Raw genomic sequence first — 54,181 nt, forward strand, 5'->3', positions numbered from 1 at the left:
CGCGGTAGGGAATGTTCAAGCCTTGCAGCAGGCGTTGGCAAACCCAACGCTCACGCTCCCATTTGCGGGCATTGGAAAGGAACGCGTTGGCTTGCTCGGCCGCGATGGTCAGCAGGCGCAAATAATCTGAGTCATCCATAGGCCAAGCTTAGCGTTCAAATGCGATCGCAAAGAAGACAGTTTGTCGGAGAGGAAAAACTTCCCGTGTCTTCATCGTTGCATGCCTCCGGCGATCTTCCCCCAAAGCCCGGTTCGGGATACTGCACAAAACGGATAGCGATCTGCGTAAATCGGATATTGCTGCGCGCCAAGCGTCCCTACCCTCGGCTGTACGGACGTTTACCGCGTTACCGATGCTCTTAAAAAAACAACAACAAGAGAAAGATGCCATGCGCACGATCGACGTACATGAGGTTATCGACAACGCACGCTTCAACCGCTTTCACTGGAGGGTGCTGTGCTGGTGTGCCCTGATCATCATCTTCGACGGTTACGATCTGGTGATCTACGGCGTGGTGTTGCCGATGCTGATGAAGGAGTGGGGGCTGAGCCCGCTGCAGGCGGGTGCATTAGGCAGTTATGCACTGTTCGGCATGATGTTCGGGGCGCTGTTTTTCGGCCCGCTGTCGGACAAGATCGGCCGCAAAAAAGCCATCACCCTGTGCGTGATGCTCTTCAGCGGTTTTACCGTGCTCAATGGTTTTGCCGGCAACCCCACTGAATTTGGCATTTGCCGGTTCATTGCCGGGCTGGGGATTGGCGGGGTGATGCCCAACGTGGTGGCGCTGATGAACGAGTACGCGCCGAAAAAAATCCGCAGCACCCTGGTGGCGATCATGTTCAGCGGCTACTCGGTGGGCGGCATGCTCTCGGCCGGGCTGGGCATCGTGCTGATCCCGAGCTTTGGCTGGCAGTCGGTGTTTTATGTGGCGATTGTGCCGTTCCTGCTGTTGCCGCTGATCATGTACTTCTTGCCCGAATCGGTGGGCTTCATGCTGCGTCAGGGCCGCAATGAACAGGCGCGCAACGTTCTCCAACGGGTTGACCCGGCTTATGTTGCGCAAGCCACCGATCAATTGCACATGACAGAAGTGAAGGGCCGAGGCACCCCGGTTTTGCAGCTGTTCCGCGAAGGCCGGGCGATGCGCACGCTGATGTTGTGGCTGGCGTTTTTCTGCTGCCTGTTGATGGTGTATGCCTTGAGCTCCTGGCTGCCGAAACTGATGGCCAACGCCGGTTATAGCCTGGGGTCGAGTCTGTCATTCCTGCTGGTGCTGAATTTCGGTGCCATCTTCGGCGCGGTCGGCGGCGGCGTGTTGGGTGACAAACTCAACCTGCCGAGAGTCTTGGCGGTGTTCTTCGCCATCGCCGCCGTATCCATCACTTTGCTTGGCTTCAACAGCCCGACACCGGTGCTCTACCTGCTGATCGCCATTGCCGGTGCCACCACCATCGGTTCGCAGATCCTGTTGTACGCCTGCGCCGCACAGTTCTATTCCATGGCCATTCGTTCCACCGGTTTGGGCTGGGCCTCGGGAATCGGTCGCAATGGGGCCATCGTCGGCCCGCTGCTGGGCGGTGCGTTGCTGGGGATCAGTCTGCCGCTGCAATTGAACTTCATGGCGTTCGCCTTGCCGGGGGCGGTCGCCGCCATCGCCATGGTCGCGTTTGCCATCAGCAGCCAACGCAGCAGCAAAGGCGTCACCTCGAGACTGGCGCCGACCAGCGTCTGAACCCTGCGTGCTTGCCAATCCATTGATGTCCCCGAACAACAGCGACCACCGGCCGTGTGCCACGGATCGCCTGATGAGTCTTGCGGCGAGGTTCCATGAAAGCGTTGTTCCATGACTTTTCCCTGTCTGCTGCGGTCGCCGGATTTATCGCCACGGTGATTTCCTATGCCGGTCCCTTGGTGATCATTTTTCAGGCCGCTGAGACCGCGCACCTCTCGCAGGAGGTACTGTCGTCCTGGGTCTGGGCGATTTCCATCGGCAGCGCTGTGCTCGGTATTGGCTTGAGCCTGCGTTACCGCGTGCCGGTGATTATTGCGTGGTCGGCGCCGGGCTCGGCGTTGCTGGTGGCACTGTTGCCGGGGATTTCCATGCACGAGGCGGTGGGTGCTTATCTGGTCAGTAGCCTGATCATATTTCTGGTCGGCGTGTCGGGCGCCTTTGACCGGATCATCAGCCAACTGCCCGCAGCCATTGCAGCGGCAATGCTGGCAGGGATTCTGTTCCGCTTCGGTACCGGGTTGTTCGTGTCCTTGCAGGGCAAACCGATGCTGGTGCTGGCGATGTTTGCCACTTACCTGATCTGCAAGCGGGTGATGCCGCGTTATGCGGTGTTGATGGTGCTGCTGGTCGGTTGCTCGATCGCCTTGCTCGCGGGTGACTTGCACCGCGAAGCGTTGGTGATCGGTTTCGCGACACCGGTGTGGATCACGCCCGCGTTCAGTCTGAGCGCGACCCTGAATATTGCCTTGCCGCTGGTGATGGTGGCGCTGACCGGGCAGTTCGTTCCGGGCATGGCGGTGTTGCGCGCCAGCGGCTATTCCACGCCCGCGAGCCCGATTATTGCCAGCAGTGCGTTGGGCACCGCGTTGTTGGCACCGTTCGGCTGTCATGGACTGAATCTGGCGGCGATTACCGCGGCTATCTGCACCGGGCGCGAGGCCCATGAAGATCCGCGCAAACGCTATGTCGCCGGAGTCGTGGGCGGGCTCTGTTACCTGCTGCTGGGGATCTTTGGCGCCACTCTGGTTTCGCTGTTTTCAGCCTTTCCCAAAGAGCTGATTGCAGCACTGGCGGGGCTGGCGTTATTCGCCGCGATTGCCGGGGCATTGGCCAGTGCGATGGCGGTGCCGGGTGACCGCGAGGCGGCGCTGGTGACCTTTCTCACCACTGCGTCGGGCATGTCGCTGTTCGGTTTGTCCGCTGCTTTCTGGGGGCTGATTTTCGGCATGCTCACGCACCTGTTGTTGAGCGTCCGGCGTCCCGCGCCTGTCACTCAGGCAAGCAATACGCTGGAGGTGACGCGCTGAGTTCGTCGGCGACCGTACTCCACATCCCTATTGCGCTTCACCACCTGTCGATCAATAAAAATAAGAGAAATGTGATGAAACAGATTCTATCCACACTCGGTTCAACGATGTCTCTGGCGGTCGCCTCGGGTTTTTCCAGTGGCCTGATGGCCGCCGAGAGCGGTTTTATCGAAGACACCAGCGCCACGTTGCAGGCGCGCAATTACTACTTCAGTCGGGACTTCTCCGACATCGTCGGGGCCAACAAACAGTCGAAGGCCGAGGAGTGGGCCCAAGGCTTCATCCTTAACGTCAAATCCGGTTACACCCAAGGCACCGTCGGTGTCGGTGTGGATGTCTTGGGCTTGCTCGGCCTCAAGCTCGACAGCAGTCCGAACCGGGTCAACACCGGGTTGTTGCCAGTACAGAGCGATGGGCGCGCGGCGGATGACTACAGTCGTCTGGCCGGTGCGTTGAAGCTGCGTTACTCCAGAACCGAGTTGAAGGTCGGTGAGTTGCAACCCAACCTGCCGGTGCTGGCCTTCAGCGATATCCGTTTGCTGCCGCCGAGCTACCAAGGGGCGAGCATCAGCTCCAACGAGATCAACGGCCTGACCTTGCAGGCCGGGCATCTGCGTTCAACCAGCCTGCGCAACGAGTCCGGCGAGGAAAAAATGCAAGCCATGCTCGGGCATGTGCCGCAGCGTCAGGTCAGCAGTGACGGCTTCAACTTCGCGGGCGCCGATTACGCCTTTAATGACAAACGCACCTCGGTCAGCGCCTGGTACGGGCAACTGGAAGATATCTACAACCAGCGCTTCCTCGGTCTCAAACACAGCGAACCGTTGGGCGACTGGACCCTGGGCGCTAACCTCGGCTACTACGACTCCCGTGAGGATGGCAAAAAATTGCTGGGCACCATCGACAACCGGGCGTTCTTTTCATTGCTGTCGGCCAAGCGTGGCGGCCACACGTTCTATGTCGGTTATCAGGGGATGTATGGCGACAGCGCCTTCCCACGGGTCTTCGCCAACATCTCGCCGCTGGGCAACGAGGTGCCGACCTACGAGTTCGCCTACACCGACGAACGCTCGTGGCAGGCGCGCTATGACTACGACTTCGCCGCCCTCGGGGTGCCGGGGCTGACCAGCACCGTGCGTTACATCACCGGCAACAACGTCGACACCGGCAAGGGTTTCGAAGGCAAGGACCGCGAACGCGATCTCGATCTCGGTTATGTGCTGCAGAGCGGCACTCTCAAAGGTCTCGGGATACGCGTGCGCAATGCCATGGCGCGTTCCAATTACCGCAGCGATATTGACGAAAACCGTTTGATCCTCAGTTACACCTGGACGCTGCTATGACGGGCGCGCAAGAACGCGGGCCGCGCAAGATCGGTGCGGGTGTGTTGTTGATGATTGCTGGCGTGGGCGCTGTGATGTTGGCCTGGGGCGATAACGAGCGGCTGCTGCTGGCTGGCGGAATAAACCTCGCGTTGCTGTTTGCTGCGGCGCTGTATCGTCGACAGCCACCGGTGACAGTGACGCCACCGAGTGAGTTTGAAGTGCCCGAGCCGAGCGTGGTGCTGATCGAGCCCCCGACCCCGGCAGTGCAACCTGAGCGCGAATGGCCCGGTGTGGCCGTGCACCTCACGCTGGAGCAATTGACCGAGTCGGTGCTGCAAACCGAGGAAGACATGCGTTTTGCCAATCAACTGGCGCGCACGGCCGGCGAGCGGGTGAAGGCGAGTGCGCTGAGCATGCAGTCTTCGGCCAGTGTGCTGGGGGACTTGAACCTGTACATGCAACGTCTGGATCAAGTGTTCGATGAACTCGGCGGTCAGTCGATGCGCATCGGTGCGATTGTCGGCAGCATTCAGGACATTTCCCGCCAGACCAATCTGCTGGCGTTGAACGCAGCCATTGAGGCGGCACGGGCAGGCAGTCATGGTCGAGGCTTTGCGGTGGTGGCAGACGAAGTGCGCAATCTGTCACGTCAGGCGGCGGATTCCAGTGCGCAGATCAGGCAGATCGCGACGGGCCTGGAACAGTCCGCCGAGCATGCGCGTCAAGGTATCGAGCAGTTGGCCGGTTCAACGCGTCTGGGTCTGGAAAAGGCCGAAGTGGCGTTGCACTCGATGGACGAACTGCAAAGTGGTGCGCTGGCCCGGGTCGAGGTGGTCGAGCGCATCATGGCGCGTTTGGCCGGGCTGCATGATCTGGCCTTGCAGGCGAAACGGATGGTCGTTTGAGTCGTGCAGCGAGCCAGCGATCACAGGTCGCTCGTGCAGCTGCCCATGACCTGGTAAGTCACGCGATGGGTCTGGCCTTGATGATCGATGTAGACCATGGTCGCCGGCACGACGTCGCAGGCGGTGGCGGTGTTTGTCACGGATACTACCTTGGCGATGTCCAGCGGTTGCGCCGGGTTGTACGCAGTGGTGGGTTCGTTGCCGGCGGCCATGGCGCAAGTGGCGAAAACGGTCAGAAACAGGCTGATCAAGGTTTTCATTTTTGTGTGCTCCGTGTGGGTTCCGATGATTGAAGTCTATGCCTTGCCCGCTACCAATAAAGGGGCAAACGCCTGATGCAGCCTTACGTGAAACGCAACAGTCAGTGCCCGAGGAGGGCCTATGGATTTGCTCAATAACTTGCGGGTGTTCGTCCGCGTAGTGGACAGCGGCAGCTTTACCGCCGCTGCCGACGCACTTGAGCTCTCGACCGCGCAAGTGTCCCGATTGGTCGCGGATCTGGAGCAGCATGTGCAGGCGCGTCTGCTGCAACGCACCACCCGGCGCTTGAGCCTGACCGAGGCCGGTGAGCGCTTTTTGCTGCGCAGTCGGCAAATACTCGAAGAGATGGAAGAGGCTACGGCCGAAGCGCGTGGTGCTCATCTCAAGCCCAGCGGTCGGTTGCGGGTTCACAGCATGCATGGCCTGGGTGTACTGATCACGCCGCTGATCGCTCGATACACTGAGCTTTATCCTGATGTCGTGTTTGAGTTGACCCTGTCACAGCGCAATCCGGATCCGCTGGAAGGAGGCCATGACGTGGTGATTTCGATTGCCCATGAGCTGGCCGACTCGCAGTTTGTCGCGCAGGTCATCGGGCAGATTTACAGCGTGCCCTGCGCCTCCCCGGAGTACCTGCAACGCCAGGGTGTGCCAGGCAACCCGCGGGCACTGAACGATCATCGCTGTTTGCGCATGCTCGATCCGTTGTACAGCGATCAATGGGTGTTCCACGACGAGCAGGGTGAGCATCACGTCAGCCCGGCGAAGACGTTTCAGTGCAATGTTGCCGAGTCGATGGTCAAGGCTTCCGAAGCGGGGATGGGGGTGAGTCTGTTGCCGTTTTACACCGCGACCCGGCCGTTGAACGACGGCACGTTGCTGCGTCTGCTGCCGGCCTATCGCCCGCGTGAGCGCAATGTCTACGCGCTGTACCCGTCGCGGCGCTTTCTTGATGCGAAGGTCCGAACCTGGGTGGACTTTCTCAAGGCCGAGTTACCGCGGCTGTTCGCCGAGCATGAGGCGGTGATGAGCGATCCACGCCACTGGGCCTGAGGTCGAAGGGCGCGCGCAGGGCGGTGTAGACTGAGGACTTGTTTCGGTTCGACAAGGAGTCTGAAGTGAACGTCTGCTTCGCAGGGTTACCGGGTTTTGTACCGTTGTGGCCGCGGGAGTGCCTGCCGCGATGATCGGTGCCGCATTGCTGTCGCCCGAAACCCTCACGGTCGGTTGGCTGATCTATGTGCCGGTGCTGATCTGGGCTGTTGCGCGGGCACCGTGGGTCGAGTTGTTCACTGACCGTCGACGCCAGCATTTGCTGTTCGGCACGGTGTTCGCGTTGTTCGTCCTCTGGCTGGTGCGACGGGACTTCAACACCGGCGTTTCTTACCACGTTATCGGCATGACGGCGGTGACGTTATTGCTGGACTGGCCGCTGGCGATTGTCGGCGGGCTGGTGGCGCAGGTGGGGCTGGTGCTGCTCGGGCGTCAGGACCTGGCCGCGATGGGGGTCAATGGCGCGTTGCTGATTCTGTTGCCGGTGCTGGTCACCGAAGGCTGCGCGATCCTGGTGGAGCGGGCGCAACCGCGTAATCCCTTTGTGTATATCTTTTGCTCGGGCTTTTTGGCCGCCGGGCTTTCGGCGTTGCTCTGCCTGCTGGTGGGGCTGGGGCTGTTGTGGTTCGACGAGCGTTTTGCGATGCCGGAATGGCTGGAGGATTTTGTCGGTTACCTGTGGCTGATCATTTTTCCCGAGGCGTTTATCAACGGCATGGTGATCAGTTCGCTGGTGGTGTTCTGCCCCGAGTGGCTGGAGACCTTCAACCGCACGCGTTATTTGTCGGCGCCGTGGAAGGACGACGACAAGCCTTGATCCATATCAAATGCTCGAATCGCCTGCGATCCCATGCTCTGGAAAATCCTCAGGAGCGGTGGCATGAGCGTTTACGAATGGGCAAGACAGGAGTTGCGCGATAGCCTGGAGTCGGCGCATGAAGCAGGGTTTGAACCAGGGTTGAGCCTGCGCGCCTTGCTCAGTGCGGTGGTGCAGCAGAGCAAGGGCGTACGCAGTATCGAGGATCTGGCCGATGAGTTGCAGTTTCTGGCGGAGAATCTCGATGACGGCCAGGACTACGGGTTCATGCGGCCCTGATGCTGGGATCAGTGACGCGGGTCGAAGTCTTCCGAGAACAACTCGTCTTCAGAGTCGGGGCTGACCGGGATCTTGTGTTCTTCCGACGCCCAGGCGCCCAGATCGATCAGTTTGCAGCGGTCCGAGCAAAACGGCCGGTAGGTGCTGGTCGCGCTCCATTCAACAGGGGCGCCGCAGGTTGGACATTCGACGACAGGGGGTTGGCTCATGACTGGCCTCCACGCAAAGTAAGGTAAAAGTGATGCAGGCGTTCGACCTCGCTGTGCAGCCAGGCGAGGTCGCGGTCGTTGACCACCACATCGTCGGCATGGCTGAGGCGTTCCTGACGGCTGGACTGGGCCTTGAGGATCGCCTGGACCTGCTGTTCGCTGGTCTGGTCGCGCTGCAAGGTTCGTTCGATCTGTAAGTGTTCCGGTGCGTCGATTACCAGCACTCGCTGGGTCAATTTGTACTGCCCGGACTCGATCAACAGCGGCGACACCAGAATCGCATAAGGTGATTGTGCGCGTGCCAGGTGCGCGGCGATTTCCTGAGCGATCAGCGGATGCAGCAACGCTTCGAGCCAGCGGCGTTCTTCGGGGACTTCAAAGATCAGCTTGCGCAGTGCCGCGCGATCCAATTGTCCATCGGCTTGCAGCACGCCGGTACCGAAGTGCCCGGCAATCTGCGCCAGCGCCGGGCGACCGGGTTCGACCACCCAGCGTGCGGCATGATCGGCATCCACCGCATGCACACCCAGATCGATGAAGTGCCGGGCCGCCGCGCTTTTGCCGCTGCCGATGCCACCGGTCAGGCCGAGAATCCAGGGTTTTTCCACAAGGGTATTCATTTGAAACCGACAAACTGCCAATAGAAGCCGGTTATTTGACCACCCCAGAGCAAGGCAATCCAGCCGGCAATTGCCAGATAGGGTCCGAAGGGGATCGGCGTCGAGGCGTTGGCGTCTTTCAGGCGCAGCAAAATCACACCCCCCACCGCGCCCACCAGCGATGAAAGCAGGACCGTCAGCGGCAGAATCTGCCAACCGCCCCAGGCACCGAGCAGCGCCAGGAGCTTGAAGTCACCGTGACCGACACCTTCCTTGCCGGTCATCAGTTTGAACAGCCAATACACCGACCACAGCAGCAGATAACCGGCCACCGCCCCCCACATCGCTGCGTGCAAAGGCACGAAAAGCTCGAAGCTGTTGACGATCAGACCCAGCCACAATAACGGCAATACCAGCACATCCGGTAGCAATTGGTGGTCGGCGTCGATCAGACACATTGCCAGTAACCCCCAACTCAAGACCAGTCCCCACGCCGCTTGCCAACCGAAGCCGAAGTGCCAGGCGACAAACGCCGAGAGCACGCCGCAGGCCAGTTCGGTCAAGGGGTAGCGGGCGCTGATGGGCGCTTTGCAATTTGAGCACCGGCCGCGCAGTGCCAGGTAACTGAGCAGCGGAATGTTTTCCCAGGCGCGGATTCGATGGGCGCACTGCGGGCAGTGTGAATGCGGCAGCATCAGGTTGTAGGTCGGGCCCGGTGCTTCAGGTGGCAAACCCAATACGTCCAGGGCTTGTTGCCGCCAATCACACTCAAGCATTTTCGGCAGGCGCCAGACCACCACATTGAGAAAGCTACCGATCACCAGCCCGAGCACTAATGCGGTAACAACGAACGCCAGTGGGTAACCGGCCATGAATTCACTCAAGGGCATGTTCAGATCGCTGTGCCGAGTTGGAAAATGGGCAGGTACATGGCAACCACCAGCCCGCCGACAATGACGCCGAGCACCACCATGATGAACGGTTCCAGCAGGCTGGTCAGGCTGTCGACCATATTGTCGACTTCAGCTTCATAATAGATCGCCACTTTGTCGAGCATGTCGTCCAGTGCGCCGGATTCTTCGCCAATGGCGGCCATTTGAATTGCCATGTTGGGAAAAACCCCGCTGGTGCGCATCGAGAAGTTCAATTGCATGCCGGTGGAGACATCTTGCTTGATGCGCAAGACCGCCCGTTTGAACACGATATTGCCAGTGGCGCCTGCTACCGAATCCAGGGCTTCGACCAGCGGAACACCGGCGGCGAAGGTGGTCGACAGCGTACGGGCGTAACGGGCCACAGCCGATTTGTAGAGCAGTGCGCCGACTATCGGCATTTTCAGCAGTCGGGCATCCAGCCAATCGCAAAAGCGTTGCGAGCGCCTGAGCGCATGGCGAAAGCTCAGAGACCCGATGATCAGGCCGCCGAGCAACAGCCACCACCACGCCTGCATGAACTCGGACAGACCGATCACCATCAGGGTAAAGGCCGGGAGTTCTGCACCAAATCCGGAGAACACCGACTGAAATTGCGGGACCACTTTGACCAGTAGAATGCCGGTGACGATGATTGCGACAAAGACCACGGCCAGCGGATAGGTCATGGCTTTTTTGATCTTGGCCTTGAGGCTTTCGCTTTTTTCCTTGTAGGTCGCAATCCGCTCCAGCAGCGTGTCGAGCGCGCCGGCCTGCTCGCCGGCGTCGACCAGGTTGCAGTAAAGCTCATCGAAGTACTGCGGCTTTTTACGCAGCGCGGTGGCGAAGCTGTTGCCGGCAGCGACTTCCTGTTTCACTTCGTCCACCAGCTTGCGCATGTTCGGGTTGTCGAAGCCTTCGCCGATGATGTCGAACGACTGCAGCAGCGGCACACCGGCTTTCATCATGGTCGCCATCTGCCGGGTGAAGAGGGCAATGTCCAGCGCCTTGATACGGTTGCCGAGATTGAACAGCGAAGCGGTTTTTTTTCGGACTTTGCCCGGGTTGATGCCTTGTTTGCGTAGCTGTGCCTTGATCAAGGCCGGGTTATGACCGCTCAGCTCGCCGGTTACCTTGCTGCCTTTCCTGTCGGTGCCTTCCCAGGCGTAGACGCTGACCTTGATTGCTTTGACCGCCATGACTCAATCCTTGGTGACCCGGTTGATTTCCTCAAGGCTGGTGACGCCCTGCATGGCCTTGAGCAGGCCCGAAGCGCGCAGGTCGTTGAAGCCGTCCTTGCGCATCTGGGTATCGATTTCCAGAGAATTGCCTTCAGCCATGATCAGCCGTTGCAGCTCCGGGGTGTTTTTCACCACTTCATAAATACCGACTCGGCCTTTGTAGCCGTTGTTGCAGTGATCGCAACCGACGGGTTCGTAGATCGTGAAGGAGCCGATGCGTTCCCGTGGGAAGCCTTCCTTGATCAGTGTTTCATCGGGAATCGAGAGGGCCGTTTTGCAGTGGCTGCACAGCTTGCGAGCCAGGCGCTGGGCAATGATCAGGTGCACGGCCGTAGCGATGTTGAACCCCGGGATGCCCATGTTGTGTAGCCGGGTCAGGGTTTCAGCCGCGCTGTTGGTGTGCAGGGTGGAAAGCACCAGGTGCCCGGTTTGCGCAGCCTTGATCGCAATTTCGGCGGTTTCCAGGTCGCGGATCTCGCCGACCATGATCACGTCCGGGTCCTGACGCAGAAATGAGCGCAGTGCCTGAGCGAAATCCAGGCCCTGCCTGGGATTGACGTTGACCTGGTTGATGCCTTCCATGTTGATCTCCACCGGGTCTTCGGCAGTGGAGATATTGATGTCGACCGTATTGAGGATATTCAGTCCGGTGTACAACGACACGGTTTTCCCTGACCCCGTCGGCCCGGTGACCAGAATCAGCCCCTGGGGTTGCTTGAGCGCCGCCATGTACAGGTCTTTCTGATCGGGCTCGTAACCCAGCGCATCGATGCCCATCTGTGCGCTGGAGGGGTCGAGAATCCGGATCACGACTTTTTCGCCCCACAACGTTGGCAGGGTGTTGACCCGAAAATCGATGGATTTGCTTTTCGACAGGTGCATCTTGAGCCGCCCGTCCTGGGGTTTTCGGCGCTCCGAAATGTCCAGGCTGGCCATCACCTTGAGACGGGCAGCGATGCGGTTGGCCAATTGAATCGGTGGTCTGGCGACTTCGCGCAGCATGCCGTCGGTCCGTACCCGCACCCGATAGGTTTTTTCGTAGGGCTCGAAATGCAGGTCCGAGGAGCCGCCCTTGATCGCGTCCAGCAGCATCTTGTTGACGAAGCGCACCACCGGGGCATCGTCGGAGTCCTGGCTGGTGACAGCGTCCTGGCGCTGGTCGTCGACGGCTTCGATGTCCAGGCCCCCGAGGTCGACATCGGCCAAGTCTTCCAGGCCCGTGTTGTGGCTGTCGAAGAATTTCTCGATGGCGTCGCTGAGCTTGTCGTCTTCGACCAGGATCGCTTCGGTGGTGAGGCCGGTGCTGAACTGGATATCGTTGATTGCCTGGTGATTGCTCGGGTCGGAAATGCCCACGAACAGTTTGTTGCCGCGCCGCCAGAGTGGCAGGGCGTGGTGCTGGCGAATCAGCTTTTCGCTGACCAGGTCTTTGGGTTGGGAGTCTTTGTCGAGACCGTTGAGGTCGAGGAAGGCGACGCCGAAATGCTCAGAAGCAATTTCCGCAACCTGGCGACTGCTCACCAGCTTGTTTTGTACCAGATAGCTGACCAGGGAAATGCGATTGCGCTGAGCTTGCTGATACGCCTGTTGCGCGCTTTTGTCAGTGAGCAGTTCGGCCAGCACCAATTGCTTGGCCAGACCGCTGAGGGCGATGTCATTCATTCGAGTACCAGGCACAGACAGTTCAAGACTTATAGCCTAGTCAACGGATGGAACCGCACCAGCGCTCTTGAGGTGACAAAAAGTGTCAGATAGTGCGGTTCTTCGGGGTGTATGCCGGACTTTCGCCGGTCTGACACCCTGTAAACAGGGGGCGCAGGATTTGGCACGTGCTGTGCTGTGACTGGTTCAGGACATGAGATTTCGCCTCATGCATGGAGCCTGTTCTATGAATAATCAAAAAGGTTTTACCCTCATCGAGCTGCTGATCGTGGTGGCGATCATCGGCATTCTGGCGACGTTCGCGTTGCCGCTGTATTCCAAGTATCAAGCGCGGGCGAAGGTCACCGCGGGGCTGGCGGAAATTTCAGCACTGAAGGTGCCTTTTGAAGACATTATCAATCAGGGCACCGACCCGACACTGGCGCTGATCGGTGGCACGGCAACTACCGGTAACTGCACTATCACGGCATCGGGTACTGCTTCCAGCGGTGCAGGTACTATTGTTTGCACGATTGTCAATGCGCCAGGTCCGGTGCTCAGCAAAACCATCACGCTGACGCGGACACTGGCCGGTGGCTGGGCCTGCGCGACCACCGCGTTGCAGGACTATGCGCCCAAGGGTTGCACAGGCGCCTGATCCTGCATCGAAGCCTCAATGCCTCGCGTCTACGGACGCGAGGCATTTTTTCTACCGTTCGATGGCATCGCGGTAATTCGATAAAACCCGCAACTTGCATGTCAACAACGCCCGGGTCATGCATTTTGCATGATTCCAGCGATTTGATTTTTTTATAACATATTGATTTCTATTGGTTTATTGGGTCGTCTCAAGTTGGCACAGCCTTCGCACTGTCTCTGTTAACCCTGCTGAGAAGGCATGCAGCAGACTTTCTGGAAGAACAGGAGTTACTCGTATGAAGACGTTCGCTATCGCTGCCGCCGCTGCAACCGTTCTGACCCTGACCATGGCCAACGCTGCATTTGCGCAGACCACTCAAACTACACAGTCGCCGATGGTGGTGGCTGCCGGTGAAATGACCAAGGCCGAGGAAGCCACTTCCGATACCTGGATCACCACTAAAGTGAAAAGCGATCTGGTCACCGAGAAGGGGATTCCTGGCACCGACATCAAAGTCGAAACCAACAAAGGCGTAGTTTCTCTATCGTCGAAAGTAGCCGTGACCAAGTCCCAGAAAGACATGGCCGTCGCTATCACCAAGAAAATCAAAGGCGTCAAAGCCGTATCGGCTGATGGCCTGATGACCCAGTAAGAACCAGTAAGAACCAGGGTTTCCCGTCTGAAGCGGGAGAAGGGATTCTTCAGAACGCTGTAGAACCCATGTGGGAGCGAGCCTGCTCGCGATGGCGATTCTTCATTCAACCTCTATGTTGAATGTTAGTCAGCTATCGCGAGCAAGCTGACACATTGGCACTTGGATAGTCGTAACTTCAGCTTCCGCGTTTGCTGGTGATCCGTACCAGGCGGTTGCCTTCAAAGCGCAGGTATTGGTACATGCCGCTGTTCGGACCGTAGGTCCATTCCTCAATCGGGACTTCTTCCCGGCGATTGGCGCTGCGTTTGTAGCCCAGCGCATCACGTGCAACCGGCTCGCCACATTTGTGCAGCACTTCGCCGGTGCGATCGCCGAGGCTGATCAACTGACTGCCGCAGCGCAAGGTATCGGTCTGGGCCTGCACCTGGCTGACGAAGAACGCCAGTGCCAGGCTGATCAGCAATCGGCTATTCATGCTTACTCCGCGTCCAGATGCATGGGGGTGACGACCCGACCATCGCTTTCGGCTTCGCCCAGGTTAGCGTCAACGAAATACACCCGGTCATCGGCGAGCTGGGCTTTATCGACCAGGTAGTCCTTGATGGTACTGGCGCGATCCTGACCCAGTTGGCGTAGCAGCGCGGAGTCTGAAGACCAGAACTTGATCACGCCTTCGTGCAGTTTGGCAGTGCGCTCTGCTTTGCCCAGTTGCGTCCATTCGGCCGGAGGCTGGGTTTTCAGACGTGTGCGGTAGATGGCTTCGAGCAACGGACCTTTTTCGCTTTCCGGGACCTCCAGCAACGAAGCTTGCGCGGGGACTTTGTCGCCGCGACGCTGGAGCATTTTGTAGTAGTTGTATTGGTATTCACGTTCCAGTCGCTGTTCGGCAATCAAGGGGCCATCGCTCTTCTCGGCGGCGGTGCCTTCGATCTCCAGGCGCAGGGCCGGACGTTCCTTGAGCGCTTTGGCCAGGGTATCGAGCGCCGACTCGGCGTTCTTGCTCAGCTCGCTTGAACCGGGTGCGAACGACACGCTGCCCAGGTCCTCGGCCCCACTGCCGTTGACCAGCCCGCCAATGAGCTTGAAGGGCGCCTCGGCCGCGCGCACGATCAGGTTGCGCAGGGTTTGCCAGATGATTGGCATGATGCTGAATTGCGGGTTGTTCAGGTCGCCTGTTATCGGCAGATCAATGGAAATTTTGCCATCGCTGTCCTTGAGCAAGGCGATGGCCAGTTTCAGCGGCAAGCTCACGGCGTCCGGGCTGTCGACTTTTTCGCCCAATTGCAGTTGCTCCACCACCACTTTGTTTTCGGCTTTCAACTGGCCTTTGACGATCTGGTAGTGCAGGTCGAGATTGAGCCGGCCCTTGCGGATCCGGTAACCGGCAAATTTGCCGGAGTAGGGGGTCAGTGTGGTCAGTTCGACGCGTTTGAAACGGGTGGCGATATCCAGCGCGGTCATCGGGTCGAACGGGGTGACGCTGCCCTTGATGGTCACCGGGGCGTAGCGGTCGACTTTGCCCTTGATGTCGACGGCGGCAGGTTTGACCTGGCGGCTGTCGATGGTGCCGATCTGGCCGTTGAGCTGTTGAATGGCGGTGGCAAAGTTCGGTGTCAGGCTGAAGTCGGCGAAGTTCGCCGAGCCGTCGTTGATGGCAATTGCGCCGATGTGGATGCCCAGTGGCTTGTCCTTGCTCGCGGCAGGTTTTGCGGCGGCGGTTGTGCTGGCGCTGTCGGGCGATTGCGGAATCAGCAGGTCATTGATGTTGGTGGTGCGGTCATCGTTGATCATGAAACGCACATACGGCTGTTGCAGGTTGATCTTGTCGATCGACAGGCTGTCGCCATGCTGGTAATTCAGGCCTTCGATCACCACTTGCTGCCACTTGAGGAAGTCGCGGGTTTTCAGGGTGTCGAGGGTGTGCAGTTGATCGACCTGAGCGCGGCCGGTGACGCTGAACGCCAGTGGTTCGGTGCTTTTCAGGTCAACGGCCAGGTCGCTGCCGAGCATCCCGGAGCGCAACTCCAGACGAATGAACGGATTGATATAGGACTGGGCGACGCGCAAGTCGATGTCTTTGGTCTGGACCTTGAGTTTGGCGCTGATCGGCGCAAGGTTGACCTCGCCGTCCGCGAGAATCTTGCCCTGCTTGCCCAGGCCGGTATCGACTTTGAGGGAGAACGGCGAGCCATTGAGGCTATCGAAATTCTTCACGTCGACGTTTAGCGGGCCGAGCTCCAGTGCCACCGCCGGTTGGGCCTGACGGTCGGCCAGGTGCACTTGATAGTTGCGCAGCTCGACATCCTTGAGCAGCACTTGCCAGGGCTTGCTCGGCACCGCTGGATCGGGTTTTGGTTGCGGCGAGTCCGCCGCTGCCGGGGCCTTGGCTTGCTCGGGTTTTGTGGCCGGTTTGGCCGGTTGTCTGGCGAAGAGTTTCTGCCAGTCGAGCTGGCCATCGGCTTCACGGGCGGCCCAGGTTTCGAGCTTCTGGCTGCGGATCTTGCCGACGATCACTTGTTGCTTGACCAGATCGACCGTGGTCTCGCTGACGTCCAGACGTTCGAGGCGCACCAGCGGCCGGCCATCCGGGGCCTTGATGGCGAACGGAGCAACGCTTATCGAGGCGTTGTTCAGCAGCAGTTCGGTTCCCTGCGTCAGGTTGAACTTGTAATCGGTGCTCAGGTTCAGCGTTCCGTCTTCGAGCACCAGCGGCAATGCGTCACGCACGTAAGGCCACCAGGATTTCATTTTGCCGTCGGTGACTTTCAGTGTGCCTTCGGAGCTGATGGGCACCAGGCTGATGTGGCCGGTCCAGTCGATCCGGCCACCCGCCGGGCCAGCTGCGACGAGGGTCATGGCGGCGTTGTCGTCGGGCAGGGTACTGAGGTTGTTCAACTCCAGATTGAGCGTGTCGTACAGGAATTCGATCGGCTCGCTCGGGCGCAGGTCCTGGAAGTGCACATAACCACCGGCCAGATTGATGTGGTCGATGCGCAGCGGGAAGGGTTTGGCGTTCGGGTCAGTGGGCGTCGGCTCACTGGCCGGCAACTTGAACAGTTGCGTGAGGTTCAGGCTGCCGTCCTTGTTGAACAGAATCTCGGTTTTCGGCTTGTCCAGCTGCACATCGATCAGGTGCAGTGCGCGGGTCCAGAGGCTATCGATCTGCAGGTTGGCGTACAGGCGCTCGAAGGCGATCTGTTCCTTGCCCGGCTCGCCGATGGTGAGGCCCCAGACGGTCAGCTCAAGACTGAAAGGATTGAGTTCGATCCGTTGAATGTGCGCCGGCACCGTCGCGTAGTTGGCCAATTGTTGATTGGCGATCCGCAAGGCGATGCCCGGTAAAATCAGAAACCCCAACACGCTGTAAAGGGCGACGGCAATCAACAAGGCGCCGATGGCGCGAATCAATCCTTTGGGCATGTTCAGCTTCAACTATCGGAATCGGGAGTGCCTTGGAGTATGGCATGCGATTCTGGTTCCGAAGCAATCACCTTGAACAGCAATTGTCTGGTTTTTTCGCGAGAGGTCAGAGTTGCAGGATCAGGGTTTTCAGCGGTGGCTGCTGATCCATCGACGGAAAGTCGCTGCCGGGTGTCAGCACGTCCCAGTCACGCACCGGACGCCCGGCTTTTTCTGCGCAGCGCAGCACTTGCTCACGCCAGTCGTCCATGCTGATTTTTGCCAGGTTGTTGCAGCAAATCAGCACGCCGTCCTCGGCGGTGGTCAACAGCGCCGGTTTGAGCAGGCTCTGATAGTCGCGCAGCAGGTCGACGGTGCCGAATGCACTCTTGGCCCAGGCTGGCGGGTCGAGCAGGACCAGGTCGTATTGACGCTGTTCCAGGCGCGGGTAACTGGGCAGTTTCTGCCCGCGACGCTGACTGATCGGCAGTCCGGCGAGTTGGCGGATGGCCGGGAAGTAATCGGACTGTACGAACTGCATGGTCGGCAGTTGCGGGTTGAGCAGACCGTTCTCGCGGCCGACGGCCAGGTTGCCCTCGGCGAAATCCAGATTGCACACCTCGCGTGCCCCACCGGCCGCAGCGCAAAGGCCGACGCCGCAGGTGTAGGCGAACAGGTTCAGCACGCTTTTGCCGGCGCTGTGGTCCTTGACCCAGCCGCGGGCGTTGCGCAGGTCGAGAAACAGCAGCGGGTCTTGCCCGGCGTGGCGACCACGGACCCGGTAGTTCAGGCCCCATTCGTGGCCGACCATGTCGGCAAGCGCGGCCTCATCGGCGCGGTAGACCGTGTCTTCGCGATCAATGCGCGAGTTACCCCGCGAGCGGTCGTTATAGACCAGCAAAGTGTCCAGGCCCAGATGCTGGTTGATGGTCGCGTGCAGTGCGAGCAAGTCATCGCGTTCCAGCGACTGGTGGAAGCTCTGGACCAGCAGTTGCGGGCCATAACGGTCGATGGTCAGGCCGCCGGCGCCTTCCTGGCTGCCATGGAACAGCCGATAGCAGTCGGTGCCTTGCGAGTGCAGCTCGGCGAGCAAGTCTTGGCGATGATCGAGGGCGGCGCGCAGCGCCTGATTCAAGGAAGACATGGACGCGCCTTGCTGGGGAATTTGGCGCGAGAGTTTAACAGGATTGTGATCGATGGATCCCCTGTGGCGAGGGAGCTTGCTCCCGTTGGAGCGCGAAGCGCTCCCAAATCCTTCAGCCGAGTTCTTTCAGACAGAGCCCGGTCGAATATTTTACGGCCGCTGCGCGCCCGAGCGGGAGCAAGCTCCCTCGCCACAGGGTAATTGTTTTGCGAGGATTTAGCGTTCGATCGGCAGCAGCACGCGTTCAGCTGGGGATTCCCATCCGCCGTTTGGCCCGCTGTACCGAACCATTGCGCACTGCCCAGCGCAGCACCGGGGCACTGCGATTGACGCTGGCGCGAATCAGTTTGCGTTGCAGCGGATTCTGGCGGACACCGAGCATGTCACTGGCCCAGTCGGGCAGCAGGTCGATGCCCGCTTGCATCATCAGCCCGCCGAAGGGTCTGGCCAGGCGGCTGGGTGAAGGAGCGTCGAGCAGTAACCGCAACACTTCGCGGCTGCGTTCATCACAGAGCAGTTGTGGGCGAATTCGCTGAAGGTATTCGCTGATTTCCCGCCGTGAGCACGGAACATCGCGGGCGCCCAGTCGTTCGGCGACCAAAGCGATCTCGGCGTAGTAACGGTCCTGATCGGCGGGCGAAAGATTCGGATTGCGGTAGCGTAAATGCGCAGCGAGAAAACTGCTGACTTCGGCCACGTGCACCCAGGTCAGCAGGTCCGGATCGCTGGCGGCATAAGGGCGGCCATCGGGGGCGGTGCCGACCACTTGCAGGTGAATGGTGCGCACTTTCTCGATCAGCCACTCGGCGTCCTGACGCGAGCCGAAGGTGGTGCCGGAGATGAACTGCCCAGTGCGACGCAGTCGACCGAGCATGTCTTCACGGAAGTTCGAGTGGTCCCAGACCCCGGCCAGCGCCAGCGGGTGCAAGGCTTGCAGCATCAAGGCGCTGATGCCGCCGATGAGCATGCTGCTGAAGTCGCCATGCACTTGCCAGCTCACCGAGTCGGGGCCAAAGAGCCCGGGATCGCCCTTGGGGTTTTCCAGGTCGAGCTTGCCCAGCGAAAGGCCGGACAGGCTCATGATCTGGGTTTCGATGCGGCTACGGATGAATTCCATGACAACTCGGTGGCTACGGCATTTAAAAAGTGCGCGGCCAGCGGCCGCGCCTGGGTGATCAGCTCATTGGTTCATTGGTTCAAACGCTTGTCGATCAGCCCGGCGACCACACTGGGGTCGGCCAGGGTCGAGGTGTCACCAAGGCTGTCGAGCTCATTGCAGGCGATCTTGCGCAGGATGCGCCGCATGATCTTGCCCGAACGGGTTTTCGGCAAGGCCGGTGCCCATTGGATCAGATCGGGTTTGGCGAAACTGCCGATTTCCTGACTGACGTGGGCCAGCAGTTCTTTCTTCAACGCGTCGCTGGGTTCGATGCCGTTCATCGGCGTGACAAAGGCGTAGATGCCCTGGCCCTTGAGGTCGTGGGGGTAACCGACTACCGCCGCCTCGGCGATGCTGTCATGCAGCACCAGTGCGCTTTCGACTTCGGCTGTGCCGATGCGGTGTCCGGAAACGTTGATCACATCATCGATGCGCCCGGTGATCCAGTAGTCGCCCTCTTCATCGCGCCGCGCGCCGTCCCCGGTGAAGTAGTAGCCGGGATAGGGTTTGAAATAGGTGTCGACCATCCGTTGTGGGTCGCCATAGACACTGCGGATTTGCCCTGGCCAGCTTGATCTTATGGCGAGCACGCCGCTGCCGGTGCCGCTGATTTCCTTGCCTTGTTCATCGAGCAATACCGGTTGCACACCGAACATCGGCTGGGTCGCGCAACCGGGTTTGATCCGTTGTGTGCTGACCAGCGGGCTGAGCATGATGCCGCCGGTTTCGGTCTGCCACCAGGTGTCGACAATCGGGCAGCGCTGCTCGCCGACCGCATTGAAATACCAGTCCCAGGCTTCCGGGTTGATGGGTTCGCCGACGCTGCCCAGCAGCCGCAAACTGGCGCGCGAGCTGTCTTTCAGCGGCTCCAGGCCTTCGCGCATCAGGGCCCGCAAGGCGGTGGGGGCGGTGTAGAAGATGTTCACCTGATGCTTGTCGATGACCTGCCAGAACCGCGAGCTGTTCGGATAGCTTGGCACACCTTCGAAGATCAGTGTGGTCGCGCCATTGGCCAGTGGCCCGTAGACGATGTAGCTGTGGCCGGTGACCCAGCCAACGTCAGCGGTGCACCAGAAGACTTCGCCGTCGCGGTAGTCGAACACGTACTTGAAGGTCATCGCCGCTTGCAGCAGATAGCCGCCGGTGGTGTGCAGCACGCCTTTGGGTTTACCGGTGCTGCCGGAGGTGTAAAGGATGAACAGCGGGTCTTCGGCGTCCATCGGCTCTGGCGGGCAGTCGTCGCTGACGTCGCGCAGAGCCTGGTGATACCAGAAGTCGCGACCTTCGACCCAATTGACCTCGCCCTGAGTGTGTTCGACCACCACGACGGTGCTGACGGCCGGGCAACTGAGCAGGGCTTTGTCGACGTTCTTTTTGAGCGGTACATATTTGCCGCCGCGTACGCCTTCATCAGCGGTAATCACGGTGCGGCAGTCCGCATCGAGGATCCGGTCACGCAGGGAATCGGGGGAAAACCCGCCAAAAACCACCGAGTGCACGGCGCCAATACGCGCGCAGGCGAGCATCGCGTAGGCGGCTTCAGGGATCATTGGCATGTAGATGCACACCCGGTCGCCTTTTTTTACGCCACGGCTTTTCAGCACATTGGCCAGGCGGCAGACGCAGTGGTGGAGTTTTTGGTAGGTGATGTGCAGCGATTCGGCCGGGTCGTCGCCTTCCCAGATGATCGCCGTCTGCTCGCTGCGCTGGGCGAGGTGGCGGTCGATGCAGTTATGGCTGACGTTGAGCTGAGCACCGGCAAACCATTGTGCCGCGCCGGTTTTGATATTTGATTGCTGAACGTTTTGCCAGGGTGTCGACCAATCGAGAAAACGCTTGGCCTGCTCGGCCCAGAAGATGTCGGGGTGCTCGATGGATTGGCGGTACAGGCGCTGGTAGTCGTCCTGACTCAGTTGTGCTGCGCGGCGGACGGCATCGGCTTTGGGGAACGTGCTGATATCGAACATGGCGGTTCCTTATGCTTGTATTGCACAAGTGATAAAGATGCGCCGAGTGACTATCGGGTTCAAGAGGGGAGCTACGCGACCCTCGTAGGAGCAGAGCTTGCTCGCGATGAACGATGATGCGGTGTATCGGATACACCGCAGCGCCTGCATCGCGAGCAAGCTTTGCTCCTACGGGATGGGGGAGGATCAGATCACCCGCGGTGACGACCGCGGAAGTAGTTGATCAGGCCCTGGGTCGAAGCGTCTTCGGCCGGGGTTTCTTCGCTGCCGACCAGGCGGCTGTAGACGCCTTTGCCCAGCTCCTTACCCAACTCCACGCCCCATTGGTCGAAGGCGTTGATGCCCCAGATCACGCTCTGCACGAACACCTTGTGCTCGTACATCGCGACCAGCGCACCAAGACGACGCGGGCTGATGCGCTCGACCACCAGGGTGTTGCTCGGGCGGTTGCCCGGGATCACCTTGTGCGGCGCGAGTTTTTGCACCTGGTCTTCGGCCACGCCTTTTTCACGCAGCTCGACCTCCGCCTCGGCGCGGGTCTTGCCGAGCATCAGCGCCTGGCTTTGCGACAGGCAGTTGGCGTACAGCCACTGGTGGTGGTCGGCAACCGGGTTGAAGCTGACGATCGGCACAATGAAGTCGGCCGGAATCAGCTGGGTGCCCTGGTGCAGCAACTGGTGATAGGCGTGTTGACCGTTGCAACCGACGCCGCCCCAGATGACCGGACCGGTATCGGTGGAAACCGGCGTGCCGTCCTGACGTACGCTCTTGCCGTTGGATTCCATGTCCAGTTGCTGCAAGTGCTTGGTGATGTTGCGCAGGTAGTGGTCGTACGGCAGGATCGCGTGGCTTTGCGCGCCCCAGAAGTTGCCATACCAGACACCCAGCAATGCCAGCAGCACCGGCATGTTCTGTTCGAATGGCGCGCTCTGAAAGTGCTGGTCCATGGTGTAGGCGCCGGACAGCAGTTCCTTGAAGTTCGACATGCCGATGGCCAGGGCAATCGGCAAACCGATGGCCGACCACAACGAGTAACGTCCGCCAACCCAGTCCCACATCGGGAAGATGTTCTCTTCGCGAATACCGAAGGCCACGGCCGCCGCGTTGTTGCTCGAAACGGCGATGAAGTGGCGATACAGCTCGGCTTCGGAGCCGCCCTGAGCCAGGTACCAGGCGCGTGCCGCCTGGGCATTTTTCAGGGTTTCGAGGGTGTTGAAGGATTTTGAGGAAACGATGAACAGTGTGGTTTCGGCACGAATCTTTGCCGACAACTCATGGAATTCGCTGCCGTCGATGTTCGCCAGGTAATGGCAGCGCACGCCTTTCTGGGCGTAGGACAGCAGCGCTTCGGAAACCAGTTCAGGGCCGAGGAACGAACCACCGATACCGATGTTCACAACGTCAGTGATCGGCTTCTCGGTGTAACCACGCCACAGGCCGTCGTGAATGCGCCCGACCAGCTCGGTGATCTGGTTCAGCACTTTGTGCACGTCGGGCATGACGTTGACGCCATTGACCGACAGCTTGTCGCCCACCGGGCGGCGCAGGGCCGTATGCAGCGCCGGACGGCCTTCGGAGGCATTGACGATTTCGCCGTTGAACAACGCCTTGATCGCGTCCTGCAAGCCGGCTTCGTCAGCCAGGCCCACCAGCAGTTTGCGGGTTTCGGTGTTGATCAGGTTTTTCGAGTAATCAAGAAATAGCCCGCAACTGCTCAGTGTGAACTGGGTAAAACGCTGCGGGTCGGCATTGAACGCTTCGCGCATGCTGAAATCCTGCATGGCTTGGCGGTGATCATTCAGCGCCTGCCAGGCTGGCAGAGCGGTAACGTCATGAGGAGTGCGGTAGTACGCCATCGCTGCGGGTTTCCTTTTTACTTGGACTGCCTTTAGGACACTGAAAAACCCGGAATGTCCTGTTTGATGACAGGCACCCTCCGGTTGAACTGCGAGTAAACGATTAAATAGCGCAGGGCGATTACAGTAAACCTCGCGGTGTGATCTGTCTTGGCTTTGTCTGACCTGTGGCCGGTACTATTTTGTACCGGCGCTTCAAGTGAGCCACGCAGGTATTCAGTGCACAGGGTACGGGGGGAGGGCTCAGGCGACCTGAACCGGGATGGCATTGCTGGTATGGCTCAACTCGTTGCCGGGAGCCATGTAGAGCATGCGCGGTTTGAAATTGAGCAGTTCGGCTTCGCTGTAATGAGCGTAAGCGCAGATGATCACCCGATCACCGACCTTGGCCTTGTGTGCGGCGGCGCCGTTGACCGAGATCATTCGCGAGCCTTCTTCGCCACGGATCGCGTAAGTGGTGAAGCGTTCGCCGTTGTCGACGTTGTAGATCTGGATTTGTTCGTACTCACGGATCCCGGACAGGTCCAGCCATTCGCCGTCGATGGCGCAAGAGCCTTCGTAGTCGAGCACTGCGTGGGTAACTTCGGCGCGATGCAGCTTGGCCTTGAGCATGATGGCGTGCATGAGTGTTTCCCTTGGTCAGATCCGAACGGCGGGCAGTTTGCCCGAAGCTTTTGAGGCCGGCAATACACCGCAAAAGATCGCAGCCTGCGGCAGCTCCTACACGGAATCGTATAATTCTGTAGTTGCTGCCGCCGGCTGCGATCTTTTGATCTTGCCCTTTAAACCGGAGCGTCGAGGTTCAGGTGCAGGTTGTCGATCAACCGGGTCGTGCCCAGGAAAGCGGCCACCAGGATCACCAGGTCACGGTCATCCACGGTCGCTGGGCGTAGGGTCAGTGCGTGGCGGATTTCCAGGTAATCAGGACGCAACCCGGCGGCCTGGAGCTGCTCGATCTTCCGGGCCAGGAGCGCCGGGTAATCGCGTTCGCCCTGTTTGATGGCTTCGGCGATGTCGCTCAGCGTGCGATACACAATTGGCGCGACGGCCCGCTGTTCTTCACTGAGGAAACCATTGCGCGAGGACAGCGCCAGACCGTCGGCGGCTCTTACGGTGGGCTCGCCAATGATCTGGATCGGCATGTTCAGGTCATGCACCAGCGCGCGAATCACCGCCAGTTGCTGGAAGTCTTTCTGACCGAAGACCGCGAGGTCTGGCTGAACCATGTTGAACAACTTGCTGACCACCGTCGCCACGCCTTCGAAATGCCCGGGGCGGCTGGCGCCACACAGGCCTTCAGAAAGCAGGGGAACGCTGACGCGGGTCTGGCCGGCCATGCCGTCCGGGTACATTTCCTCGACGGTTGGGGCGAACAGCAGGTGACAACCGGCTTGCAGCAGTTTCTCCTGGTCGGCGGCCAAGGTCCGCGGATACTTGTCGAGGTCTTCGCCTGCGCCAAATTGCAGCGGGTTGACGAAAATGCTTGCAACCACAAAGTCCGCTCGTTGGGCGGCTTTGGTGACCAGTGCTATGTGGCCGCTGTGCAGGTTGCCCATGGTCGGTACGAAGCCGATACGTTTGCCTTCACCTCGAACGCGGGCTACGGCGGCACGCAGTTCGCGTACGGTTTTGACAGTGTTCATGCAGAGAATCCGTGTTCAGCACCAGGGAAGGTCGCGGCTTTGACTTCAGCGACGTAAGCGCTCAGGGCGGCGTGAATGCTGTCTTGGCCGGCCATGAAGTTCTTCACGAACTTCGGTGCGCGGTCGGTGAGGGACAGGCCGAGCATGTCGTGCAGTACCAGCACTTGACCGTCGGTGGCATTGCCGGCGCCGATGCCGATCACCGGGATCTTCACCGCTTGGGTGATTTCGTGGGCCAGCTCGCTCGGTACGCATTCAAGCAGCAACATCGCCGCGCCGGCCTGCTCCAGGGCAATTGCGTCGGCGCGCATCTGCCGGGCCTGGTTTTCATTGCGGCCCTGAACTTTATAACCGCCGAGAATGTTCACCGACTGCGGCGTCAGACCCATATGCGCGCAGACCGGGATACCGCGTTCGGCCAGCAGACGAATCGACTCGGCCAGCCACAGCGCGCCTTCGACCTTGACCATGTGTGCACCGGCCTGCATCAACTGGGCGCTGTTGGTCATCGTCTGCTCGATGGTGGCGTAAGCCATGAACGGCAGGTCCGCGAGGATCAAGGCATCGGTGTTGCCACGCTTGACCGCGGCGACGTGGTAAGCCATTTCGGCGTTGGTCACCGGCAGGGTGCTGTCGTGTCCTTGCAACACCATGCCAAGGGAGTCGCCCACCAGCAACACTTCAACACCCGCCTCATTGCAAGCGTGGGCGAAGGTGGCGTCGTAGCAGGTCAGCATGGTGATTTTTTCACCCTTTTGCTTGAGGCTCTGCAATGTGGTCAAGGTGATAGCTGGCATGTAAGGAATCCTCATTCAGGCGCTTGGAAAACTACTGCGAGTAACGCGCGTGATTCTTCATTTACTCAGGCGCACGGTCTTGTGTCGTGCTTGAAAAGCCTGGATTGCGCCCTGTAGTGCCGGGTTGGCGGCAGCGGGACGCCTATAGTCGTGAGGAGAACTCGGGAAGTCAATTGGATGTGTTACCGCAATGTTACGCCGTTGGTGTTACCGGCGTTACTGATGCGATTCAGCAGGTTCTTCAGGAGCAACACAAGCCAATGTGGGAGCAGGCTCGCTCCCACAGGGGGCCTCATCAAGCCTGGGGGAGGCGTTCCAGTCCGACGAACGGGCATTCAGCGAGCAGTTCGCGCAGGTGACGGCCGTCCGCCAGTTGCAGATCAGCTGGCGCCAGCTCGGCCAGCGGGTAGAGCACAAAGGCTCGGGCCTGCATGTGGTAATGGGGGACTGTAAGGCGGGGCTCGTCGATCAGTCGATCGCCGAACAGCAGGATATCCAGATCCAGCGTGCGCGGGCCCCAGCGCTCATGGCGCTCGCGACCCTGATCGATTTCGATGGCTTGCAGTGCATCGAGCAGCTCAAGCGGCGTCAGCGTGCTGTCGAGCGCGGCCACCGCGTTGGTATAACGCGGCTGGCCTGGCAGCAAGGAGTCGCTTTGATAGAAGGACGAAACCCCCACCAGAGCTGTCTTGGGTAACTGCGCGAGCGCTTCGACGGCGCTGCGCAATTGTTCCGCGGGGGCTGCGAGGTTGCTGCCCATGCCAATGTAAATGCGTTCCATCGATTTACTCGCCCGACGTACTCGGTATGCCAGCAGCACGTTTGCGCTTGGCGCCACCGCTGCGGCGACGTTTACGCGGCGCACCGCTGGCACTGTCGTCCTTGCCGCTGAGATCGCGGATCATGTCGCGGCGTTCGCTTTCGTTGGCGTCCTGATAGTCCGTCCACCATTCGCCCAGGCCATTGGTCTGTTCGCCAGCGCTTTCACGCAGTAACAGGAAGTCGTAACCGGCGCGGAATCGCGGGTTGTCCAGCAACAGGTCGGCACGTTTGCCACTGCGGCGCGGCAGGCGCTCCTGCATGTCCCAGATCTCGCGGATCGGCATGGTGAAGCGCTTCGGAATCGCGATCCGCTGGCATTGCTCGCTGATCAGTTCGTGAGCAGCTTCCTGCATGGCCGGAATCGGTGGCATGCCACGATCCTGCAAGCGCAGTACGCGGGCCGGCAAGGCTGGCCAAAGCAGGGCGGCGAACAGGAACGCCGGCGTCACCGGCTTGTTCTGCTTGATTCGCAGGTCGGTGTTGATCAGCGCTTCGCTGATCAGGGTGTGGGTGTAAGTCGGGTTGTGTTCCAGTGCTTCGGCGCTGGCCGGGAACAGTGGGTCGAACAATTGCAGGTCGACCAGCATCTCAAAGGTGTCTGCGGCATGACCTGAAAGGAACAGCTTCAACACTTCTTCGAACAAGCGCGCTGACGGGATTTCGCGCAGCATCGGTGCCAGGCTGCGGATTGGCAAGGCGCTGTGTTTCTCGATACCGAAGTCCAGCTTGGCGGCGAAACGCACCGCACGGAGCATCCGCACCGGGTCTTCCTGGTAACGCTGGGTCGGGTCGCCGATCAGGCGGATCAGGTGATTGCGGATGTCGTGTACGCCGTTGGCGTAGTCGAGAATGCGCTCGCTGACCGGATCGTAATACAGGGCGTTGATAGTGAAGTCGCGGCGTTGCGCGTCTTCTTCCAGGGTGCCGTAAACGTTGTCACGCAGAATGCGCCCGCTTTCGTTACGCGAGGACTGGTTGCTGTCTTCTTCCTCGTCGTTTTGCGGGTGATTGGCGCGGAACGTCGCGACTTCAATGATTTCGCGGCCAAAATGGATGTGTACCAGTTTGAAGCGGCGACCGATGATCCGCGCATTGCGAAACTCGGCGCGAACCTGTTCCGGTGTGGCGCTGGTGGCGACGTCGAAATCTTTGGGTGTGATGTTGAGCAGCATGTCACGCACGCAGCCACCGACCAGGTAAGCCTGGTAGCCGGCGTTCTGCAGGCGTTCGACGATGTTCACCGCATAACGGCTGAACTGAGCCCGTTGCAGCGAGTGTTGGCTGCTATTGAGCACTTCAGGCGTGCTACGAATGTGTTGCGTACGACGCAAGGGAGAACGGAATGACTGGAACAGCTTCTTCAGCATGGGATGCACTGTTTGAAGGAATGTTCGGCCAAAACGAAGAATGACCGCATGATGGGCGGGGATTCTAGCATTTAGTCGGGGGATGGTGTAGGAAGCTGCGCGGATCTGCTTCGGGCCGCCTTGGGCAAACGCCAGAAACCACAAGGGGAGCCGAAGCTCCCCAAGAAGTAGTTGCATGCTCTATTTTTATTTTTGGTTTCGGGCTTCTTGTTTTTGTGTAACGCCCTTGTCATGAAGGTTTCCTTCATGACCCTCCCAATCGGGAGCCAAGAGCAAACGGATTGCTTTGATCGCTGTGCTGTAATGATCTGTGTGATCCAACCAGTTCAGGCTCTGCCTTAGGGCAGTTTTTGTTGTTCTCGGCCTGGTTGCGGGGCAAGCCCCAAATACAACGCCTCTCCAAAAGAATCAGTTAGCTACGCCTCTCGCCGTCTTGTTTTTGTTGTGCGTGAGTCGATTCGTCTTATTTTTATTGTCTTGTGCATTGCTTGTTATTGTTCTTGTACCAAACATATAGCAGGTGCCGTGCCAACTATTGCGATCCCCAGTAAAACAAGGGGTTAGGTGCCTGAATCGCTTTTTTCAGGGCCAAAAAAAACCGGGGCTTCGTTACCGTAAGCCCCGGCTTCTGTTACGAGAAAAAGCTGCGGTAACAGTTTTTTCACACTGTCACGTGTTACTCACACTCTCTACAGGTGACGTTCAGCTCTCGCTGGCCACACCGGTCTTGCGCCGCGGGATGCCCAGGCGCTGACGGCGCTCCCACAGGCATTTGCGGCTGACGCCGAGTTTGCGAGCCAGTTCGGTTTCAGTCATGTGGTCCTGGTGTTCGAGGACGAAGTGCTGGAAGTAGTCTTCCAGTGACAGGTCTTCAGTGGGCTCGTGGCTGGTGTTGCCGGTGCTGCCCTGTTGCGGTGCCAGGCCGATGAACTCGTCATCTTCAAGGTCGCTGAGCTCGATATCGATGCCCAGCAACTCGGCAGAAATCTCCGGGCTCTCACACAGGATGACGGCACGCTCGACAGCGTTTTCCAGTTCGCGCACGTTGCCCGGCCAGGAGTAATGACGAATCGCCTGTTCGGCGTCCGGAGCGAATTTCAGGTCGGTGCGATTCACGCGCGCGCTCTGGCGGGCGAGGAAGGCGTTGGCGATTTCGTTGACGTCCGCGCCACGTTCACGCAGGGCGGGCAGTTTCAGGGCGATAACGTGGAGACGGTAATACAAGTCTTCACGGAACTGACCGATCTTGGCCAGGCTCTTCAGGTCACGGTGGGTCGCAGCGATCAGGCGTACGTCGACCTTCTGCGATTGCACCGAGCCCACGCGGCGGATTTCACCTTCTTGCAGCACGCGCAGCAGGCGTGCCTGGGCTTCAAGTGGCAGTTCGCCGATCTCATCAAGGAACAGGGTGCCGCCGTCGGCTGCTTCAACCAGGCCCGCGCGTCCGGCACTGGCGCCGGTAAACGCGCCTTTCTCGTGGCCGAACAACTCGGACTCGATCAGGCTTTCCGGGATGGCTGCGCAGTTCACCGAAATCATCGGCGCCTTGGCGCGTTTGGACAGGTTGTGCAGGGCGCGGGCGACCAGCTCTTTACCGGTACCGGATTCGCCCTGAATCAGCACATTGGAATCGGTGGGGGCGACTTTACGGATTTTGCCGTACAGATCCTGCATCGGTGGGCACGAGCCGATGATGCCGATTTCGCCATTGCTGTTATCGATAGCGGACTTCGCCGAGCCGTTGGCTGCCTTGCCGACCGCAGGTTCGCCCGCGGAGCTTTGCGCCGATTGCCGGTCACGCAGGATGCGCGCAACGGCCTGGAGCATCTCGTCATGGTCGAAAGGCTTGGCGATGTAGTCCACCGCGCCCATCTTCATTGAGTCGACTGCCGAGCGCAGGCTGGCGTAGCTCGTCATGATCAGCACCGGCTTGCCCTGGCCCAGCTTGATCAGTTCGGTGCCCGGTGCGCCAGGCAGGCGCAGGTCACTGACAATCAGGTCGAACGTGGGAATGCTGAAGCGTTCTTGTGCTTCCTGCACTGAACCGGCTTCGCTGACCTGGTACTGGTTACGTTCCAGCAGGCGGCGCAAGGCGGAGCGGATAATTGTTTCGTCTTCGACGATCAAAATGTGCGGCATTGATTCGATTCTCTCGACGGTCTCAGTTCACAGCGGACGTCGCTTCGACATGACGCGGTAAGGTCACCCGGATACGGGTGCCGCGTTGGCTTTGTGTGTCAGCCGGGCTGTCGATGGTGATTTGTCCATAATGCTCTTCAACGATGGAATAGACCAGTGCAAGGCCCAGACCGGTGCCTTCGCCAGGATCCTTGGTGGTGAAGAAGGGTTCGAACAATCGGTCCATGATGCTCGACGGGATACCGCTGCCCTCGTCTTCCACGATCAGGTCGATCGTGTGTTCGTTGGCTTCGCTTTTTACGCGAACCGCACTGCCGGCCGGCGATGCGTCGCGGGCGTTGGACAGCAGGTTGATCAACACCTGGGCGAGTCGCTGCGGATCGCCATCGACCCAATGCTCGGGATCGCACAGGTTAAAGAACTGCACTTCGAAGTTGCGGCGGTTCAGCGCCAGCAGACCAATGGCATCCTGGGCCACCTCGGCCAGGCAGACCGGTTCGTCATTGTGCTGGTGGCTGCCGGCGTGGGCGAAGCTCATCAGCGACTGAACAATGCGTGACACGCGTTTGGTCTGTTCGAGGATTTGCCCGCTGATTTCCTTCAGTTCGCTGTCTTCTTCACGCTCTTCGCGCAGGTTCTGCGCCAGACACGCGATGCCGGTGATCGGGTTGCCAATTTCATGGGCCACGCCGGCCGCCAGTCGACCGATACTCGCCAAGCGTTCGGAGTGCACCAGTTTGTCTTCGAGCATCTGGGTTTCAGTCAGGTCTTCGACCAGCAACACCAGGCCACTGTTACCGGGCGCGAGCGGTTCGTCGATCGCCGCTTTGTGCAGGTTCAGCCAGCGCGTCTGGCCGTCCAGGGCCAGGTGCTGTTTGTGCAAATGCTCGTCCGGAAGATTGATGAAGCCTTGCAGCAGTTCTTTCCACGGCTCGCCGAGGGTGCCCAGGCGTGAACCGACCACGCGCTGCGCGGCGATCCCGGTCAACTCCTCCATGGCTTTGTTCCACATGAGGATTTCCTGATCCTTGGCCAGCGAACAAACGCCCATCGGCAATTCTTGCAAGGTCTGGCGGTGATAACGGCGCAGGGCATCGAGTTCGGCGGCAAGGCCGGTGAGGCGCGAGTGATAGTCCTCGAGACGGCTTTCGATGAAGTGAATGTCTTCGGTGACGTAGTTTTCACCGCCAGCCTTGTACGGCAGGAAGGTTTCGACCATGTCTTGCGCAACGCTCGGGCCCATCAGGCCGGAGAGGTTGGCCTCGATTCGGTCACGCAGTCGGCGCAAGGCGTACGGGCGGCGCTCGTCGAACGGCAGATAAAGGTCGCGCAGGGCCTGTTCGACTTCCTTTTGTGCCGCCTTGGCGCCGAGCGGTTTGGCCAGTTGGGTGGCGAATTCCTGGGGGGACGCGGCGTGCAGTTCGCGGCGTTGCGGGCGGCGTACGTTGTCCACCGCGCAGGCTTCGGCGGCGCTGGCTTCTTCAGTGCTGGCGTTGGTGAACAGCGAGATCAGCGTGAACATCAGCACGTTGGCCGCCAGCGATGCGATTGCCGCCATGTGCCAACTGGTGTCGTCGAGCACGTAGATCATGTTCAGCAGCGGGATATAGAAGCCCTGCAGGTTGCCGACCAGCGGCAGCAGCATGGTCACCAGCCAGACCAGAATCCCCGCCAGCAACCCGGCGATGAAGCCGCGACGGTTGGCGGTCGGCCAATACAGGACGGACAGTACGCCGGGCAGAAACTGCAGGGTGGCAACGAACGCGACGATGCCCAGGTTGGCCAGGTCTTGCTCAGCGCCCAGGAGCAGGTAGAAACCATAGCCGGCCATGATGATCGCGACGATCAAGGCGCGGCGGGTCCATTTCAGCCAGCGGTAGATGTTGCCTTCGGCAGGTGGCTGATAAAGCGGCAGCACCAGATGGTTCAGGGCCATCCCGGACAGTGCCAGGGTGGTGACGATGATCAGACCGCTGGCGGCTGACAAGCCACCGACGTAGGCCAGCAATGCCAGGGCCTTGCTGTTGGCGGCGATGCCGATGCCGAGGGTGAAGTATTCCGGGTTGGTGGTGGCACCCAGTTTGAGGCCTGCCCAGAGAATCAGCGGTACGGCCAGGCTCATCAGCAGGAGGAACAACGGCAAGCCCCAGCTCGCACTGACCAGCGAGCGCGGGTTGAGGTTTTCGGTGAACGTCATGTGGTACATGTGCGGCATCACGATCGCCGAGGCGAAGAACACCAGCAGCAGCGTGCGCCATGGACCTTCTTGCAGTGGCGTGTGCAGGGCGGCGAGGGCGGTCTGGTTTTGCAGCAGCCAGACTTCCAGCTGTTGCGGACCGTCGAACACGCCGTACAGGGCGTAGAGGCCGACGCCGCCAATGGCGATCAGCTTGATCACCGATTCAAAGGCAATCGCGAACACCAGGCCTTCGTGTTTCTCCCGGGTCGCAATATGCCGCGAACCGAAGAAAATCGTGAACAGGGTGATCAGCGCACAAAAACTCAGGGCGACCCGATGCTGCACCGGCTCATGGGTGAGGATGCCGATCGAGTCGGCCACGGCTTGAATCTGCAGTGCCAGCAACGGCAATACGCCGATCAACATGAAAATCGTGGTCAGCGCGCCGGCCCAGGTGCTGCGGAAACGAAACGCAAACAGGTCGGCCAGAGAAGACAGCTGATAGGTGCGAGTGATCTTCAGAATCGGGTAGAGCAACACCGGCGCCAGCAGAAACGCCCCGGAGACCCCCAGGTAACTGGACAGGAAGCCGTAACCGTATTGATAGGCCAGGCCGACCGTGCCGTAGAACGCCCAGGCGCTGGCGTAGACACCCAATGACAAGGTGTAGGTCAGCGGGTGGCGAATGATCGCTCGCGGGATCATTCCGCGTTCACTGATCCAGGCAACACCAAACAGCACCGCGAGGTAGGCGGCACTGATCAGGATCATCTGGGTCAGGCTAAAGCTCATCGGCATCTTTTTGGCTCTGCAGGATGAAGGTCACGACGATCAGAATCAGCCACAGCAGATACGGGCGATACCAGGCGCCAGTGGCGTCGATCCACCAGTCCATGATGGCTGGGGAGAACAGATAGATCCCCACTACCAGGAGCAGGACCAAGCGATAGATGTACATCCCGGCCTCTCTTTATTGTGCGCGTGCCCGAAAACGTGCGGCGATGGTAACGGATGGGCGCCAACCTGCAAGCTTAGTCAGCGTAATTGCGCTTCGGGCAGTGTCAGTGTGCGCGGGATTAACGTCGCATCCCAGTGCTTGATGCCCCATTTCAGTACTTCCCCGGGGCTGGCGTCGTCGAGTTCGTGGCCAGGTTTTTGTCCCAGTGCGCGCAGGGCACGGAGCAACAGGGGCGTGGCCTGATCTGCGGTCAATGGCGGTGAGCGATAGGACTTGCCGAGCTTGTTGCCGTCCGGCTGGGTAATCAGCGGCAGGTGCAGATAGCGCGGTTGCGGCAGGCCGAGCAGTTCTTGCAGGTACAACTGGCGTGGGGTGGAGTCGAGCAAGTCGGCACCGCGGACGATATCGGTGATGCCTTGCCAGGCGTCGTCGAGCACCACTGCCAGTTGATAGGCATAGAGCCCGTCGCGCCGACGGATTACGAAGTCGCCGACCTCGCGGCCCAGGTGCTGGCGGTACTCGCCTTGCACGCGGTCGGTGAAGTGATATTCCAGTTCCGGGACGCGCAAGCGAATTGCGGCGTCTTCGCTGGCGTGACCGGCGTTGCGGCACAGGCCTGGATAAATCCCGTGATAAGGCGCCAGTTTTTTGCGCGAGCAGGTGCAGGCGTAGGCCAGGCCGTGGTTGAACAGTTGATTCAACACCTGCGCGTAGGCGTCGTGACGGTCGCTCTGGCGGACCATTTCGCCGTCCCATTCGAAACCGTAGCTTTCCAGTGCCTTGAGGATCGCCGCCTGGGCGCCAGGTTCCTCCCGAGGCGGGTCGAGGTCTTCCATGCGCAACAGCCAGCGCCCGCCAACCGAGCGGGCGTCAAGGTACGAGGCCAATGCCGCGACCAGCGAGCCGAAGTGCAGGTGCCCGCTGGGAGTGGGAGCGAAGCGCCCGATGTAGGCGGGGGATTTAATGGCAGTCATGGGCGCGATTTTACGTTGCTTGATCTAGTAGGGGCACGGCTTGATACCGCTATCGCGAGCAAGCTTTGCTCCTACAGCGATGGCGATCTTCAGGACGCCATCGCCGGCAAGCCGTGCTCCTACAAATATTGATGCCCCAGAAACAAAAACGGAGCGTTCGCACGCTCCGTTCTTCGTTCAAGTCGACGCTTACTTGCCGACTTGCTTTTCCTTGATTTCTGCAAGGGTCTTGCAGTCGACGCACATGTCAGCGGTAGGGCGGGCTTCCAGGCGTTTGACGCCGATCTCGACACCGCAGGATTCGCACCAGCCGTATTCTTCGTCTTCGATCAGTTGCAGGGTTTTGTCGATTTTCTTGATCAGCTTGCGCTCGCGGTCACGGGCGCGCAATTCAAGGCTGAATTCTTCTTCCTGACTGGCACGGTCGGCCGGGTCGGGGAAGTTCGCCGCTTCGTCTTTCATGTGATCAACAGTACGGTCGACTTCCTGCATCAAGTCCTGTTTCCACTTGTTCAGGATCTTGGTGAAGTGCGCGCGCATGGGCTGCCCCATGTACTCCTCGCCCTTCACTTCTTTGTAGGGTTCGAAGCCGCTGATCGACGGGTTCTGCTGTTGCTTTGCTTGGGTGGGCATGAAATGGACCGCCTCTACTCTTGTAATCCATTGCGCAGGATTGCTCCATCACCGACACCTGCCGGCCCTGCGGCTGCAAGCGGGCGAACTTACCAGATCAAATCGGAGCGCGCTACTCCCGGATGTCGAGGCTGCGGTCCGTAAGGTTTGCAAAAACATGCAAAGCCTTGTCTGGTGGGTCTGGAGGCCTGATCAGATATTGATTTTAGTCAATCCTGAGCCTTATGTATCAGCTCTTTTACGGGTGAACTTTCGGTTGTGACCGCTTTAGGTTCTCGCTCGTTCCCGTGCTTGGGTAGAATCAATTCTTTTCCCCGTTGAGGAAGGCTAATGGCTCAGCCCTACAGTGCGCGCAGCCGCGCTATCGAACCTTTCCATGTCATGGCATTGCTGGCGCGCGCCAATGAGTTGCAAGCCGCCGGGCACGACGTAATACACCTGGAAATCGGCGAACCGGATTTCACCACTGCCGAGCCGATCATCAAGGCCGGCCAGGCGGCGCTGACGGCGGGGAAAACCCGTTACACCGCAGCTCGCGGCATTCCAGAACTGCGTGAAGCCATTTCGGGCTTCTATGAGCAACGTTACGGGTTGAACATCGACCCGCAGCGCATCCTGATCACGCCGGGCGGTTCTGGCGCGTTACTGTTGGCGAGCGCCTTGCTGGTCGATCCAGGTAAACACTGGCTGCTGGCTGACCCGGGTTACCCGTGCAATCGGCATTTCCTGCGGCTGGTGGAGGGTGCGGCGCAACTGGTGCCGGTCGGCCCGGACGTGCGCTATCAACTGACGCCAGGCCTGGTCGAGCGTTACTGGGACCACGACAGTGTTGGCGCACTGGTCGCATCACCGGCCAACCCGACCGGGACCATCCTGACCCGCGATGAACTGGCCGGGCTGTCTGCAGCAATCAAGGAGCGTCACGGTCATCTGGTGGTGGACGAGATCTATCACGGCCTGACCTACGGCACCGACGCTGCCAGTGTGCTGGAAGTCGATGACAGCGCTTTTGTGCTGAACAGTTTCTCCAAGTATTTCGGCATGACCGGCTGGCGCCTTGGTTGGCTGGTCGCCCCAGAGGCTGCGGTCGGCGAGTTGGAAAAACTCGCGCAGAACCTTTACATCAGCGCGCCGAGCATGGCTCAGCACGCGGCGCTGGCCTGCTTCGAGCCGGACACCCTGAGCATTCTCGAAGAACGCCGGGCCGAGTTCGGACGCCGACGTGACTTCCTGTTGCCAGCCTTGCGCGAGTTGGGGTTCGCGATTGCCGTGGAGCCGGAAGGCGCCTTCTATCTGTATGCTGACATCAGTGCCTTTGGCGGTGATGCGTTTGCCTTCTGCCGGCACTTTCTGGAAACCGAGCACGTTGCCTTCACTCCTGGCCTGGATTTTGGTCGGTATCAGGCCGGTCATCACGTACGGTTCGCCTACACCCAGAGCCTGCCACGCTTGCAGGAAGCGGTTCAGCGGATTGCCCGTGGCCTGCGGAGCTGGCAAGGCTGATGCATTTCAATCCTCCTCTCGAAGAAGGTCGGCTGATTCGTCGCTACAAGCGTTTTCTCGCTGATATCGAAACCGTTGGCGGCGAGTTACTGACCATTCACTGTCCCAACACCGGGTCGATGTTCAATTGCATGGTCGAAGGCGGTCAGGTCTGGTTCAGCCGCTCCAACGATCCGAAACGCAAGTTGCCCGGCACCTGGGAGATCAGCGAGACACCGCAAGGACGGCTGGCCTGCGTGAATACCGCGCGGGCCAATACCTTGATTGAAGAAGCGTTACGTGGCGGTTTGATCACCGAGCTCAATGGCTTTATCGGGCTCAAGCGTGAAGTGCCTTATGGTCAGGAAAACAGCCGCATCGATTTCCGCCTCGATTATCCGAGCGGCCCGGCCTTCGTCGAAGTCAAAAGCGTCACGCTGGGCTTCGATGGCTCGGCAGTTGCGGCGTTTCCGGACGCGGTGACTCAGCGCGGTGCCAAACACTTGCGCGAGCTGGCGTGCCTGGCGCGGGACGGTATTCGTGCGGTGCAGTTGTATTGCGTCAATCTGACCGGCATTGACTCGGTGCGCCCGGCCGAGGAAATCGATCCGGGTTACGCGGCCGCGTTGCGTGAGGCGAAAGCGGCCGGGGTTGAAGTGCTGGCGTACGGCGTGAGCCTGACTTCGAATGAGGTGCGTGTTGACCGTCAACTGGAGGTGTTGCTGAGCTCTTGAAGATAGTAGTTCCTAAGGTTGAACCCAGATCCCCATGCTGTCTTCGCGGCACGCCAGGGCACTGAGGGACTGCCCGGCACAGGGCCCGGCCACGCATTCACCACTTTCGATCAGAAACAGTGCGCCATGAGTGGCACACTGGATCAGGCTGGCGCTGGGGTCGAGAAACTGGTCGGGGTGCCATTCCAGGCCAACGCCGCGATGCGGGCAGCGATTTTCGTACACGTAGACCCGGCCTTCACGGCGCACGGCAAACAACTTCTGGCCGTCGATCTCGAAACCACGGCTGCTGGCATCGAGCAGCTCGGCGCTGGAGCAAAGAAACTTCATGACTATCCTCAAGTGCCAAAGGCTCTGGCCTCTGGCGGTGATGCGTGCGCGCTCACTGGTTAGCAAATGTGTCTGCGCTTGACGTGCAAATGCAAACAATTATCAAATGAGTGCTTCGCCCGTGGTGGCTGCGTAGCTGACGACGCCTTGATCCTGCGGGAAAACTCCTCAAAGGAAACCCTGTTATGCGCCTGAGTACCAGCGCTATTGCGCTCTGTGTCGGACTTTTGGTCAACCATGGGGCTCAAGCGACCGAATTGCCGCAACGCTGGGTCAGTGCCGGCGGGGCTTTGTCGGAGTGGGTGAGTGCGTTGGGCGGCGAGTCGAAACTGGTCGGTGTCGACAGCACCAGCCAACATCCCGAATCGCTCAAGGCCTTGCCAAGTATCGGTTATCAGCGGCAATTGTCGGCAGAGGGCATCCTGAGTTTGCGTCCGCAGATTCTCATTGGCACCGAAGAAATGGGCCCGCCGCCAGTGTTGTCGCAGATTCGCAGTGCCGGGGTGCAGGTTGAGCTGTTCTCTGCACAACCTGACTTGCCAACCCTGCAAGGCAACTTGCAGCACTTGGGTAAATTGCTCGGTAGCGCGCCTCAGGCCACGGCGTTGTTCCAGGGTTATCAACGGCAACTTGAGCAGCAGAAAGCCTGGGTCAGCCAGGCCCAGACCAAACAAACAGCGCCGGGCGTGTTGTTGTTGCTGGGGCACGCTGGCGGCAAACCGCTGATCGCTGGCAAGGGCACCGCAGCCGATTGGTTGTTGCAGCAGGCGGGTGGGCATAACCTGGCGACCCATACCGGTTACAAGCCTTTTTCCGTTGAGTCCCTCGCGGGCCTGACGCCAGACGTGCTGGTGTTTGCCGACCGGGCGCTGACCGGTGACGCCGCGCGCGCCGCGTTATTCAAGGAAAACCCGATTCTCGCCTCGACGCCGGCGGCCAAGGCCGGGCGGGTGTTCGAGCTGGACCCGACGCTGTTGGTTGGCGGCTTGGGGCCGCGCTTGCCTTTGAGCCTGGTGACGTTGTCCTCCGGGTTCTATCCCGCTGAATCGGCTAAGGTAAACACCGCCCCATGACGACTCTGGTTAAACCACGCTCTTTATTCATCGGTCTGAGTCTGCTGTGGTTACTGGCGATCTGGCTGTCATTGGCCCTGGGCCCGGTCAGCTTGCCGCTGTTCGATACGTTGCGCGCCGCGATGCGTTTGATCGGTCTGCCGATTCCTGCTGAAGGGCTGGAACAGGCTGAACTGATTCTCGGACAGATTCGTTTGCCGCGTACCTTGCTCGGTCTGGCAGTGGGTGGTGTGCTGGCGTTGTCGGGCGTAGCGATGCAGGGGTTGTTCCGCAATCCGCTGGCGGATCCGGGGTTGGTCGGCGTTTCCAGTGGTGCAGCCTTGGGCGCGGCGATTGCGATTGTTGGCGGTGCGCTGTTTGGCGGCTTGCCTGAGGTAATCGGCCCTTACCTGTTATCGCTGTGTGCGTTTCTGGGCGGGCTCGGGGTGACGACACTGGTTTACCGTCTTGGTCGGCGTAACGGCCAGACCAACGTAGCAACCATGTTGCTGGCAGGGATTGCTCTGACGGCACTGGCCAGTTCGGCGGTGGGTTTGTTCACCTATCTGGCGGACGACGCGACCTTGCGTACGCTGACCTTCTGGAACCTGGGCAGCCTGAATGGCGCCAGCTATGCGCGACTGTGGCCATTGTTGCTGGTGAGCGCCGCAGTAGCGCTGTGGTTGCCGCGCCGGGCCAAGGCGTTGAATGCGCTGTTGCTCGGTGAGTCCGAGGCCAGTCATTTGGGGATCAACGTCGAAGGGCTCAAGCGTGAGCTGGTGTTCTGCACGGCACTGGGCGTCGGCGCTGCTGTTGCGGCGGCGGGGATGATCGGTTTTGTCGGGCTGGTGGTGCCTCATCTGGTGCGACTGTTGGCGGGGCCCGATCATCGCGTGCTGTTGCCGGCTTCGGTCCTCGCGGGCGCCAGCCTGTTGCTGTTTGCCGACTTGGTGGCGCGGTTGGCGCTGGCCCCGGCGGAATTGCCGATTGGTATCGTTACCGCGTTTATCGGCGCACCGTTTTTTCTGTATTTGCTGTTACGAGGTCGCGCCTGATGCTGCGTGTGGAAAACCTGCAGATCTGCCGCGGCAAGAAAATCGTCCTGGCAGACATCGATCTTGAGCTTAAACCAGGTGAAGTCCTCGGGGTGCTGGGCCCCAACGGCGCGGGCAAAAGTACTTTGCTCGGAGCGTTATGTGGCGAGTTGCGTCCAGATCATGGTCGTGTCTGGCTCGATCAGCGCGAACTGAGCCAGTGGGATGGCGCACAACGGGCGCAACGCCTGGCGGTATTGCCACAGACCTCGACCCTGGATTTTGCTTTCCGCGTCGAGGAAGTGGTCGGCATGGGCCGTTTACCGCATCAAACAGGCCGGGTGCGCGATGACGAAATTGTCGCTGCCGCCTTGCAGGCCGCCGATGTCGGGCATTTGAGTGGTCGCAGCTACCTGGCCCTGTCCGGCGGTGAACGCCAGCGTGTGCACCTGGCGCGGGTGCTGGCGCAGCTTTGGCCGGGGGAGGTCGGGCAAACCTTGTTGCTCGATGAGCCGACGTCGATGCTTGATCCGCTGCATCAACACACCACTTTGCTGGCGATTCGTGAATTCGCAGATCGCGGTGCGGCGGTGCTGGTGATTCTGCATGACCTGAATCTGGCGGCGCGTTACTGTGATCGTATTCTGTTGCTCGAAGGTGGCCGTCCGCATGCGTTGGACACGCCGCAGCAGGTGCTGCGGCCGGAACCGCTCAAAGCCGTGTTCGGGCTGGATGTGTTGGTGCAGCCGCACCCGGAGCGCGGGCATCCGCTGATCATCGCCCGTTGAGGTGACCTCATGCGTGGGATATTGATTCTGGCGCTGTTGTTACTGATGTCCTGTCAAAACGTGGCACCCAGTGCCGTGGATCAACCGGCTGGTGTGATTCGCGATCTGCATAGCGGTCAGCGTCTGAGTGCGCAAGCGCTGGCCGAACGGTTGGCCGGGGCGCAACGACTGATTGTTGGCGAGCAGCATGACAATCCTGATCACCATCATGTGCAACTGTGGTTATTGCAGGCACTGGCCCAGCGCCGTGCTCAGGGCAGCGTGCTGCTGGAAATGCTGACGCCGGATCAGCAGGCGCGTGTCGATGACATCCATGCGTTGGACATCGCCCGCTGGCCTGCCGATTTGCCGGCGGCGTTGGCTTGGCAATCGGGTTGGGACTGGAATCTGTATGGGCCGATTGTGCGGTATGCCCTGGCTCAGCCCTATCCGTTACTGGCGGCGAATCTGGACTCGACTGACGTTCGGCGTATGTACAAGCAAGCGCCGGCCGTAAGCGGAACCCGGTCGAATGCGCCAGCGGTCAGGAATGAGTTGCTGGCGCAAATCCGCGAGTCTCATTGCGGGTTGTTACCCGAAAGCCGGATGCCGGCGATGCTGGCGGTTCAGCAACAACGTGATCGGCAAATGGCCGAACAACTGCTGGCAGCGCCCGCGCCGGCACTGTTGTTTGCCGGCGCTTATCATGCGCGGCTGGACATTGGCGTACCGCTGCATGTGCAGGATCTGGGTGAGCATTCGGCGCCCGTGGTGGTGATGCTGGCAGAGAAGGGGGCTGCGGTCTCGTCGGCATCGGCGGATTACGTCTGGTACACGGCCGATCGACCCGTGCAGGACTGTTGCGCGCAAATGCGTCAGTAACAAGCAGTCGGCATATCTCGCGAAGCTCTTTTCGACAGGCAAAAAAAGACCCGGCAAGAGCCGGGTCAAATAACCGTGATTAGCCTGATGAGGAGATAATCCGAAAGTCCAAACCAATGGTCTTTCAGAAGATCAGCTGATCTCGCGATCAGATGCGATAATAATAACGATTCTCATTTCATAGTCAATCGCTGTTTTCTGATTTCTTTGCGCTTTTACCAAAACTTGTCTGGATTACCTGTAAATGCCGGGCTTTAGACCTTGTGACGTGACGAAATGGCTTCAAGCTGTTTATTGAGTGCTTCCTTGCGATCGGCGGGGATATCGTTCCAGTGCACATCCATCAGCGCCCCCTCAATCGCATACAACAACACCTTCGAGGCACGAAACCCGCGAGTGCGTACCGCCCGATAAGCATCCACCGCGCCCAGACGGCGCAAGTCCGAGGCGCTGTGGATGCCCACGGCATGCAGCCATTGCGCCGATGTCTTGCCAAGGTTTTTCAGGTGTTGCAGTTCATCATTCATCAAGCCTCCTTGCGACAGCCGAAGAGTGCGTGGGCAAGCCTCACAGGAGTGTAGCGGTCAGTAGGAAAAGCGTGGTTGTTTGGTCAGTTTGAACGCAAAAACTTCTAAGGCGTTCTACCCGATAGTTCTGGAAAGGGCAGTAGCGGCGACAGGAAATGACTTGGGATGATCGTGCATGCAGTCCGGCGCGCGGCGGGGCACCGGATTCAGGTGACGGTAGGTGTTAGCGGGTGCGGTAGCGCAGGCGAGTACCGAAATTCATCGACATGAGAATTTCGTCAGCGCTCAGCTCGGAGGGGAAGTAAGCGCCGGAGATTTGTGCGTGGGCCAGGCTCGCGCCTTCCAGGGACGAATCACGAAAATCAATGCCGCGCAGGTCGGCAGAGCGGAAGTAGGCATCGCTGAAATCAACACCTTCGGCATTCAGCTCGCGCAGGTCAAGGCCACGAAAGTCGCCGCCCACCATATCGATAGGCCCGGACTTGGGCCTTTCGCGATTGAAGCCTTCGATGTCGTCTTTGTGCAGCAGGGCAAATAGCGGGGTGTCGAGAAGTTTCGGCTGGCTCATGGTGTCACCTGTTGGTTTTATGACGCCAGTATAGTGCCACTATTTTGCAAGCGTGAAGCCGGTCAGGGCTTCGCGCCTGAATATAGTTTCTTACAGCCCCGGCAGACGTTGACGAATCTGCGCGACCACGGTGTCGAGGGTCCCGCTTTCATTGGTCTGAACGCGTTTGCTGCAGAGTATCTCTGCTGGAGTCAGTGGCTCGCGATTGGCTTGTTGAGCGGCGATAATGGCCAGGTTGGCGTCGGACGGATCGTTTTTGTCTGCCTGACGCTGCGCGAGCCAGCTCTCGATCACGGCTTGTGGCGCGTTGCAATCAAGAATAAGGAATGGCGCACCGGTCGCTTCGGCGATTTTTGCCGCGCTGTCGCGTTGTTCACGCTTGAGGTAAGTCGCGTCGATGACCACCGGGAAACCGGCGCGCAGAATCACGCCAGCAATTTCATGCAGGCGGGAATAGGTGGCGGCACTGGCGTCGGCGCTGTAGATGCCGGCTTGCGGGTCGTTCGGTACGTGCTGTTCACCGAACAGACGCTTGCGCTCGACATCGGAACGCAGGCGAATCGCACCCAGTGCTTCTACCAGGCGCATGGCTACGTAGCTTTTACCTACGGCGGAAACACCGTGGGTGATCGCCATGAAGCGCGATGGAATGGTGCTGTAGCTTTCCGCCAGGTTGGCGTAGTTGCGGTACTGGCGCAGGGTGGTGGCGCGTTGCACCGGATCGGCCTCGGCGGGCATGCTGAACAGGCTGACCTTGGCGCGAACCAGTGCGCGGTAGGCTTTATAGAAATTCAGCAGCTCAAGGCCCTGATAGTCGCCGGTCAGCTCCAGGTATTGGCTCATGAAGCGGCGAGCCAGGCTTTTCAGGCCGCGGTCTTCGAGGTCCATCGCCAGGAAACCGGTGTCGGCATAGACGTCGGTAAAGCGGAACGGCTCGTTGAATTCGATGCAGTCGAAAATCACCACGTTGCCGTCGATCACGGTGGCATTACCCAAATGGATATCACCGTGGCATTCACGGATGAAGCCTTCGGCCTTACGTTGGGCCAGCAGGGGTTTTAGGCGTTCGAAGCTGCTCTCGGCCCAGGCTTGCAGGGCGTCGAGTTGCAACAGGTCGGCTTTATCGCTGAGGAACGGGCGGATTTGTTCGAAGTTCTGCTGCACAGGCGCCATGACGCTTTCAGGCGTGCCGGCTTCATGAGCTGCCGGAACCTTCGGCGCGTTGAGGTGGAACCGGGCGATCTGCCTGGCCACCTCGTCGATATGCGCAGTCGTCAGCTCGCCATTGGCTTGTAGGGTGCTGAGTAACTGGCTTTGTGGGAACTGGCGCATTTTCAGCGCGTAATCGAGCACTGGACCGGTGCCGCCCAATTGCGGCGCTTCAATGCTGCCGGTGATCGGCAACACTTCAAGGTACAAATCGTTGGTCAGACGCTGGTTCAGGCGCAACTCTTCGCCGCAGAAATGTTCGCGCGACTCGAGACTGGTGAAGTCGAGGAAGCCGAAATTGACCGGCTTCTTCACTTTATAAGCATAGGGGCCAGTGAGCAGCACCCAGGAGATGTGCGTCTCGATGACCTGGAATCCCTCTACAGGATGCGGGTAGAGGGCCGGGTTTTGCAGGGCAGCGATCAAGGACTGGCTCACAGGTGATCCTTCAGAGTCTGGGAAAATTCAAGGGCAACATTATGGCGGCAAGCCGGGCTAACGCAAACCTCGCGGGGCTCATGTTGATCAGGAATAAAGTGCGTATAATCCGCCGCCATGACTCGTACCCGATCCCCTCGTTCCCCTAAAAAACCTCCTTCTGGCGGCCTGCGCCCCTGGTTAGGCTGGGCGCTCAAGCTCAGTCTGGTCGGCCTCGTAGTGCTGGCAGGCTTCGCGGTTTACCTCGATGCCGTGGTCCAGGAGAAGTTCTCCGGCAAGCGCTGGACCATTCCGGCCAAGGTTTATGCGCGTCCGCTCGAGCTGTTCGTCGGACAAAAGCTCAGCAAGGATGACTTTCTCATCGAACTCGACGCCCTGGGTTATCGCCGTGAAAGCGTGGCCAATGGACCGGGCGCGGCATCGGTCAACGGCAATACCGTCGATTTGAACACCCGTGGGTTCCAGTTCTATGAGGGTTTGGAGCAGGCTCAACCGGTGCGCGTGCGTTTCTCTGGCGATTACGTCGCCGAGCTGTCGTCGACCAACGGTTCAAAACTGTCGGTGGTGCGCCTCGAGCCGCTGTTGATCGGTGGCCTTTACCCGAAAAACCTTGAAGACCGCATTCTGATCAAGATCGATCAGGTTCCGCCGTATCTGCTCGATACGCTGGTGGCGGTGGAAGACCGCGACTTCTATCACCACTTCGGTGTGTCGCCGAAGTCGATCATGCGGGCCGTTTGGGTCAACACATCGGCCGGGCAAATGCGTCAGGGCGGTAGTACGTTGACGCAGCAATTGGTCAAGAACTTCTACCTGACCAACGAACGCAGCCTGAGCCGCAAGCTGACCGAAGCGATGATGGCGATGCTGCTTGAGTTGCACTACAGCAAGCCAGACATTCTTGAGGCTTACCTCAATGAAGTGTTCATCGGTCAGGACGGCCAGCGCGCCGTGCACGGTTTTGGTCTGGCCAGTCAGTTCTTCTTCAGTCAGCCGCTGTCCGAACTAAAGTTGCATCAAGTCGCGTTGCTGGTAGGCATGGTCAAAGGGCCGTCCTACTACAACCCGCGTCGCTATCCGGAGCGCGCGCTTGAACGACGCAATCTGGTGCTCGATTTGCTGGAGCAGCAAGGGGTCGCTACCGCCGAGCAAGTCGCTGCGGCGAAGAAAATGCCGCTGGGTGTGACCAAGCGCGGCAGTCTGGCCGACAGTTCGTTCCCGGGCTTCCTCGATCTGGTCAAGCGTCAGTTGCGCGAAGACTACCGCGACGAAGACTTGACCGAAGAAGGTCTGCGGATCTTCACCAGTTTCGATCCGATCCTGCAGATGAAGGCCGAAGCCTCGGTCAACGATACCTTCAAGCGCCTTGCCGGTCGCAAAGGTTCGGAAGACGTTGAAGCGGCGATGGTCGTGACCAACCCTGAAACCGGTGAGGTCCAGGCGATGATCGGTAGTCGCCAGGCCAGTTTTGCCGGCTTCAACCGGGCGCTGGATGCCGTGCGGCCAATCGGTTCCCTGATCAAGCCGGCGGTATACCTGACCGCGCTTGAAAAGCCGAGCCAGTACACCTTGACCAGTTGGCTGTCCGATGAGTCCTTCTCGGTCAAAGGCGCAGATGGTCAGGTCTGGAAACCGCAGAACTATGATCGTCGCTCCCACGGTACGGTTTTCCTGTACCAGGGGCTGGCGCACTCCTACAACCTGTCGACTGCGCGTCTGGGCTTGGAAGTCGGTGTGCCGAACGTCCTGAAAACCCTTGGGCGTCTGGGCATCACTCGCGAGTTTCCGGCCTTCCCGTCGATGTTGCTGGGGGCGGGTGGCATGACGCCGATCGAAGTGGCAACCATGTACCAGACCCTGGCCAACGGCGGTTTCAACACGCCGATGCGCGGGATTCGCAGCGTACTGACCGCCGAAGGTCAGCCGCTCAAGCGTTATCCGTTCCAGATTCAGCAGCGTTTCGATCCGGCTTCCATCTACCTGATCCAGAGCGCCATGCAGCGCGTGATGCGTGAAGGTACCGGCAGCTCGGTTTACAACGTGCTGCCCAAGACGCTGACGCTGGCGGGTAAAACCGGTACCAGTAACGACTCGCGAGACAGCTGGTTCGCCGGTTTCAGCCAGGATCTGCTGGCAGTGGTCTGGCTGGGTCGCGATGACAACGGCAAGACGCCGTTCACCGGTGCCACGGGTGCACTGCAAGTCTGGACCAGTTTCATGCGCAAGGCCGACCCGTTGCCGCTGGATATGCCACAGCCGGATAATATCGTTCAGGCCTGGGTCGATTCGCGCACCGGGCAGGGTTCTGAAGCCAGCTGCCCTGGCGCGGTGCAGATGCCGTATATTCGCGGCAGCGAACCGCCTCCTGGCGCTGCGTGCGGTGGTTCAGGCCCCTCGCCAGGCGAATCGGTGATGGATTGGGTCAAGGGCTGGATGAATTAAGCAAAGAGGGTTTCAAGTGAACAAGTGGTTTATTCCAGCGGTTACGGTGACAGCCCTGGCTTTGCTCAGCGGCTGCTCCAGTGTGCAGCACGGCTCGATTCCAGTGGTCGACTCCGGTACGGCCGTGTCCAACAGTGAGCGGATCTCTGCCAATGGCGGTTTCCGCAAAAGCACCGTGAAACGTCCGGCGCAAGCCCAGACTCAGGCGATCCCGCAGGGTGACACTGGCGTGGTGGTGATGATTCCGGGCGGTGGTGCGACGACGTCGACGCCAATCAGCACTCAACCGATCAGCCCTGGCCCGATCAGCTCCGGTCCGATCACGCCGGGTCCGGTCGACAGCGGACCGCTGCAGTCGGCGCCAATCAATCAGGGTAACTACAGCATGCCATCGACGCCGAGCGGGATTCCTTCCGCCAGCAGCGCCGGCGGTTTGTCTGCCGACGAGCAGCTGGATGGTCCGGTGCTGGCCTTGCTGACCACCGCGCAGCAGCAACAGGCGAGCGGCGATCTCAATGGTGCGTCCTCCAGCCTTGAGCGTGCTCAGCGGGTTGCTCCGCGTGAGCCACAAGTACTTTATCGTCTGGCGCAGGTGCGCTTGGCTCAGGGTGATGCAGCGCAAGCCGAGCAGTTCGCTCGCCGCGGTTTGACGTTTGCCAATGGGCGTCCGGATCTGCAGGCAAGCCTGTGGGAACTGATCGCCCAGGCGCGTGAGAAACAGGGCGACTCCGCAGGCGCGGCGCAGGCTCGTCAAAAGGCCAAGGTTTCGCTCTGATGGATGTCCGCTTTCCGAAGATCGCTGAACAGCTGCTGCTGATCGAGCGCGAGTTGCGTCTTCAGGGCTGGTGGGACGAGGTCCCGCCAAGCGCTGAAGCGCTGGCCAGTGTCGAGCCATTTTCCGTCGATACGCTGGATTTCGAGCAGTGGCTGCAATGGATCTTCCTGCCACGCATGAAAGTCATCCTTGAGAACAACCTGCCACTGCCGAATGCCTCGGGCATTCAGGAAATGGCCGAGATGGTCTTCGCTTCGCGTAATGTCCGGGGCAAGGATCAGCAGTTGCAAGCCTTGCTCAAAGAGTTCGATCAGCTCATCACGGCCTCCCGCTAAGCCGGAACTGCCAGTGCCTACTGGCAGTTATCCTTGATCTGTTTTTGTGTTTCGGTGATGCGTTCCTGACGCTGTTGGTCTGTCAGGCGGCGCATCTCACCGTCGACTTCCTCGCGTAATCTCGGATTGTTCTGCAGATGAGCCAGGTTCGTTCGTGCCTGTTCGCAGAACGTCTTGAGCTGGGCTTGCTGCTCGGCGACCTGCTTTTTCACTGTGCTGTCGATGACCTGTTGATCGCCTATAGCGCTGCTGTGCGGTGGCGCGGTCGGTTTGCCGGCGGGCAGGGCGGGTTTCACCACGGTGCTGGCTTCCTGGCCCTGGGGCGGCTGAGCATCGAAATGGGTAACGCCCTGGTCATCGATCCATTTGTAGATCGGACCGGCCATGCACAAAGGGCTCAGGCTGATCAGCAGACTGGCGGTGAAGAAATGTATTCGCATGCCGTTTCCTTGTCGTGGGTTGCGCAATTGAAGCTAACACACCTGCTGTTTATGGGTTTTTTCTTGCGTTCTCATGCGCTTAGTTCGAATAAAGCACATTGACGGCTTGACTTGCAGAGGGCGAAACAGAAGAATCCAAAGTCCGCTGTAGAGGGACTGCCAGAAGCAGACCCACTCGGCAGATCATGAGGCGCACATCCGCGCCGACCTGTTACACCCGCAACGCGTTACCTCGCGCTGGGTGGGAAAGCCCCGCAACACTTGGGACGATCCCAATACTTGCTCAGTCAGTGCTGACGTAGTCGGCGACCACCGTCGCTCATGCTCTGCTGAGAAGTAAACCTATTAAGACCCGTCCCCTTGTGTGGGCGGTATTCTGGCGTTTTAGAGGTGAACAACGTGGAGCTTTTATCTGGCGGTGAGATGCTCGTCCGCTTTTTGCGTGACGAAGGCGTCAAATATATCTACGGGTACCCGGGTGGTGCTCTCCTTCATGTATACGATGCCCTGTTCAAAGAACCGGAAGTGACCCACATCCTGGTTCGTCATGAGCAGGCTGCGACCCATATGGCTGACGGCTATGCCCGTGCTACCGGTAAAGCCGGTGTGGTACTGGTGACCTCCGGCCCGGGCGCAACCAACGCCATCACCGGTATTGCCACGGCCTACATGGACTCCATTCCGATGGTGATCATTTCCGGCCAGGTGCCTAGCACCATGGTAGGCACCGATGCGTTCCAGGAAACCGACATGATCGGTATCTCCCGGCCAATCGTGAAGCACAGCTTCATGATCAAGCACGCGTCGGAAATCCCGGAAGTCATGAAGAAAGCGTTCTACCTGGCGCAATCCGGTCGTCCTGGTCCTGTCGTTGTCGATATCCCGAAAGACATGACCAACCCGGCCGAAAAATTCGAATACGTCTTCCCGAAAAAAGCCAAGCTGCGTTCCTACAGCCCGGCGGTTCGCGGTCACTCCGGGCAAATCCGCAAGGCAGCAGAAATGCTTCTGGCGGCCAAGCGTCCCGTGCTGTATTCAGGCGGCGGCGTGATCCTCGGCGGTGGCTCCGCGCCGCTGACCGAGCTGGCGCAAATGCTCAACCTGCCAGTGACCAATACCCTGATGGGGCTGGGTGCCTACCCTGGCACCGACCGTCAGTTCATCGGAATGCTGGGCATGCACGGTAGCTACACCGCTAACCTGGCCATGCACCATGCTGACGTGATTCTTGCTGTCGGCGCGCGTTTCGATGACCGCGTGATCAACGGTCCGGCCAAGTTCTGTCCGAATGCCAAGATCATTCACATCGACATCGACCCGGCTTCGATTTCCAAGACCATCAAGGCAGACGTGCCTATCGTTGGCCCGGTTGAGAGCGTCCTGACCGAAATGGTCGCGATCCTCAAGGAAATCGGCGAGACCCCGAACAAAGAGTCCGTTGCCAGCTGGTGGAAGCAAGTTGACGAGTGGCGCGGCGATCGCGGTCTGTTCCCTTATGAAAGGGGCGACGGCAGCGTCATCAAGCCGCAAACCGTGATCGAAACCCTCTGCGAAGTGACCAAGGGCGATGCCTACGTGACTTCCGACGTGGGTCAGCACCAGATGTTCGCGGCGCAGTACTACCGGTTCAACAAGCCGAACCGCTGGATCAACTCCGGTGGTCTGGGCACGATGGGCTTCGGTTTCCCGGCGGCCATGGGCGTCAAGCTGAGTTTCCCTGATGCTGACGTCGCCTGCGTAACGGGCGAGGGCAGTATCCAGATGAACATTCAGGAGCTGTCGACCTGCCTGCAGTACGGTTTGCCTGTGAAAATCGTCAACCTGAACAACGGCGTGCTGGGGATGGTTCGTCAGTGGCAGGACATGAGCTACGGCAGCCGTCACTCGCACTCTTATATGGAATCGCTGCCTGACTTCGTCAAGCTGGCCGAAGCCTATGGTCACGTGGGCATTCGCATCACTGATCTGAAGGATTTGAAGCCGAAGATGGAAGAAGCCTTCGCCATGAAGGATCGCCTGGTGTTCCTTGATATCCAGGTCGACACCAGCGAGCACGTCTACCCGATGCAGATCAAAGACGGCTCCATGCGCGATATGTGGCTGAGCAAGACGGAGCGTACTTAATCATGCGGCACATTATCTCCTTGCTTCTGGAAAACGAACCGGGCGCTCTGTCTCGTGTAGTGGGTCTGTTCTCGCAGCGTAACTACAACATCGAAAGCCTGACTGTGGCACCGACCGAAGACCCGACCCTGTCGCGTCTGACGCTGACCACTGTTGGCCACGATGAAATCATCGAGCAGATCACCAAGAACCTGAACAAGCTGATCGAAGTGGTCAAGCTGGTCGACCTGTCGGAAAGCGCTCATATCGAGCGTGAACTGATGCTGGTCAAGGTCAAGGCCACCGGCGCCCAGCGCGCCGAGATCAAACGCACTACCGATATTTATCGTGGACAGATCGTCGATGTCAGTGCCAGCGTGTATACCGTTCAACTGACCGGTACCAGCGACAAGCTCGACAGTTTCATTCAGTCGATCGGCACTGCCTCGATTCTGGAAACCGTACGCAGTGGCGTCACCGGGATTGCCCGTGGCGACAAAGTACTCAGCATCTAAACCAAATTAGCGAATGGCCTGAACGGCCTGGATATATAGGGGAAATTCATGAAAGTTTTCTACGATAAAGACTGCGACCTGTCGATCATCCAGGGCAAGAAAGTTGCCATCATCGGTTACGGTTCCCAGGGCCACGCTCAAGCGTGCAACCTGAAAGACTCCGGCGTTGACGTTACTGTAGGCCTGCGTAAAGGTTCGGCCACTGTTGCCAAAGCCGAAGCTCACGGCCTGAAAGTGACTGACGTTGCTTCCGCTGTTGCTGCTGCCGACCTGGTCATGATCCTGACCCCGGACGAGTTCCAGTCTGCGCTGTACAAGAACGAAATCGAGCCGAACATCAAGAAAGGTGCCACTCTGGCCTTCTCCCACGGCTTCGCGATCCACTACAACCAGGTTGTGCCACGCGCTGACCTCGACGTGATCATGATCGCGCCGAAGGCTCCAGGCCACACCGTGCGTTCCGAGTTCGTAAAAGGCGGCGGTATCCCTGACCTGATCGCTATCTATCAGGATGCTTCCGGCAACGCCAAAAACGTTGCACTGTCCTACGCTGCTGGCGTTGGCGGTGGTCGTACCGGCATCATCGAAACCACCTTCAAGGACGAGACCGAAACCGACCTGTTCGGCGAACAAGCCGTTCTGTGCGGCGGTACCGTTGAGCTGGTCAAAGCCGGTTTCGAAACCCTGGTTGAAGCTGGCTACGCGCCAGAAATGGCCTACTTCGAATGCCTGCACGAACTGAAGCTGATCGTTGACCTCATGTACGAAGGCGGTATCGCCAACATGAACTACTCGATCTCCAACAACGCCGAGTACGGCGAGTACGTTACCGGCCCTGAAGTCATCAACGCTGAATCCCGTCAGGCCATGCGTAATGCCCTGAAACGTATTCAGGACGGCGAATACGCCAAGATGTTCATCAGCGAAGGTGCTACCGGCTATCCTTCGATGACCGCCAAGCGTCGTAACAACGCCGCTCACGGCATCGAGATCATCGGCGAGCAACTGCGCTCGATGATGCCGTGGATCGGCGCCAACAAAATCGTCGACAAAGCCAAAAACTAAGTCACGGGTTTGTACAGAAAACGCGGCTTAGGCCGCGTTTTTTCGTTTGAGTGGTCGGTTCTGGTATAAAGCTGCATCATTTGCGGCCGAACCGTTGTCGCAGACACCTGTCGAAACTTTCCACACCGTTGCAAGGTAATGTCCATGAGCGAACGTCCCGAAGAGCCAAACCAGGCCTCTGACGCCGAAAGCCTGCTACCCATCGATGAGCATGTCGAAGAAGGGCATGACGCTGAAGGCCGTAAAGTCCGGCATCGTGGTATCTATCTTCTGCCGAATCTGTTCACCACTGCGAACCTGTTCGCAGGGTTCTATTCCATCATCAACTCGATGAGCGCTCAGAGCGCCTTGAGTGCCGGTGATGCTGCAAGCGCGAGCAAGTATTTTGCTTTCGCGGCGATCGCTATTTTCGTCGCCATGGTCCTCGACGGCCTTGATGGCCGGGTTGCGCGCATGACCAATACCCAAAGCGCCTTCGGTGCCGAGTACGACTCGCTGTCGGACATGGTTGCCTTTGGTGTCGCGCCGGCGTTGCTGGCATTTGGCTGGGCGCTTGGGGATATGGGCAAGGTTGGCTGGATGGTTGCCTTCATCTATGTCGCGGGCGCAGCATTGCGTCTGGCGCGCTTCAATACTCAGGTCGGCACTGCAGACAAGCGCTATTTCATCGGTCTGGCCAGTCCGGCAGCGGCGGGTGTGGTTGCAGGTATTGTCTGGGCATTCAGCGATTACGGGATTCAAGGCTCCAAGATGTCCTTCCTGGTTGCGCTGATGGTTGCAGCCGCCGGGATGCTGATGGTCAGCAACATCAAGTACAACAGCTTCAAGGAGCTGGACTTGAAAGGCCGCGTACCTTTCGTGGCGATCCTGGCTGTGGTGCTGGTGTTTGCAGTGGTCTTCAGCGATCCACCTCGCATTTTGCTGCTGGTTTTCCTCGCCTATGCAGCTTCTGGCCCGGTGCAGTACCTGTTGCGTCTTCGCCGGCACAAAAACGCCGAGTGATGTAATTTCCCCCATACTCCGCAGTCTATTGGTGCATCTGTCCTCCAATTCTGCGGAGTTGCCATGTTATTCAAGTTTCCCAAGTCGTCCGACTGTCATGAGTCGGATGTCACGCCTGAGTCTTTCTATCTCACTCGTCGCAGTGTGCTTGGTGGGGCTATCGCCGGTATGGCGGTCAGCGGCCTGCCACGATGGGCCAGCGCCGATAACGCGGCTCGGCACGCGGATGTCGAGCCGGGCAAGGCGCCTTCCTGGTTTTCCGAAAAACTCCCTGCAACCAAATGGGAGGCGGTTACCGTCAAGGATGAGGCGATCACGCCGTTCAAGGACGCGACTCACTACAACAACTTCTATGAGTTTGGTACTGACAAGGGCGATCCCGCGCAAAACGCTGGCGCGCTGAAAACCGAGCCGTGGTCTGTGGTTGTCGATGGTGAGGTGAGTAAACCAGGGCGTTATGCGCTGGAGGACTTCATGAAGCCGTATCAGTTGGAGGAGCGCATCTATCGCCTGCGTTGCGTAGAAGCCTGGTCGATGGTGATTCCGTGGCTCGGCTTTCCCATCTCGGCACTGCTCGGTCAGGTCGAGCCGACCTCCAAGGCCAAATACATTCGTTTTGAAACCTTGCAGGATCCCAAGACTATGCCGGGGCAGCGCTCTGGTTTTGCCTTGATCGACTGGCCTTATGTAGAAGGGCTGCGTCTGGATGAGGCGATGAATCCATTGGCGATTCTTGCGGTTGGCATGTATGGCCGTGAGCTGCCCAACCAGAACGGCGCTCCGTTGCGTTTGGTGGTGCCTTGGAAATACGGGTTCAAGAGCGTCAAATCCATCGTGCGTATCAGTCTGGTCAGCGAGCAGCCGAAAACCACCTGGCAGAGCATCGCGTCCGATGAGTATGGCTTTTACGCGAACGTGAACCCGACGGTTGATCATCCGCGTTGGACTCAGGCCAGGGAGCGGCGCCTGCCGAGCGGGCTGTTCAGGCCTAATGTACGTGAAACACAGATGTTCAATGGCTACGCAGATGAAATCGCGTCTCTCTATACAGGCCTCGATCTGCGGAAGAATTACTGATGCGTTTTCCAGCGTGGCGCATTAGCGTCTTTATAGTTGCAGTGGTGTGGCCGTTCCTCTGGCTGTATGAAGCCTGGAGTTTTGCCTTGGGGCCGGATCCCGGAAAAGTACTGGTTGATCGACTGGGGTTGGGGGCGCTGGTCCTGCTATTGATCACCTTGAGCATGACGCCGATACAGAGGTCGACAGGATGGGCAGGGTGGATTGCCGTTCGGCGGCAGCTCGGGTTGTGGTGCTTTGCTTATGTTGTCCTGCATTTGAGTGCCTATCTGGTTTTTATCCTTGGTCTTGATTGGTCTCAGTTGGGGATAGAGCTAAGCAAGCGGCCGTACATTATTGTCGGCAGTCTGGGATTCCTTGGTCTTCTGGCGCTGGCGGTTACGTCCAATCGTTATAGTCAGCGACGGCTGGGTGTCCGTTGGAAAAAGTTGCATCGCTTGGTCTATGTGATTCTTGGCCTTGGATTGCTGCATATGCTTTGGATAGTTCGGGCAGATCTAAAGGAGTGGGCGATCTATGCATTTATAGGCGCACTGCTGTTAGTGCTGCGAGCACCGTCTCTAATGCGCAGAATCCCTCGCTTGACGACCAGAAAAGCACCTTCTGCAACAAAAGCGTAATTAACCCTTGACGGCAGATTCTGGAAGTCTATAATTCGCCCCACTTCCGGCGCAGTCGAAACGTAAAACTCCTTGGTAAACAATGAGTTGCGTAGTTTTCGACAGCGGTTACGCTTCAGTTCATCGAAGCCTGAAGGAGTTGGTAAGGCAGTGTGTTTTCGCCTTGTTAAC

At 59.3% G+C, this 54,181-nt stretch carries 51 protein-coding genes and 1 pseudogene (1 of these 52 only partly in view); 24 read left to right on the forward strand and 28 right to left on the reverse strand.

All coding sequences use genetic code 11. The features are described from left to right. On the reverse strand, nt 1–139 hold the start of the coding sequence (locus HK44_RS08350; RefSeq protein ID WP_019691642.1) for a DUF1780 domain-containing protein. 488 nt of this gene lie to the left of the window's left edge; 139 of the gene's 627 nt are visible here — the first part of the coding sequence; its start codon is at nt 137–139; its stop codon lies beyond the left edge, outside the window. 250 nt (nt 140–389) lie between these two features. Here HK44_RS08350 and HK44_RS08355 point away from each other — a divergent pair, with 250 nt between their 5' ends. The 4 genes and pseudogenes from HK44_RS08355 to HK44_RS30465 form a co-directional block, all read left to right on the forward strand. After that, entirely contained in the window at nt 390–1,733 is a 1,344-nt protein-coding gene (locus tag HK44_RS08355) for an MFS transporter (protein ID WP_019691643.1), read from the forward strand. A gap of 95 nt (nt 1,734–1,828) precedes the next feature. Beyond that, nucleotides 1,829–3,040, forward strand: coding sequence for a benzoate/H(+) symporter BenE family transporter (locus HK44_RS08360; protein WP_019691644.1), 1,212 nt, complete (start codon nt 1,829–1,831; stop codon nt 3,038–3,040). A 74-nt stretch (nt 3,041–3,114) separates the two neighbouring features. Beyond that, nucleotides 3,115–4,383 carry an OprD family porin gene (locus HK44_RS08365; RefSeq protein WP_019691645.1) on the forward strand — a complete coding sequence of 423 codons (1,269 nt, stop codon included), beginning with the start codon at nt 3,115–3,117 and terminating at the stop codon, nt 4,381–4,383. Between the two features lie 494 nt (nt 4,384–4,877). Continuing rightward, a pseudogene (locus HK44_RS30465) lies at nt 4,878–5,270 on the forward strand (methyl-accepting chemotaxis protein); the annotation flags it as partial. 20 nt (nt 5,271–5,290) lie between these two features. On the opposite strand, the gene HK44_RS08375 reads toward HK44_RS30465, so the two are convergent. Next, nucleotides 5,291–5,530, reverse strand: a complete 240-nt coding sequence (locus tag HK44_RS08375) for a DUF2790 domain-containing protein (RefSeq protein ID WP_019691647.1) — start codon at nt 5,528–5,530, stop codon at nt 5,291–5,293. A 121-nt stretch (nt 5,531–5,651) separates the two neighbouring features. On the opposite strand from HK44_RS08375, the gene HK44_RS08380 reads away from it, so the two are divergent. The 3 genes from HK44_RS08380 (at nt 5,652) to HK44_RS08390 (ending at nt 7,680) form a co-directional block, all read left to right on the forward strand. Further along, a complete protein-coding gene (locus HK44_RS08380; protein ID WP_019691648.1) occupies nt 5,652–6,584 on the forward strand; it encodes a LysR family transcriptional regulator in 933 nt (310 codons plus the stop codon). Nucleotides 6,585–6,714: 130 nt separating this feature from the next. Continuing rightward, nucleotides 6,715–7,401 carry an energy-coupling factor ABC transporter permease gene (locus HK44_RS08385; RefSeq protein WP_019691649.1) on the forward strand — a complete coding sequence of 229 codons (687 nt, stop codon included), beginning with the start codon at nt 6,715–6,717 and terminating at the stop codon, nt 7,399–7,401. A gap of 63 nt (nt 7,402–7,464) precedes the next feature. Continuing rightward, entirely contained in the window at nt 7,465–7,680 is a 216-nt protein-coding gene (locus tag HK44_RS08390; RefSeq protein WP_019691650.1) for a hypothetical protein, read from the forward strand. An 8-nt stretch (nt 7,681–7,688) separates the two neighbouring features. Here HK44_RS08390 and yacG read toward each other — a convergent pair whose 3' ends face one another. Genes yacG through pilB form a run of 5 tightly spaced genes read right to left on the reverse strand, consistent with a single transcriptional unit; the run spans nt 7,689 to nt 12,302 of the window. Continuing rightward, nucleotides 7,689–7,889, reverse strand: coding sequence for a DNA gyrase inhibitor YacG (yacG, locus tag HK44_RS08395; protein WP_019691651.1), 201 nt, complete (start codon nt 7,887–7,889; stop codon nt 7,689–7,691). Beyond that, nucleotides 7,886–8,509 carry a dephospho-CoA kinase gene (gene coaE, locus HK44_RS08400; protein ID WP_024264809.1) on the reverse strand — a complete coding sequence of 208 codons (624 nt, stop codon included), beginning with the start codon at nt 8,507–8,509 and terminating at the stop codon, nt 7,886–7,888. Before coaE ends, yacG begins: the two co-directional genes overlap by 4 nt. Further along, nucleotides 8,506–9,378: a prepilin peptidase gene (locus tag HK44_RS08405; RefSeq protein ID WP_020723532.1), complete on the reverse strand. Its 873-nt coding sequence runs from the start codon at nt 9,376–9,378 to the stop codon at nt 8,506–8,508. The genes coaE and HK44_RS08405 overlap by 4 nt, the downstream gene beginning before the upstream one ends. A gap of 2 nt (nt 9,379–9,380) precedes the next feature. Then, a complete protein-coding gene (locus tag HK44_RS08410) occupies nt 9,381–10,598 on the reverse strand; it encodes a type II secretion system F family protein (protein WP_019691654.1) in 1,218 nt (405 codons plus the stop codon). A gap of 3 nt (nt 10,599–10,601) precedes the next feature. Then, complete coding sequence (gene pilB, locus HK44_RS08415; RefSeq protein WP_019691655.1) at nt 10,602–12,302, reverse strand: type IV-A pilus assembly ATPase PilB; 1,701 nt, start codon at nt 12,300–12,302, stop codon at nt 10,602–10,604. Nucleotides 12,303–12,528: 226 nt separating this feature from the next. Between pilB and HK44_RS08420 the strand changes: the two genes are divergently transcribed. Both HK44_RS08420 and HK44_RS08425 read left to right on the forward strand, forming a co-directional pair. Next, a complete protein-coding gene (locus HK44_RS08420; protein ID WP_019691656.1) occupies nt 12,529–12,939 on the forward strand; it encodes a pilin in 411 nt (136 codons plus the stop codon). A 277-nt stretch (nt 12,940–13,216) separates the two neighbouring features. Beyond that, nucleotides 13,217–13,573, forward strand: coding sequence for a BON domain-containing protein (locus HK44_RS08425; RefSeq protein ID WP_019691657.1), 357 nt, complete (start codon nt 13,217–13,219; stop codon nt 13,571–13,573). A 178-nt stretch (nt 13,574–13,751) separates the two neighbouring features. Here HK44_RS08425 and HK44_RS08430 read toward each other — a convergent pair whose 3' ends face one another. The 16 genes from HK44_RS08430 to dksA form a co-directional block, all read right to left on the reverse strand. Then, nucleotides 13,752–14,051, reverse strand: coding sequence for a DUF2845 domain-containing protein (locus HK44_RS08430; RefSeq protein WP_019691658.1), 300 nt, complete (start codon nt 14,049–14,051; stop codon nt 13,752–13,754). Between the two features lie 2 nt (nt 14,052–14,053). Then, nucleotides 14,054–16,996 carry a DUF748 domain-containing protein gene (locus HK44_RS08435; RefSeq protein WP_019691659.1) on the reverse strand — a complete coding sequence of 981 codons (2,943 nt, stop codon included), beginning with the start codon at nt 16,994–16,996 and terminating at the stop codon, nt 14,054–14,056. A 106-nt stretch (nt 16,997–17,102) separates the two neighbouring features. Beyond that, a complete protein-coding gene (locus HK44_RS08440; protein WP_019691660.1) occupies nt 17,103–18,119 on the reverse strand; it encodes a class I SAM-dependent rRNA methyltransferase in 1,017 nt (338 codons plus the stop codon). Between the two features lie 244 nt (nt 18,120–18,363). Continuing rightward, on the reverse strand, nt 18,364–19,236 hold the full coding sequence (locus tag HK44_RS08445) for an oxygenase MpaB family protein (RefSeq protein ID WP_019691661.1): 873 nt from the start codon (nt 19,234–19,236) through the stop codon (nt 18,364–18,366). Nucleotides 19,237–19,307: 71 nt separating this feature from the next. Then, on the reverse strand, nt 19,308–21,245 hold the full coding sequence (gene acs, locus HK44_RS08450) for an acetate--CoA ligase (RefSeq protein ID WP_019691662.1): 1,938 nt from the start codon (nt 21,243–21,245) through the stop codon (nt 19,308–19,310). Nucleotides 21,246–21,436: 191 nt separating this feature from the next. After that, nucleotides 21,437–23,101 (reverse strand): glucose-6-phosphate isomerase, encoded by a 1,665-nt coding sequence (gene pgi / locus HK44_RS08455; protein WP_019691663.1) that lies wholly within the window; start codon nt 23,099–23,101, stop codon nt 21,437–21,439. A 243-nt stretch (nt 23,102–23,344) separates the two neighbouring features. Then, a complete protein-coding gene (gene panD / locus HK44_RS08460) occupies nt 23,345–23,725 on the reverse strand; it encodes an aspartate 1-decarboxylase (protein ID WP_003228271.1) in 381 nt (126 codons plus the stop codon). Nucleotides 23,726–23,883: 158 nt separating this feature from the next. Further along, on the reverse strand, nt 23,884–24,744 hold the full coding sequence (gene panC, locus HK44_RS08465; RefSeq protein ID WP_019691664.1) for a pantoate--beta-alanine ligase: 861 nt from the start codon (nt 24,742–24,744) through the stop codon (nt 23,884–23,886). Continuing rightward, entirely contained in the window at nt 24,741–25,541 is an 801-nt protein-coding gene (gene panB / locus HK44_RS08470) for a 3-methyl-2-oxobutanoate hydroxymethyltransferase (RefSeq protein ID WP_019691665.1), read from the reverse strand. The genes panC and panB overlap by 4 nt, the downstream gene beginning before the upstream one ends. 295 nt (nt 25,542–25,836) lie before the next feature. Further along, nucleotides 25,837–26,322, reverse strand: coding sequence for a 2-amino-4-hydroxy-6-hydroxymethyldihydropteridine diphosphokinase (gene folK, locus HK44_RS08475; protein WP_019691666.1), 486 nt, complete (start codon nt 26,320–26,322; stop codon nt 25,837–25,839). Between the two features lie 4 nt (nt 26,323–26,326). Further along, a complete protein-coding gene (locus HK44_RS08480) occupies nt 26,327–27,730 on the reverse strand; it encodes a polynucleotide adenylyltransferase PcnB (protein ID WP_019691667.1) in 1,404 nt (467 codons plus the stop codon). 702 nt (nt 27,731–28,432) lie between these two features. After that, nucleotides 28,433–29,869, reverse strand: a complete 1,437-nt coding sequence (locus HK44_RS08485) for a sigma-54-dependent transcriptional regulator (protein WP_019691668.1) — start codon at nt 29,867–29,869, stop codon at nt 28,433–28,435. Between the two features lie 22 nt (nt 29,870–29,891). After that, nucleotides 29,892–32,846, reverse strand: a complete 2,955-nt coding sequence (locus HK44_RS08490) for a sensor histidine kinase (protein WP_019691669.1) — start codon at nt 32,844–32,846, stop codon at nt 29,892–29,894. Continuing rightward, nucleotides 32,830–33,006, reverse strand: a complete 177-nt coding sequence (locus HK44_RS08495; RefSeq protein ID WP_003176118.1) for a hypothetical protein — start codon at nt 33,004–33,006, stop codon at nt 32,830–32,832. The genes HK44_RS08490 and HK44_RS08495 overlap by 17 nt, the downstream gene beginning before the upstream one ends. A 77-nt stretch (nt 33,007–33,083) precedes the next feature. After that, complete coding sequence (gluQRS, locus tag HK44_RS08500; protein ID WP_019691670.1) at nt 33,084–33,980, reverse strand: tRNA glutamyl-Q(34) synthetase GluQRS; 897 nt, start codon at nt 33,978–33,980, stop codon at nt 33,084–33,086. Between the two features lie 189 nt (nt 33,981–34,169). Then, nucleotides 34,170–34,613 carry an RNA polymerase-binding protein DksA gene (gene dksA / locus HK44_RS08505; protein WP_019691671.1) on the reverse strand — a complete coding sequence of 148 codons (444 nt, stop codon included), beginning with the start codon at nt 34,611–34,613 and terminating at the stop codon, nt 34,170–34,172. Between the two features lie 330 nt (nt 34,614–34,943). Here dksA and HK44_RS08510 point away from each other — a divergent pair, with 330 nt between their 5' ends. Together HK44_RS08510 and sfsA are read left to right on the forward strand one after the other, a co-directional pair. Continuing rightward, nucleotides 34,944–36,116 carry a pyridoxal phosphate-dependent aminotransferase gene (locus HK44_RS08510; RefSeq protein WP_019691672.1) on the forward strand — a complete coding sequence of 391 codons (1,173 nt, stop codon included), beginning with the start codon at nt 34,944–34,946 and terminating at the stop codon, nt 36,114–36,116. Beyond that, complete coding sequence (sfsA, locus tag HK44_RS08515; RefSeq protein ID WP_019691673.1) at nt 36,116–36,829, forward strand: DNA/RNA nuclease SfsA; 714 nt, start codon at nt 36,116–36,118, stop codon at nt 36,827–36,829. The genes HK44_RS08510 and sfsA overlap by 1 nt, the downstream gene beginning before the upstream one ends. A 12-nt stretch (nt 36,830–36,841) precedes the next feature. On the opposite strand, the gene HK44_RS08520 is transcribed toward sfsA, so the two are convergent. After that, nucleotides 36,842–37,159: a Rieske (2Fe-2S) protein gene (locus HK44_RS08520; RefSeq protein WP_019691674.1), complete on the reverse strand. Its 318-nt coding sequence runs from the start codon at nt 37,157–37,159 to the stop codon at nt 36,842–36,844. A gap of 185 nt (nt 37,160–37,344) precedes the next feature. On the opposite strand from HK44_RS08520, the gene HK44_RS08525 reads away from it, so the two are divergent. Genes HK44_RS08525 through HK44_RS08540 form a run of 4 tightly spaced genes read left to right on the forward strand, consistent with a single transcriptional unit; the run spans nt 37,345 to nt 40,894 of the window. After that, nucleotides 37,345–38,232: a heme/hemin ABC transporter substrate-binding protein gene (locus HK44_RS08525; RefSeq protein ID WP_019691675.1), complete on the forward strand. Its 888-nt coding sequence runs from the start codon at nt 37,345–37,347 to the stop codon at nt 38,230–38,232. Further along, nucleotides 38,229–39,266, forward strand: coding sequence for a FecCD family ABC transporter permease (locus tag HK44_RS08530; RefSeq protein WP_019691676.1), 1,038 nt, complete (start codon nt 38,229–38,231; stop codon nt 39,264–39,266). Before HK44_RS08525 ends, HK44_RS08530 begins: the two co-directional genes overlap by 4 nt. Next, nucleotides 39,266–40,033 (forward strand): heme ABC transporter ATP-binding protein, encoded by a 768-nt coding sequence (locus tag HK44_RS08535; protein ID WP_019691677.1) that lies wholly within the window; start codon nt 39,266–39,268, stop codon nt 40,031–40,033. The genes HK44_RS08530 and HK44_RS08535 overlap by 1 nt, the downstream gene beginning before the upstream one ends. Before the next feature lie 9 nt (nt 40,034–40,042). Next, entirely contained in the window at nt 40,043–40,894 is an 852-nt protein-coding gene (locus tag HK44_RS08540) for a ChaN family lipoprotein (protein WP_019691678.1), read from the forward strand. A 254-nt stretch (nt 40,895–41,148) separates the two neighbouring features. Here HK44_RS08540 and HK44_RS08545 read toward each other — a convergent pair whose 3' ends face one another. From HK44_RS08545 to HK44_RS08555, 3 genes are all read right to left on the reverse strand, one after another. Then, a complete protein-coding gene (locus HK44_RS08545) occupies nt 41,149–41,421 on the reverse strand; it encodes a TfoX/Sxy family protein (RefSeq protein ID WP_019691679.1) in 273 nt (90 codons plus the stop codon). A gap of 223 nt (nt 41,422–41,644) precedes the next feature. Next, on the reverse strand, nt 41,645–41,989 hold the full coding sequence (locus tag HK44_RS08550) for a pentapeptide repeat-containing protein (RefSeq protein ID WP_019691680.1): 345 nt from the start codon (nt 41,987–41,989) through the stop codon (nt 41,645–41,647). Between the two features lie 90 nt (nt 41,990–42,079). Further along, nucleotides 42,080–43,636 carry an AAA family ATPase gene (locus tag HK44_RS08555; RefSeq protein WP_019691681.1) on the reverse strand — a complete coding sequence of 519 codons (1,557 nt, stop codon included), beginning with the start codon at nt 43,634–43,636 and terminating at the stop codon, nt 42,080–42,082. 117 nt (nt 43,637–43,753) lie between these two features. Here HK44_RS08555 and mrcB point away from each other — a divergent pair, with 117 nt between their 5' ends. The 3 genes from mrcB to HK44_RS08570 are packed head-to-tail and all read left to right on the forward strand — an operon-like array spanning nt 43,754 to nt 47,188. Further along, complete coding sequence (mrcB, locus tag HK44_RS08560) at nt 43,754–46,078, forward strand: penicillin-binding protein 1B (RefSeq protein ID WP_019691682.1); 2,325 nt, start codon at nt 43,754–43,756, stop codon at nt 46,076–46,078. A 16-nt stretch (nt 46,079–46,094) separates the two neighbouring features. Further along, on the forward strand, nt 46,095–46,853 hold the full coding sequence (locus HK44_RS08565; protein WP_019691683.1) for a tetratricopeptide repeat protein: 759 nt from the start codon (nt 46,095–46,097) through the stop codon (nt 46,851–46,853). Then, nucleotides 46,853–47,188, forward strand: coding sequence for a YqcC family protein (locus HK44_RS08570; RefSeq protein ID WP_019691684.1), 336 nt, complete (start codon nt 46,853–46,855; stop codon nt 47,186–47,188). Before HK44_RS08565 ends, HK44_RS08570 begins: the two co-directional genes overlap by 1 nt. 17 nt (nt 47,189–47,205) lie before the next feature. On the opposite strand, the gene HK44_RS08575 is transcribed toward HK44_RS08570, so the two are convergent. Continuing rightward, the gene (locus HK44_RS08575) at nt 47,206–47,628 is read right to left on the reverse strand and encodes a DUF4124 domain-containing protein (RefSeq protein ID WP_019691685.1); all 423 of its coding nucleotides are present in this window, start codon (nt 47,626–47,628) and stop codon (nt 47,206–47,208) included. Nucleotides 47,629–48,027: 399 nt separating this feature from the next. On the opposite strand from HK44_RS08575, the gene HK44_RS08580 reads away from it, so the two are divergent. The 6 genes from HK44_RS08580 to msrQ all read left to right on the forward strand — a co-directional run bounded on the left by HK44_RS08580 (nt 48,028) and on the right by msrQ (nt 54,010). Further along, entirely contained in the window at nt 48,028–49,752 is a 1,725-nt protein-coding gene (locus tag HK44_RS08580; protein WP_024264810.1) for an acetolactate synthase 3 large subunit, read from the forward strand. Between the two features lie 2 nt (nt 49,753–49,754). Continuing rightward, the gene (gene ilvN, locus HK44_RS08585; RefSeq protein ID WP_003205610.1) at nt 49,755–50,246 is read left to right on the forward strand and encodes an acetolactate synthase small subunit; all 492 of its coding nucleotides are present in this window, start codon (nt 49,755–49,757) and stop codon (nt 50,244–50,246) included. A gap of 48 nt (nt 50,247–50,294) precedes the next feature. Then, nucleotides 50,295–51,311 (forward strand): ketol-acid reductoisomerase, encoded by a 1,017-nt coding sequence (gene ilvC, locus HK44_RS08590; RefSeq protein WP_003185459.1) that lies wholly within the window; start codon nt 50,295–50,297, stop codon nt 51,309–51,311. A 144-nt stretch (nt 51,312–51,455) separates the two neighbouring features. After that, a complete protein-coding gene (gene pssA, locus HK44_RS08595; RefSeq protein WP_019691687.1) occupies nt 51,456–52,313 on the forward strand; it encodes a CDP-diacylglycerol--serine O-phosphatidyltransferase in 858 nt (285 codons plus the stop codon). Between the two features lie 63 nt (nt 52,314–52,376). Beyond that, a complete protein-coding gene (msrP, locus tag HK44_RS08600) occupies nt 52,377–53,390 on the forward strand; it encodes a protein-methionine-sulfoxide reductase catalytic subunit MsrP (RefSeq protein ID WP_019691688.1) in 1,014 nt (337 codons plus the stop codon). Further along, nucleotides 53,390–54,010: a protein-methionine-sulfoxide reductase heme-binding subunit MsrQ gene (gene msrQ / locus HK44_RS08605; RefSeq protein WP_019691689.1), complete on the forward strand. Its 621-nt coding sequence runs from the start codon at nt 53,390–53,392 to the stop codon at nt 54,008–54,010. The genes msrP and msrQ overlap by 1 nt, the downstream gene beginning before the upstream one ends. Nucleotides 54,011–54,181 lie beyond the last annotated feature (171 nt).

The sequence above is a fragment of the Pseudomonas fluorescens HK44 genome, from assembly GCF_000217955.3.
GTDB classification, from domain to species: domain Bacteria; phylum Pseudomonadota; class Gammaproteobacteria; order Pseudomonadales; family Pseudomonadaceae; genus Aquipseudomonas; species Aquipseudomonas fluorescens_AQ.

Coding starts and splice junctions, on each gene's coding strand:
- dksA (WP_019691671.1), bottom strand. CDS start 34,613: ATGCCCACCCAAGCAAAGCAACAGCAGAACCCGTCGATCAGCGGCTTC.
- pilB (WP_019691655.1), bottom strand. CDS start 12,302: ATGAATGACATCGCCCTCAGCGGTCTGGCCAAGCAATTGGTGCTGGCC.
- HK44_RS08495 (WP_003176118.1), bottom strand. CDS start 33,006: ATGTACATCTATCGCTTGGTCCTGCTCCTGGTAGTGGGGATCTATCTG.
- HK44_RS08485 (WP_019691668.1), bottom strand. CDS start 29,869: ATGCCGCACATTTTGATCGTCGAAGACGAAACAATTATCCGCTCCGCC.
- coaE (WP_024264809.1), bottom strand. CDS start 8,509: ATGAATACCCTTGTGGAAAAACCCTGGATTCTCGGCCTGACCGGTGGC.
- mrcB (WP_019691682.1), top strand. CDS start 43,754: ATGACTCGTACCCGATCCCCTCGTTCCCCTAAAAAACCTCCTTCTGGC.
- ilvC (WP_003185459.1), top strand. CDS start 50,295: ATGAAAGTTTTCTACGATAAAGACTGCGACCTGTCGATCATCCAGGGC.
- panB (WP_019691665.1), bottom strand. CDS start 25,541: ATGCCAGCTATCACCTTGACCACATTGCAGAGCCTCAAGCAAAAGGGT.
- HK44_RS08435 (WP_019691659.1), bottom strand. CDS start 16,996: ATGCCCAAAGGATTGATTCGCGCCATCGGCGCCTTGTTGATTGCCGTC.
- HK44_RS08535 (WP_019691677.1), top strand. CDS start 39,266: ATGCTGCGTGTGGAAAACCTGCAGATCTGCCGCGGCAAGAAAATCGTC.
- sfsA (WP_019691673.1), top strand. CDS start 36,116: ATGCATTTCAATCCTCCTCTCGAAGAAGGTCGGCTGATTCGTCGCTAC.
- HK44_RS08510 (WP_019691672.1), top strand. CDS start 34,944: ATGGCTCAGCCCTACAGTGCGCGCAGCCGCGCTATCGAACCTTTCCAT.
- HK44_RS08530 (WP_019691676.1), top strand. CDS start 38,229: ATGACGACTCTGGTTAAACCACGCTCTTTATTCATCGGTCTGAGTCTG.
- panC (WP_019691664.1), bottom strand. CDS start 24,744: ATGAACACTGTCAAAACCGTACGCGAACTGCGTGCCGCCGTAGCCCGC.
- HK44_RS08550 (WP_019691680.1), bottom strand. CDS start 41,989: ATGAGCCAGCCGAAACTTCTCGACACCCCGCTATTTGCCCTGCTGCAC.
- HK44_RS08375 (WP_019691647.1), bottom strand. CDS start 5,530: ATGAAAACCTTGATCAGCCTGTTTCTGACCGTTTTCGCCACTTGCGCC.
- yacG (WP_019691651.1), bottom strand. CDS start 7,889: ATGAGCCAACCCCCTGTCGTCGAATGTCCAACCTGCGGCGCCCCTGTT.
- HK44_RS08570 (WP_019691684.1), top strand. CDS start 46,853: ATGGATGTCCGCTTTCCGAAGATCGCTGAACAGCTGCTGCTGATCGAG.
- HK44_RS08410 (WP_019691654.1), bottom strand. CDS start 10,598: ATGGCGGTCAAAGCAATCAAGGTCAGCGTCTACGCCTGGGAAGGCACC.
- HK44_RS08355 (WP_019691643.1), top strand. CDS start 390: ATGCGCACGATCGACGTACATGAGGTTATCGACAACGCACGCTTCAAC.
- HK44_RS08540 (WP_019691678.1), top strand. CDS start 40,043: ATGCGTGGGATATTGATTCTGGCGCTGTTGTTACTGATGTCCTGTCAA.
- ilvN (WP_003205610.1), top strand. CDS start 49,755: ATGCGGCACATTATCTCCTTGCTTCTGGAAAACGAACCGGGCGCTCTG.
- HK44_RS08440 (WP_019691660.1), bottom strand. CDS start 18,119: ATGTCTTCCTTGAATCAGGCGCTGCGCGCCGCCCTCGATCATCGCCAA.
- panD (WP_003228271.1), bottom strand. CDS start 23,725: ATGCACGCCATCATGCTCAAGGCCAAGCTGCATCGCGCCGAAGTTACC.
- HK44_RS08575 (WP_019691685.1), bottom strand. CDS start 47,628: ATGCGAATACATTTCTTCACCGCCAGTCTGCTGATCAGCCTGAGCCCT.
- HK44_RS08385 (WP_019691649.1), top strand. CDS start 6,715: ATGATCGGTGCCGCATTGCTGTCGCCCGAAACCCTCACGGTCGGTTGG.
- HK44_RS08490 (WP_019691669.1), bottom strand. CDS start 32,846: ATGCCGATGAGCTTTAGCCTGACCCAGATGATCCTGATCAGTGCCGCC.
- HK44_RS08360 (WP_019691644.1), top strand. CDS start 1,829: ATGAAAGCGTTGTTCCATGACTTTTCCCTGTCTGCTGCGGTCGCCGGA.
- HK44_RS08405 (WP_020723532.1), bottom strand. CDS start 9,378: ATGCCCTTGAGTGAATTCATGGCCGGTTACCCACTGGCGTTCGTTGTT.
- gluQRS (WP_019691670.1), bottom strand. CDS start 33,980: ATGACTGCCATTAAATCCCCCGCCTACATCGGGCGCTTCGCTCCCACT.
- HK44_RS08380 (WP_019691648.1), top strand. CDS start 5,652: ATGGATTTGCTCAATAACTTGCGGGTGTTCGTCCGCGTAGTGGACAGC.
- HK44_RS08430 (WP_019691658.1), bottom strand. CDS start 14,051: ATGAATAGCCGATTGCTGATCAGCCTGGCACTGGCGTTCTTCGTCAGC.
- pssA (WP_019691687.1), top strand. CDS start 51,456: ATGAGCGAACGTCCCGAAGAGCCAAACCAGGCCTCTGACGCCGAAAGC.
- acs (WP_019691662.1), bottom strand. CDS start 21,245: ATGTTCGATATCAGCACGTTCCCCAAAGCCGATGCCGTCCGCCGCGCA.
- HK44_RS08390 (WP_019691650.1), top strand. CDS start 7,465: ATGAGCGTTTACGAATGGGCAAGACAGGAGTTGCGCGATAGCCTGGAG.
- msrP (WP_019691688.1), top strand. CDS start 52,377: ATGTTATTCAAGTTTCCCAAGTCGTCCGACTGTCATGAGTCGGATGTC.
- pgi (WP_019691663.1), bottom strand. CDS start 23,101: ATGGCGTACTACCGCACTCCTCATGACGTTACCGCTCTGCCAGCCTGG.
- HK44_RS08480 (WP_019691667.1), bottom strand. CDS start 27,730: ATGCTGAAGAAGCTGTTCCAGTCATTCCGTTCTCCCTTGCGTCGTACG.
- HK44_RS08520 (WP_019691674.1), bottom strand. CDS start 37,159: ATGAAGTTTCTTTGCTCCAGCGCCGAGCTGCTCGATGCCAGCAGCCGT.
- HK44_RS08545 (WP_019691679.1), bottom strand. CDS start 41,421: ATGAATGATGAACTGCAACACCTGAAAAACCTTGGCAAGACATCGGCG.
- HK44_RS08425 (WP_019691657.1), top strand. CDS start 13,217: ATGAAGACGTTCGCTATCGCTGCCGCCGCTGCAACCGTTCTGACCCTG.
- msrQ (WP_019691689.1), top strand. CDS start 53,390: ATGCGTTTTCCAGCGTGGCGCATTAGCGTCTTTATAGTTGCAGTGGTG.
- HK44_RS08445 (WP_019691661.1), bottom strand. CDS start 19,236: ATGGAATTCATCCGTAGCCGCATCGAAACCCAGATCATGAGCCTGTCC.
- folK (WP_019691666.1), bottom strand. CDS start 26,322: ATGGAACGCATTTACATTGGCATGGGCAGCAACCTCGCAGCCCCCGCG.
- HK44_RS08420 (WP_019691656.1), top strand. CDS start 12,529: ATGAATAATCAAAAAGGTTTTACCCTCATCGAGCTGCTGATCGTGGTG.
- HK44_RS08525 (WP_019691675.1), top strand. CDS start 37,345: ATGCGCCTGAGTACCAGCGCTATTGCGCTCTGTGTCGGACTTTTGGTC.
- HK44_RS08365 (WP_019691645.1), top strand. CDS start 3,115: ATGAAACAGATTCTATCCACACTCGGTTCAACGATGTCTCTGGCGGTC.